Origin of the sequence: Leptolyngbya sp. O-77 (assembly GCF_001548395.1) — a bacterium.
Taxonomy (GTDB): domain Bacteria; phylum Cyanobacteriota; class Cyanobacteriia; order Elainellales; family Elainellaceae; genus Thermoleptolyngbya.
Window position 1 is genome coordinate 1088404 of record NZ_AP017367.1, and the last position, 57279, is coordinate 1145682.

General features: G+C 57.0%; 50 protein-coding genes (2 of these 50 cut by a window edge). 21 read left to right on the forward strand and 29 right to left on the reverse strand.

Translation table 11 applies throughout. The features are described from left to right. Positions 1-151, forward strand: partial view of a hypothetical protein gene (locus O77CONTIG1_RS04650; protein ID WP_068508467.1) — the 3' portion only. 236 nt of this gene lie to the left of the window's left edge; 151 of the gene's 387 nt are visible here — the last part of the coding sequence; its start codon lies beyond the left edge, outside the window; the stop codon is at positions 149-151. 62 nt (positions 152-213) lie between these two features. On the opposite strand, the gene queA is transcribed toward O77CONTIG1_RS04650, so the two are convergent. After that, complete coding sequence (gene queA, locus O77CONTIG1_RS04655; RefSeq protein WP_084782192.1) at positions 214-1386, reverse strand: tRNA preQ1(34) S-adenosylmethionine ribosyltransferase-isomerase QueA; 1173 nt, start codon at positions 1384-1386, stop codon at positions 214-216. A 137-nt stretch (positions 1387-1523) separates the two neighbouring features. On the opposite strand from queA, the gene O77CONTIG1_RS04660 reads away from it, so the two are divergent. The 5 genes from O77CONTIG1_RS04660 to O77CONTIG1_RS04680 all read left to right on the forward strand — a co-directional run bounded on the left by O77CONTIG1_RS04660 (position 1524) and on the right by O77CONTIG1_RS04680 (position 5427). Further along, complete coding sequence (locus tag O77CONTIG1_RS04660) at positions 1524-1913, forward strand: hypothetical protein (RefSeq protein WP_068508468.1); 390 nt, start codon at positions 1524-1526, stop codon at positions 1911-1913. A gap of 246 nt (positions 1914-2159) precedes the next feature. Further along, positions 2160-2849 carry a Uma2 family endonuclease gene (locus tag O77CONTIG1_RS04665; protein WP_068508470.1) on the forward strand — a complete coding sequence of 230 codons (690 nt, stop codon included), beginning with the start codon at positions 2160-2162 and terminating at the stop codon, positions 2847-2849. A 165-nt stretch (positions 2850-3014) separates the two neighbouring features. Then, the gene (gene ychF, locus O77CONTIG1_RS04670; RefSeq protein ID WP_068508472.1) at positions 3015-4109 is read left to right on the forward strand and encodes a redox-regulated ATPase YchF; all 1095 of its coding nucleotides are present in this window, start codon (positions 3015-3017) and stop codon (positions 4107-4109) included. A 95-nt stretch (positions 4110-4204) separates the two neighbouring features. After that, positions 4205-4417 carry a DUF2839 domain-containing protein gene (locus tag O77CONTIG1_RS04675; RefSeq protein ID WP_068508474.1) on the forward strand — a complete coding sequence of 71 codons (213 nt, stop codon included), beginning with the start codon at positions 4205-4207 and terminating at the stop codon, positions 4415-4417. Between the two features lie 344 nt (positions 4418-4761). Further along, positions 4762-5427, forward strand: a complete 666-nt coding sequence (locus tag O77CONTIG1_RS04680; RefSeq protein ID WP_068508477.1) for a DUF4439 domain-containing protein — start codon at positions 4762-4764, stop codon at positions 5425-5427. Between the two features lie 139 nt (positions 5428-5566). On the opposite strand, the gene bcsA is transcribed toward O77CONTIG1_RS04680, so the two are convergent. The 5 genes from bcsA to O77CONTIG1_RS04705 form a co-directional block, all read right to left on the reverse strand. Further along, positions 5567-8155, reverse strand: coding sequence for a UDP-forming cellulose synthase catalytic subunit (bcsA, locus tag O77CONTIG1_RS04685; protein WP_172799635.1), 2589 nt, complete (start codon positions 8153-8155; stop codon positions 5567-5569). 8 nt (positions 8156-8163) lie between these two features. Next, the gene (locus O77CONTIG1_RS04690) at positions 8164-10716 is read right to left on the reverse strand and encodes a cellulose biosynthesis cyclic di-GMP-binding regulatory protein BcsB (protein ID WP_068508480.1); all 2553 of its coding nucleotides are present in this window, start codon (positions 10714-10716) and stop codon (positions 8164-8166) included. A 41-nt stretch (positions 10717-10757) separates the two neighbouring features. Next, positions 10758-12059, reverse strand: a complete 1302-nt coding sequence (locus O77CONTIG1_RS04695) for a glycosyl hydrolase family 8 (RefSeq protein WP_068508483.1) — start codon at positions 12057-12059, stop codon at positions 10758-10760. Positions 12060-12568: 509 nt separating this feature from the next. Continuing rightward, positions 12569-14893 carry a tetratricopeptide repeat protein gene (locus tag O77CONTIG1_RS04700; RefSeq protein ID WP_068508485.1) on the reverse strand — a complete coding sequence of 775 codons (2325 nt, stop codon included), beginning with the start codon at positions 14891-14893 and terminating at the stop codon, positions 12569-12571. A gap of 261 nt (positions 14894-15154) precedes the next feature. After that, positions 15155-17962, reverse strand: a complete 2808-nt coding sequence (locus O77CONTIG1_RS04705; RefSeq protein WP_156434937.1) for a hypothetical protein — start codon at positions 17960-17962, stop codon at positions 15155-15157. A gap of 531 nt (positions 17963-18493) precedes the next feature. Here O77CONTIG1_RS04705 and O77CONTIG1_RS04715 point away from each other — a divergent pair. The 3 genes from O77CONTIG1_RS04715 (at position 18494) to O77CONTIG1_RS04725 (ending at position 21389) form a co-directional block, all read left to right on the forward strand. Then, positions 18494-19198, forward strand: coding sequence for a hypothetical protein (locus O77CONTIG1_RS04715; RefSeq protein WP_156434939.1), 705 nt, complete (start codon positions 18494-18496; stop codon positions 19196-19198). Between the two features lie 595 nt (positions 19199-19793). After that, a complete protein-coding gene (gene fmdA / locus O77CONTIG1_RS04720; protein ID WP_068508493.1) occupies positions 19794-20999 on the forward strand; it encodes a formamidase in 1206 nt (401 codons plus the stop codon). Positions 21000-21128: 129 nt separating this feature from the next. Continuing rightward, the gene (locus tag O77CONTIG1_RS04725) at positions 21129-21389 is read left to right on the forward strand and encodes an FmdB family zinc ribbon protein (protein ID WP_068508494.1); all 261 of its coding nucleotides are present in this window, start codon (positions 21129-21131) and stop codon (positions 21387-21389) included. Here O77CONTIG1_RS04725 and uvrC read toward each other — a convergent pair. From uvrC to O77CONTIG1_RS04740, 3 genes are all read right to left on the reverse strand, one after another. Beyond that, positions 21386-23305: an excinuclease ABC subunit UvrC gene (uvrC, locus tag O77CONTIG1_RS04730; protein ID WP_068508498.1), complete on the reverse strand. Its 1920-nt coding sequence runs from the start codon at positions 23303-23305 to the stop codon at positions 21386-21388. The genes O77CONTIG1_RS04725 and uvrC overlap by 4 nt on opposite strands. Positions 23306-23545: 240 nt before the next feature. Next, a complete protein-coding gene (locus O77CONTIG1_RS04735) occupies positions 23546-24868 on the reverse strand; it encodes an ATP-dependent RecD-like DNA helicase (RefSeq protein WP_068508499.1) in 1323 nt (440 codons plus the stop codon). Further along, positions 24865-27021: a CHASE2 domain-containing protein gene (locus tag O77CONTIG1_RS04740; protein WP_068508501.1), complete on the reverse strand. Its 2157-nt coding sequence runs from the start codon at positions 27019-27021 to the stop codon at positions 24865-24867. The genes O77CONTIG1_RS04735 and O77CONTIG1_RS04740 overlap by 4 nt, the downstream gene beginning before the upstream one ends. 151 nt (positions 27022-27172) lie before the next feature. Between O77CONTIG1_RS04740 and O77CONTIG1_RS04745 the strand changes: the two genes are divergently transcribed. Next, a complete protein-coding gene (locus O77CONTIG1_RS04745; RefSeq protein ID WP_068516024.1) occupies positions 27173-28063 on the forward strand; it encodes a shikimate dehydrogenase in 891 nt (296 codons plus the stop codon). A 49-nt stretch (positions 28064-28112) separates the two neighbouring features. On the opposite strand, the gene accC is transcribed toward O77CONTIG1_RS04745, so the two are convergent. From accC to O77CONTIG1_RS04775, 6 genes are all read right to left on the reverse strand, one after another. Then, the gene (gene accC, locus O77CONTIG1_RS04750; RefSeq protein WP_068508503.1) at positions 28113-29459 is read right to left on the reverse strand and encodes an acetyl-CoA carboxylase biotin carboxylase subunit; all 1347 of its coding nucleotides are present in this window, start codon (positions 29457-29459) and stop codon (positions 28113-28115) included. Between the two features lie 364 nt (positions 29460-29823). Further along, complete coding sequence (locus O77CONTIG1_RS04755) at positions 29824-30540, reverse strand: heme oxygenase (biliverdin-producing) (protein WP_068508505.1); 717 nt, start codon at positions 30538-30540, stop codon at positions 29824-29826. A 380-nt stretch (positions 30541-30920) separates the two neighbouring features. After that, positions 30921-31355: a hypothetical protein gene (locus O77CONTIG1_RS04760; RefSeq protein WP_156434942.1), complete on the reverse strand. Its 435-nt coding sequence runs from the start codon at positions 31353-31355 to the stop codon at positions 30921-30923. Between the two features lie 104 nt (positions 31356-31459). Next, positions 31460-32143 carry a magnesium protoporphyrin IX methyltransferase gene (gene bchM / locus O77CONTIG1_RS04765; protein ID WP_068508508.1) on the reverse strand — a complete coding sequence of 228 codons (684 nt, stop codon included), beginning with the start codon at positions 32141-32143 and terminating at the stop codon, positions 31460-31462. A 50-nt stretch (positions 32144-32193) separates the two neighbouring features. Next, positions 32194-32718: a phycobiliprotein lyase gene (locus O77CONTIG1_RS04770; RefSeq protein ID WP_068508510.1), complete on the reverse strand. Its 525-nt coding sequence runs from the start codon at positions 32716-32718 to the stop codon at positions 32194-32196. Between the two features lie 180 nt (positions 32719-32898). Beyond that, positions 32899-35103 (reverse strand): S8 family serine peptidase, encoded by a 2205-nt coding sequence (locus tag O77CONTIG1_RS04775; RefSeq protein ID WP_286132547.1) that lies wholly within the window; start codon positions 35101-35103, stop codon positions 32899-32901. A 203-nt stretch (positions 35104-35306) separates the two neighbouring features. Here O77CONTIG1_RS04775 and O77CONTIG1_RS04780 point away from each other — a divergent pair, with 203 nt between their 5' ends. From O77CONTIG1_RS04780 to O77CONTIG1_RS04800, 5 genes are all read left to right on the forward strand, one after another. Then, a complete protein-coding gene (locus O77CONTIG1_RS04780; protein WP_156434943.1) occupies positions 35307-35975 on the forward strand; it encodes a hypothetical protein in 669 nt (222 codons plus the stop codon). Between the two features lie 118 nt (positions 35976-36093). Further along, positions 36094-36354, forward strand: coding sequence for a BolA family protein (locus O77CONTIG1_RS04785; RefSeq protein ID WP_068508513.1), 261 nt, complete (start codon positions 36094-36096; stop codon positions 36352-36354). 138 nt (positions 36355-36492) lie between these two features. Beyond that, a complete protein-coding gene (gene grxD, locus O77CONTIG1_RS04790) occupies positions 36493-36816 on the forward strand; it encodes a Grx4 family monothiol glutaredoxin (protein WP_068508515.1) in 324 nt (107 codons plus the stop codon). A gap of 266 nt (positions 36817-37082) precedes the next feature. Beyond that, positions 37083-38063, forward strand: coding sequence for a DUF5357 family protein (locus O77CONTIG1_RS04795; protein ID WP_068508517.1), 981 nt, complete (start codon positions 37083-37085; stop codon positions 38061-38063). A gap of 96 nt (positions 38064-38159) precedes the next feature. Then, positions 38160-38939: an ABC transporter permease subunit gene (locus O77CONTIG1_RS04800; RefSeq protein ID WP_068508519.1), complete on the forward strand. Its 780-nt coding sequence runs from the start codon at positions 38160-38162 to the stop codon at positions 38937-38939. A 19-nt stretch (positions 38940-38958) separates the two neighbouring features. On the opposite strand, the gene purQ is transcribed toward O77CONTIG1_RS04800, so the two are convergent. Genes purQ through O77CONTIG1_RS04815 form a run of 3 tightly spaced genes read right to left on the reverse strand, consistent with a single transcriptional unit; the run spans position 38959 to position 40168 of the window. After that, the gene (gene purQ / locus O77CONTIG1_RS04805; RefSeq protein WP_068508521.1) at positions 38959-39657 is read right to left on the reverse strand and encodes a phosphoribosylformylglycinamidine synthase subunit PurQ; all 699 of its coding nucleotides are present in this window, start codon (positions 39655-39657) and stop codon (positions 38959-38961) included. 6 nt (positions 39658-39663) lie between these two features. Then, positions 39664-39924 (reverse strand): phosphoribosylformylglycinamidine synthase subunit PurS, encoded by a 261-nt coding sequence (gene purS, locus O77CONTIG1_RS04810; RefSeq protein WP_068508523.1) that lies wholly within the window; start codon positions 39922-39924, stop codon positions 39664-39666. Positions 39925-39961: 37 nt separating this feature from the next. Continuing rightward, positions 39962-40168, reverse strand: coding sequence for a hypothetical protein (locus O77CONTIG1_RS04815; protein WP_068508524.1), 207 nt, complete (start codon positions 40166-40168; stop codon positions 39962-39964). On the opposite strand from O77CONTIG1_RS04815, the gene O77CONTIG1_RS04820 reads away from it, so the two are divergent. Then, entirely contained in the window at positions 40167-40589 is a 423-nt protein-coding gene (locus O77CONTIG1_RS04820) for a Fur family transcriptional regulator (RefSeq protein WP_068508525.1), read from the forward strand. The genes O77CONTIG1_RS04815 and O77CONTIG1_RS04820 overlap by 2 nt on opposite strands. A gap of 21 nt (positions 40590-40610) precedes the next feature. Here the strand turns inward: O77CONTIG1_RS04820 and O77CONTIG1_RS04825 are convergent, their stop codons facing one another. Both O77CONTIG1_RS04825 and O77CONTIG1_RS04830 read right to left on the reverse strand, forming a co-directional pair. After that, positions 40611-41528, reverse strand: coding sequence for a branched-chain amino acid transaminase (locus O77CONTIG1_RS04825; RefSeq protein ID WP_068508526.1), 918 nt, complete (start codon positions 41526-41528; stop codon positions 40611-40613). Positions 41529-41688: 160 nt separating this feature from the next. Further along, a complete protein-coding gene (locus O77CONTIG1_RS04830; RefSeq protein WP_068508527.1) occupies positions 41689-42393 on the reverse strand; it encodes a Crp/Fnr family transcriptional regulator in 705 nt (234 codons plus the stop codon). Between the two features lie 413 nt (positions 42394-42806). Between O77CONTIG1_RS04830 and O77CONTIG1_RS04835 the strand changes: the two genes are divergently transcribed. Next, positions 42807-43490: a hypothetical protein gene (locus O77CONTIG1_RS04835; protein WP_068508528.1), complete on the forward strand. Its 684-nt coding sequence runs from the start codon at positions 42807-42809 to the stop codon at positions 43488-43490. Between the two features lie 24 nt (positions 43491-43514). Here O77CONTIG1_RS04835 and O77CONTIG1_RS24185 read toward each other — a convergent pair whose 3' ends face one another. Then, positions 43515-43688, reverse strand: a complete 174-nt coding sequence (locus O77CONTIG1_RS24185) for a hypothetical protein (protein WP_156434945.1) — start codon at positions 43686-43688, stop codon at positions 43515-43517. Between O77CONTIG1_RS24185 and O77CONTIG1_RS24190 the strand changes: the two genes are divergently transcribed. Both O77CONTIG1_RS24190 and O77CONTIG1_RS04840 read left to right on the forward strand, forming a co-directional pair. Beyond that, positions 43681-43839 carry a hypothetical protein gene (locus O77CONTIG1_RS24190; RefSeq protein WP_156434947.1) on the forward strand — a complete coding sequence of 53 codons (159 nt, stop codon included), beginning with the start codon at positions 43681-43683 and terminating at the stop codon, positions 43837-43839. The two genes, O77CONTIG1_RS24185 and O77CONTIG1_RS24190, sit on opposite strands and share 8 nt — an antisense overlap. Positions 43840-44027: 188 nt before the next feature. Further along, positions 44028-46448 carry a heavy metal translocating P-type ATPase gene (locus O77CONTIG1_RS04840; protein WP_068508529.1) on the forward strand — a complete coding sequence of 807 codons (2421 nt, stop codon included), beginning with the start codon at positions 44028-44030 and terminating at the stop codon, positions 46446-46448. 16 nt (positions 46449-46464) lie between these two features. On the opposite strand, the gene O77CONTIG1_RS23300 is transcribed toward O77CONTIG1_RS04840, so the two are convergent. The 5 genes from O77CONTIG1_RS23300 to O77CONTIG1_RS04870 all read right to left on the reverse strand — a co-directional run bounded on the left by O77CONTIG1_RS23300 (position 46465) and on the right by O77CONTIG1_RS04870 (position 51081). After that, positions 46465-47529, reverse strand: coding sequence for a L,D-transpeptidase family protein (locus O77CONTIG1_RS23300; RefSeq protein ID WP_225894686.1), 1065 nt, complete (start codon positions 47527-47529; stop codon positions 46465-46467). Positions 47530-47675: 146 nt separating this feature from the next. Continuing rightward, entirely contained in the window at positions 47676-48098 is a 423-nt protein-coding gene (locus O77CONTIG1_RS04855) for a hypothetical protein (RefSeq protein ID WP_068508533.1), read from the reverse strand. Positions 48099-48120: 22 nt separating this feature from the next. After that, positions 48121-49536, reverse strand: a complete 1416-nt coding sequence (locus tag O77CONTIG1_RS04860; RefSeq protein WP_068508535.1) for an ammonium transporter — start codon at positions 49534-49536, stop codon at positions 48121-48123. Between the two features lie 271 nt (positions 49537-49807). Beyond that, positions 49808-50674 carry a CPBP family intramembrane glutamic endopeptidase gene (locus O77CONTIG1_RS04865; RefSeq protein ID WP_225894687.1) on the reverse strand — a complete coding sequence of 289 codons (867 nt, stop codon included), beginning with the start codon at positions 50672-50674 and terminating at the stop codon, positions 49808-49810. Between the two features lie 8 nt (positions 50675-50682). Further along, positions 50683-51081 carry an AbrB family transcriptional regulator gene (locus O77CONTIG1_RS04870; RefSeq protein ID WP_068508539.1) on the reverse strand — a complete coding sequence of 133 codons (399 nt, stop codon included), beginning with the start codon at positions 51079-51081 and terminating at the stop codon, positions 50683-50685. 1746 nt (positions 51082-52827) lie between these two features. Between O77CONTIG1_RS04870 and O77CONTIG1_RS04875 the strand changes: the two genes are divergently transcribed. Further along, positions 52828-53931 carry a succinate dehydrogenase/fumarate reductase iron-sulfur subunit gene (locus tag O77CONTIG1_RS04875; RefSeq protein ID WP_068508546.1) on the forward strand — a complete coding sequence of 368 codons (1104 nt, stop codon included), beginning with the start codon at positions 52828-52830 and terminating at the stop codon, positions 53929-53931. A gap of 50 nt (positions 53932-53981) precedes the next feature. Beyond that, a complete protein-coding gene (locus O77CONTIG1_RS04880) occupies positions 53982-54170 on the forward strand; it encodes a chlorophyll a/b-binding protein (RefSeq protein ID WP_068508548.1) in 189 nt (62 codons plus the stop codon). A gap of 16 nt (positions 54171-54186) precedes the next feature. Here O77CONTIG1_RS04880 and O77CONTIG1_RS04885 read toward each other — a convergent pair whose 3' ends face one another. The 3 genes from O77CONTIG1_RS04885 to O77CONTIG1_RS04895 form a co-directional block, all read right to left on the reverse strand. Further along, positions 54187-55635 (reverse strand): trypsin-like peptidase domain-containing protein, encoded by a 1449-nt coding sequence (locus tag O77CONTIG1_RS04885; protein ID WP_068508550.1) that lies wholly within the window; start codon positions 55633-55635, stop codon positions 54187-54189. A gap of 373 nt (positions 55636-56008) precedes the next feature. Then, entirely contained in the window at positions 56009-56899 is an 891-nt protein-coding gene (locus O77CONTIG1_RS26655) for a TolB family protein (RefSeq protein ID WP_197673325.1), read from the reverse strand. 131 nt (positions 56900-57030) lie between these two features. Further along, positions 57031-57279, reverse strand: the 3' end of a protein-coding gene (locus O77CONTIG1_RS04895) for a TolB family protein (RefSeq protein ID WP_225894688.1). Its footprint extends 327 nt past the window's final position; only the last 249 of its 576 coding nucleotides appear in the window; the start codon falls outside the window, past its right edge; the stop codon is at positions 57031-57033.

Genomic DNA, 57279 nt, shown 5'->3' on the forward strand with positions numbered 1-57279 from the left:
TCAGCAGCATCAAGACGGCACATTATCAGACGAGGAGTTTGCCCAGATCTTGGGAACCTCGTTTACCAACAGTTCCGACAAAGTGCAGTCTCAGATGAAGCGGCTGGCCCAGTTTCTCAGCAAGACCTATTTAGGCATTGATTTGAAATAAGGTTTAACGACTAGCGGTCAGGTTTCAGGACTTGCGCCTTCTCCGTCCTAGAACCCTGATTGCTAGTCCAGTGCAGATGCTTCGCTCCTTGCCTCCGGCAAGATGAGCATGGCATCGCCGAAGGAATAAAAGCGATATTCTTGGACGATCGCCTCCTGATAAAGCGCCAGCAGTCGCTCTCGTCCCGTGAGGGCGCTGACGAGCATCATCAGGCTAGATTTGGGCAGGTGGAAGTTGGTAATCAGCCCGTCCACCACGCGCCATTGGTAGCCGGGATAAATAAATAGCTCTGTTTTGCCGCAGTAGGGCTGGAGTGACCCGCTCTGGGATGCGCCTTCGAGGGCGCGGGTGGCGGTGGTGCCCACGGCAATTACCCGGCCGCCGCTGGCTTTTGTGGTGGCGATCGCCGCTACGGTTTCTGGCGAAATCTCTAGCCACTCGCCGTGCATCTTGTGGTCGGTGATGGTTTCCGCTTCCACCGGGCGAAAGGTTCCCACGCCCACATGCAGCGTGATAAAGCTGCGCCGGATGCCCTGCTGCTCCAGGCGATCGAGCAGTTCGGGCGTGAAGTGTAGTCCGGCAGTGGGGGCGGCGGCAGAACCGGGGCGATCGCCATAGACCGTCTGATACTGCTCTGGATCGACGTGGGAATTCTCGATATAGGGGGGCAGGGGCACCTGACCCAGCAGGTGTAGCACTGACAAGAAGGGCTTGTTTTCTGCAACCTGAAATTCCAGAATCCTGCCAGAAGTGGCTGTATCCACCGCCAGCACGGTCGCCGTCAGCAGCGGTTCCGCGCCTTCCGGCTGATCCGGCTGAAAAAATTCAATCATTGCGCCCACCTTGAGCCGTCGCCCAGGTCGCACCAGCGCCAGCCAGCGGTTTTCTGCCTGTTCCTCCAGCAGCAGCACCTCTACCTTTGCGCCACCCAACTTGCGCCCAAACAGCCGCGCCGGTAAGACGCGAGTGTTGTTTAGCACTAACAAATCGCCCGGTCGCAGCAGATCTGGCAAATCCCGAAAAATGCAGTGCTGATGGGAGTTTGGCGAATCCACCACCAGCAGCCGCGAGCGATCGCGCGGCACCACCGGATTTTGGGCAATCCGCTCGGCAGGCAAATGATAGTCATAAGATGTCAGCCGCAGGTCGAGGGAAGTTGGCGCTTCTGAGCCTGGCGGAGAGTCTGGAGGGAACGGGGCTGATGCGGGGTGCTGCGGCGACGGGTTCAAAGACATGCTCAACTAAATCCACTAAATCCAGGCAGATTGGGGAGAAACACCCCCCCAGGTAGGGGGTCTTTCCCCTATGAAACGTCAGGGTTTATTACGAAAATAAAACTGTAGTTGAAATTGCATTTGCTGGGGTTGGACGCATGGAATACATCTATTACCTCGCGAATGCCAGTTTAACGCTTCGGGTGGTTGAATATCTTCACAACACGCCCTGGCTCCCCGTTCGCTTCATGACGGTTATTCATCAGATCGACGGTTGGGTAGTTAAGGTTAAACTGGAGCGCTGCCTGGATGCCGATCGGGACGGTGACTTTCGCGCTTTTTTGAATGAGTTGGGCATTGCCTACGAGCCGGATATCCGCGTGCGGATGGCGCTGTGGGGGCTGGAAACTGGCCAGTCGCCTGTGGACGTAATGCGCCGCTACCAGGTGGCGGTCGTGTCTCACGGCAGCCCTGATGGCGAAGAAATCGAAGAGTTTCGTCAGCAGTTTGTGCAAGGGCTGGGCTATTGCCCCGAAACTCTGGCCTAGTGCGCCACCCGCTTTGCAACGCTAGGTGACCTGCTTGGTCAACCCACTTAAGTTTATCGTCACTCCAAGTTTGAACGCAGCTTGAACTCTATTACGCCATCTCACCCGATGCGGCTTGAGGTGGCGTTTTTTGTTGGGCAGCTTTTATGAACGACCCAAACTCCGGTCCTGGATTGCGGAAAATTGGCAAGGGGCGATCGCGCTAAAATGCACCCAACCCTCCGATCTCTCAGCCCTCCACCACCCATGACCTCCCTCCTTCCCGCGGCCACGCCTACCGAAATTTTCTACCCCTCTTCTGATGGTGAACCCGTGGCAGAAACCTATGTGCATCTCTATGCCATGCTCGTCACGCTGGAAGTGTTGCGCCAATATCTGGAGGGGCAGCAGGCGACTGTGCTGGCGAATCAGTTTATGTATTACGCGCAGGGCTATCCCAAGCTGCGGGTTGCGCCGGATGTGATGGTGATTTTTGACGTGGCTCCGGGCGGACGCGACAACTACAAAATCTGGGAAGAGGGACAGGTTCCATCCGTCATCTTTGAGATGACCTCGAAGGGCACTCAGGCCGAAGATCAGGTCTTCAAACGAACGCTGTATGAGCAGCTCGGCGTGCGCGAATACTGGCTCTTTGACCCGCGGGGCGAATGGATCGACGGGCAACTTCAGGGCTATCGCCTGCACAACGACACCTACGAGCCTATTACCGATGGCCGCAGCGACCCGCTGAAACTGCGTCTGGAAATCGACGGACAACTGATCGCGTTTTATCGAGAAGACACGGGCGAAAAGCTACTGATTCCTGGCGAACTGGCGCAGGCGTTGAGAACCGAGGCCCAGGCCCGCCAGGACGCTGAAGCGCGGGCGCAGGCGCTAGAAGCAGAGGTCGAAAGACTGCGATCGCGCCTGAGAGAGTTGGGCGCAGAGGAAGGCTAGCGGCTGGATCAGTCGGCGGCGCGGCTGGTCTGCTACGCTGATATATTGCGGAATGTTGATAGGCTGATAAAGGGTCAGCTTCCCGCAACACGCGGCCGTTGGCGATCGCCGCGCCCCAGCGCCCAGATCTGCCTGCTCATCTCTCCTCCTTTACCCAATCACTCTATGCTTCAAGCTGGAATTGTCGGACTGCCCAACGTGGGCAAATCGACCCTCTTCAATGCGGTGGTGGCCAATGCCAAAGCGCAGGCGGCCAACTTTCCCTTTTGCACCATCGAACCCAATACGGGGGTCGTCGCTGTGCCCCGACGAGCGGCTGGCAGTGCTGGCCAAGATTTCCAACTCTGCCCGAAATCATTCCGGGCGCGGGTAGAGTTTGTAGACATTGCTGGTCTGGTGAAAGGGGCCAGCAAAGGTGAAGGCTTGGGCAACCAGTTTTTGGCGAATATCCGCGAGGTGGATGCGATCGTCCATGTGGTGCGCTGTTTTGAAAACGACGACATTATTCATGTTGCCGGCTCGGTCGATCCGGTGCGAGATATCGAAGTGATTAACCTGGAGCTGGCGCTGGCGGATTTGTCGCAGCTCGAAAAGCGGGCCGATCGCACTCGTAAGCAGGCAAAAACCAGCAAAGATGCTCAGGCAGAGTTGGCCGTGTTAGACAAGCTGCTGGTGGTGCTGAACGAGGGCAAGTCAGCGCGACTGGTGGAATTGACGGACGAGGAGGAGGCGATCATTAAACCGCTGGGGCTATTGACGCGCAAGCCCGTGATCTACGCAGCAAACGTGTCGGAAGATGACCTGGCGACGGGCAATGAGTGGGTAGAACAGGTGCGGGCGATCGCCGCTGCGGAAAACGCCCAAGTCGTTGTCGTGTCAGCCCAGGTTGAATCGGAACTCATCGAGCTATCGGAAGAAGAACGTGCTGATTTTCTAGAATCGCTGGGTGTGCAAGAAGGCGGGCTGAAATCCCTGATTCGCGCAACTTACGACCTGTTAGGATTGCGAACCTATTTCACCACGGGGCCAAAAGAAACTCGCGCCTGGACGATTCGCGCTGGAATGCTGGCTCCCCAGGCGGCGGGGGTGATTCATACTGACTTCGAGCGGGGCTTTATCCGTGCAGAAACGGTGGCCTATGATGACTTGGTAGCCACAGGTTCTATGGCGGCGGCAAAGGAAAAGGGATTGGTTCGCAGCGAGGGCAAGGAATATTTGGTGCAGGAAGGGGATGTCATGCTATTCCGCTTTAACGTGTAGTTCTAATGTGCAGCTTGGGAACGGTGAATCAGCTTTATAGGCCCCGTGACTGAAGTCTTTAATTTTGATATTTGGTTTTGATGAGGGAAAGCGCAATGGGAGACTCGAAGCGACGCAAGGAATCTCTGGGCGAGAAATACGGGCAAGAAGATAATATTCTGCCGGGTATCCCCATCAAGCCCAGTCAGGCAAGACTGTTTTCGCAAATCACAACGCGCGGTGCATGGATTGGGATCGCGCTGTTGGTGGTGTATTGGGTCGTGGTGCGGTTCGTCGGCCCTAGCTTGGGCTGGTGGGAATTGAACTAAGGAACTGGTTGGCAGGGCGATCGCCCTAGGGGCGACCTTGCTAGGTTGGCACGTGACCTTTTTTCTCAAAAACTTTTCGCCTATAAAAATCCAGCGTGGAGGCATGTCCGTATATTCCTCTAGACGGGCGCAGTTCACCTCTTTAGCGACCTAACGAGCGCTTGAAGAAGCGCTCCAGAGGGTTAGCGTGTCGGCTGAACTGGAGCTATCTGGCGATTTGAGCAAGTTTCAGAACTGTCAACTCTGGTGCAGCGTTTAGCACAGAGTTGACAAGGGCTGAGCCAGCACAGGTCGTCTGCTTTGTCTTGCCCTTTTCGCAGAACTTTTGTAGGAGAACGCTGACAATGAACCGACGCAAATCTGAATGGCTGGGTCGCGCTCGACGGGCGCAGGGCTTGTCTCGTCGCCAAATGCTGACAGGCGGAGCTGTGGTGGGTGCGGCGAGTGTGCTGAGCGTGCCGCTCATTGCCGGAACGGCCGATGCTTCGACGGAGAGCGATCGCCTCAATGATATTGAGATCCTCAACAAAGCCCTGTTTTATGAACACGCTGCCATCTGGGCCTACAGCGCGGCCGCTGGCAGGCTGACCAACTCTGAGGTGGGCAATGCGGTGAAGGCGATCGCCCTAGCGAACCAGGCGGATCACATGCAGCACCGCGATGCTTTGGCAAATGTCATCCGCAGTCTGGGCGGCACGCCCGTTCAGGCAGAAGCCAGCTACGATTTGTCCTCCTATCTTCAACGGGGCGAAGGAAACTTGGATTCGGACGTGAATATTGCAAAACTGGCGCTGGCACTGGAAACCGACGCGGCGATCGCCTATAGCCAGGAAATCGCCATGCTCAAGACGCCCGCGCTAATCACTGCTGGAGCCAGCATCGGCTCGACCGAAGCCAGCCACGCGACCCTGATTCGGGCGGCGATTCAATCTCTCGGCGTAGACATCCAGCCCGTCCCCGCTTCCTTTGTCAGTGCCGAAACCCGAAACGCCTGGGTTTTAAAAGTCTAGGTAGGTTGATATCCCCAAAAAAATGCGCTCCGAAAAAATGCGCTCCGAACTGCTCCGGAGCGCATTTCCTGTTTTTCAACTTGTGGACTCTGCTAGTTTCTCAAGACCCAAATTCTAGTCAGACTCCATGCAAGAACGCTTACTCCAAATCGCGCAGCAGTTGGCGAATCTTTGAGCCTTGCCGTGCATCCAGGTGTGCAGGGAACGAGACCTCGACATCCGCCGTCACGCCGCCTGCCGAGCGATTCACCAAAAACACCACGCCGTCAGATGACTGGGCATTGGAAACCCGCACGTCTTCGATCTGCCCCACCAGACGCTTCGGATTGTCATCTGTCGTGTGCTGGCTCAGCAGCAAACCCACAGGTGGCTGAGCTTGCTGCAACATCTCGATGTTGGGCAGCAGGTTGCCGTCCATTTCAATCCGCAAGCTGCGCGAACTAATCTCCTTGGCAATGCCAGGATAAAACTGCCCTTCCCAATAAATCTGGGCGGCAGCATGGATTTGTTTACGGATTTCGGTGGGCATGGCGGGTTTTGGATCGCGGAAGGCCCGCAGCAAGCCCGTCGCCAAAAACGCCAGTGATTGGAACGGGCGATCGATCTCAGTCCGCTTCTGTGCGTACCATTCCTCTACGTCGGAATACAGCACCAACACCAGCGCATCATTTTGGGACTGCGACAGGTTCACAAAGTCCACTGCTACGACAACTTGGTCTTCGCTAATTGGATCGACTCGAATCACTCGCGCCTCCAAAAATGCCCGCTTACCAAAGTCGCCAATGAGTTCAATTTCAACCGCATCGGGCAGGTTCGGCCAGCTATCCAGCACAATCCGCGCCCCGTTCTCGCTGACATCCAGCGTCTTGCCAGACAGGGTTTCGTTGTTGTTGCCATAAATCACCGCACCCAGCTTGCGTTCCAGACGGTGTGCCCGACGCAACTGTGGCTGTTCGTAGGCCACCAGCAGCGCTGCTACCAGCAAGATCAGGTTAAATATGCACCAGGCGGCGTTGATAATGACTGCTTCTTTTGCTTCCGGCTGAAGCACCAGCCAGAATGGCACCGCTAGCAGTGACAACACCAGGAGCGACACCACAATCAGGGATGCTTTTGAGGATTCGTAGTCGAAGCTTCGCTTCGTCACTTTCACGCCCTTGTCGGTCACGTTGAAGCTGCCCAGCTTGGGGTTAATCAGCGCCATAAAGGTCACAATGCCATCCTGAAATGCCATCGCGTATTCAAACACTTCGTTCCAGAACGAAAAGCGAACCTCTTTGGCGGTGATGTAGTTGGCATTGAGCGCCAGAGCGATATGAGGCAGCGCATAAACCAGCGTTTCTACGCCCAGACCGCGAATCAGGTTAATGCCGAACAGCAGGTAAAGCACTGGCGACAGCGCGTACATAATGCGCGGAAACCCAAAGAAGAAGTGGGTGGTAGCAGAGGTGTAGCACAACCGCTGCGGCAGCGTTAGCTTGAGCTTGCGGTTAAACAGTGGATTTTCTAGCCGCAGGATCTGCGCCATGCCTCGTGCCCAGCGCACCTGCTGCCCTACATAGGAGGAGAACTTCTCTGGTGCCAGACCTGCAACCATAATTTTGTCGTAGTAGACCGACTCATAGCCCAGAGAGTGCAGCCGCAGTGAGGTGTGGCAGTCTTCGGTCACGGTTTCCACCGCGATGCCGCCGATCCGCAGCACGTAGTCGCGCCGAATCACTGCCGCAGAGCCGCAGAAGAAGGTGGCGTTCCAAAAGTCGTTGCCCTTTTGCACCACTTTGTAGAACAGCTCGTTGCCGACGGGGACGCGCCCCTGGGTCAACAGGTTGCGTTCAAAGGGGTCTGGGTTGTAGAACCAGTGCGGTGTTTGCACTAGCGCGACTTTGGCGTTGTAGAAGAAGCCGACCGTTTCCTGAAGAAATTGTCGTGATGGGATGTGGTCACAGTCCAAAATCAGCACCAGATCGCCTCGCGTGCGGCGCATGGCAGTGTTGATGTTGCCCGCTTTGGCGTGGTCGTTGTTGTCGCGCGTTAGCATGGTGCAGCCGATTTCTTCGCACATGCGGCGCAGCTTTTCACGGCGATCGGGGAATTTTCGCCCGTCGTCTAGCACATAGACTCGCTTTTTCTCTTCGGGATAGTCTATTGCCAGTGCCGCGAGGGCGGTTTTGCGGACGATCTCGACATCCTCGTTGTACGTAGGAATGTAGATGTCAACGTTGAACCACTGACTCTGGGGAATGCCGGACAGATCGACGGGCTGGCGATCGCGCAATTTCAGCGTTTGAAAATAGGACAGAAACAGCGTGGCGATCGCATATAGCTCCGCCATAAACAGCACGATACTGAAGGTTGCATTCAGCCAGCCATCCAGGTTGAGCGTGTAGCTGGTGCGGTAATAGAGATACCGCATCGTCGTGACAATACTCAGCCACGCTAGGAACAGATGCAGATATTCGCTCGACTGGCGCTGGGTTTGCCACTGCTCCAGCTTCACCACGGACCAGCCCAGCAAAATCAGAATTACTGCCACAATGCCCTGCTGCCAGATCTTCAGCGGTGTGACGATCAGCGGCACAGACAGCACCATCAGACCAATGACCAGCCAAAAGAGATGCGTGCTGCGTGCCTTTGGAAAAAAGCGATCAAACCAATTCGGCAGGCGCAGCAGCCACCGTGCGATCCACGGCTGCTGACGAGAGGCGGGTTCGACAGGAGCTTGAGACATAGAACTCGTCATTTTACCTCTCCTGACTTGGCAAGCCGGTTAACGTAGAGCTGAGAAATGCCATACAGCAGCAGCGAGATTAACAGCATGCCCGTTGGCAGCAGAAACCAGTTGTCCTGAATAAAGATGGAGATTCGGCTCAAGAATCCAGTTTTTTGCACCTGCTGGAGCGGTTCCTCCCGCAAGATATCGAGCTTGTAGGCATAGGGATCGTTGGGCGACGGGTTAGGCTTGTTGCGGCTGATCAGCACCGTGTCGCCATTTAACTGCGAGAACAGCGGATCGCGCTTGAAGACCTCGGCTGCATCGGTCAAGCCCTGTTCGCTTTGGCCAGTGATGGCTAGCACAGCGCGATCGCCATTATTCGGCGACACCATCAGCTTCACCACACCCTGGCCATCCGGCAAAGCCTGTACACGACTGCCGCGCCAGCCCCGCGAGAACAGGTTGCGGAGTTCAAAACCACCAGACTCCATCACTTCCGGTAATGGAAAGCGATCGCGCGTCCCAATTCCCACCAAGTTCATACCCCGCGCCTCAGCAGGCAGATTGCCGCCTGTATAAACTTGCAAGTTCACCGAAGGGGCACGACTCAGCCGACCCAGTCGCTCACTCACCGCCAGCATGGTTCGCACATCTGCATCGCGTGGCGCACTTGGCATCACAAAAGCCGTTTCCGACAAATCCTGCGGCGCAGTAAACGGATAACCAGCTTGCAGCAGCCTCAAATCGGGCATCCGGGTAAAGATGTCTCGCTTCAGGTTAAAGTCTGTATCGCCATGCAGCGTTCCCCAGAGGGACTGATCTTTAGACAGTCCACAGACCTCAGCAGAGCGCGGATTTAAGTTAAACACCACATTCAACTGCGAATCTGGCTGAATCAGCTCTGCGGGCAAATCTACATCCAGCGAATCGCGACCCCCTCTCGCAGAATTCAGCCGCTTAGAGCCAATCGTTACATCATCCAAGCGCACTTCCACCGTCGAAGTGCGTGGATCAACCTGAGCGCTATAGCTATAGTCCACCCTCATGCGGCTGCCCCGCGAAAAGCGGTCATCGGGCAGCGCCCGGAACGGAATTTCAATCGGTGGTGCATTCGTGCCATGCACCGTAATGTCTTCAAAGTTTTGTCCGCCGAGCGTGGTTAAATCACGCAGGGTAAAGCTATTGCGCGTGGGCAGATAGCCCGGCCACTCGCGGGGCGGAGGCGACGGCTCAGCGACCAGATTGGTCACGGTCAACACCTGCCCCGTACCAATCTGCGCTTCTTTGGTTTGCACCAGGAACTGCACCGCCTTTTGCACACCCGCTGCTGAATTTCCCGTTGCGACAAGAACGGGTAAACCGTTGTCTTCCAATGTGGTCAACATTAAAACGCCTGTATCGCCGGGCAGCGGCGTGTTGTTGCCGTCCAACAGCTGACCGTTGCGAATCGGCAGCGGCAGCGATAATTCTGACAGAACAGGCTGCTCTGCTGGCGTGCCCAGAATGACGACGCGATCGTTCCACTGGAGGTTATCCAAACTGCCCACCAGCCGAGTGTTGAGCGGGCGAAAGTCCACGAGTCGCCCCGCCTCAGCCTGAAAGATGGCTGCTGCATTCAGCCAGGTGTCGCTATAAGCGCGGGGCCGGAGATACGTGATCTGATTGGTATCGAGACTGAGGGTGTCAATGAAGGGGAACGGATAGCGGCTAAAATCTAGCGGCACAGACTCTAGCGCGTAGTCCAGAATGACCTTGGAATCAGGCAGAATCTCGGTCCACAGGGTTGGATCGGTGGCAACCGTACAATCTTCATTCGTTTGCTGTTCTGCCAGAATCGAAATTTCGTTGTAGTCCTGAATTAGATTAGACGGGATCTCGAAGACCACCTGACCAATCTGAGAATTGGGACGATTGAGCGGCACGCTGCCCACGCTGGTATCATTCACCCGAACCGTTAGGCTTGAGCGATCGGACAGCAGCGATGGAGAATGCTGGAACCGCAGTACGAGCTTGGCAGTTTTGACATCCCACTGACGGGGACGGTTAAACCCAAGCCGAGCCGTTGGGTACACGCCTTCCATGCGGAGGCGATTGCCCACCACCGGGCTGCGATTGAACTCAATCACATGCTGGTAGGTGGGTTCTGGCTTGGGCGCAGCGGGCGATGCGGTGGCAGCGGGCGGGTTCGCTGGCTGGGGGTTGGCGGCTGGCCGGGCTGGGCTGGCCGGGGCCGCAGGACGAGCGGCCGGGCGAGATGGCTGGCTGGGCGGCTGGGCAGGCGCGGCCCGGCGCACGGCAGGGGCAGGGCGGGGTGCAGGCTGAAAGTTTGGCGGAGAGGCTGGCCGATTGGGCAAGGACAATTCTCGGATCAGCGTATTTTCTCGCTGCTGCACGCTGGTTTGCGCGGAGGCACCGGGCAGCAGGCTCAGGCCCGCTCCTAGACCCAAGAGAATGAGCAGAATTGCCAGGGTTTGGTTTCGTTTGACACGCTTCCGGCGTGTCCGACCAGCGGGAGAGGCGTTGGGTGAGTGGTCTCGATTAAACGTAAGGAACCATTGACGCAGCGAACGAAACATAGACCTGTCTCTCTACTAGTAAAGGGGGTTTACGGGGCGGTCTAAGGCTGAAGCCAATTCACAGCCACATCAGTAGATGCAAGTAGCCCAAACCAAGCCAGATTTTGTGCGTAGTATGCAGAGTTGTTATCCCAAAAGCCGTTTTGATAAACAGGAAGAATTTTTTGCTGATAAATTTGCTCAGCAATTTGAGGGTTGGTTAATTGAAATGCCGCAAACAACATGCCGTATTGGGATGTAGATTCGTAAGGCACAAGGGGCTGACCTTGTAGGTCAATCTGTGCTGGAATCTTTTGCTGGGTTTTCCATTTGGATTCCAGCGACGGCAAGTGCTGCTGCAAGTATTCCCAGGCGGCAGGTTCGTTAAACCACTGGGCATCAATTCCAACGCGCCACCAGACCCGATATGCGTCGAATCCGTAGATGCTACGGATTGGGCTGGGTGGACGTAGGGGGATGTAGCTGCCGGTGGTGGTGTTGAGAGCGACCCAATCGCTGGGTAGCTTGGCGGAAGAAAGCTGGGAGGATTCGCGCAGGATTTTGTAGCTGCTGTCTACCAGGCTCATCCAGTTGCGATCGCCATCGACTTGGGCAAACAGGCGAAAGGCGTAGGGCGCGAGGTAGGAGGGATTGAGGTGGAGCAGGTCTGGCTGAGGCTGAAACGCTTCCTTGGGCCCTGGCAGCAGATAGCGCTGCTCGCGGGCTGGCTGAGAATTGGAGGAACGGGCGGAGTGGAGGGGGACAGCCACAGTGGAGAGAGTCCAAAGATCTCTCAGCTTTATACGCGCTAGCTGGAGATAATCCGGACGGTTCCAGCGGCGGGCTGCGAGAATGAGGGCGGTCACCGCGTCGATATCGGCATCGCTGGCGAAATTCTCGTCCAAAATCGTCCAATTGCCGTCTGCGTCTTTTCCCCACTTCCAGGCCCAGAGGTTGTCTCGGCGTTTGCCGCTGGCATCTAACCGCTGGAGGTTTTCTTCAGCCCAGTTCAGGGTTTGAGCAAAGGTTTCTGGGTCATCTATAAAGACGGCGCGGAGCATGGCGTAGGCCTGCCCCTCGGAGGTGGTGCGCTCGTCAGCTTCCCAGTCGATGACGCGGCCGTCTTGCTGGATGAATCTTTCTCGGTAGGCACTCCAACTTTCGGCGAGGAGGAGTTGCTTGGAGGCGATCGCCGCTGGAGTTGGCTCCGAAGTGTTGCCCGGTTGGGACACGACAGTTGCATCGGGTGGTGTACTTTGGGATAGCCCGGAGTTGTTGCAGCCCGCCAGGGTTGAGCCAAATACTAGCACTAGGGCGATCGCCCACGGTCTCAGGCTGGAGGCAGCGAATTGGAAGAATTGCATAGACCAGCATTCAAAGTGCGCTCTTTTCAGGAAGTCTCAGCAGAAATTTTTAGAGAGAAAATCTCAACAGGATTGAGCAAGGAAAAAATAAGACGGTTCTTTATCCATGACAATCTAAAATCATCCGCACATCCAACGAAAAATGCCGCGCCTTACTGAAGATTCATATTTGACTAAAGATTTGTATTCAGGTTGCAAATTCGCTGGGCGATCGCCATTCCCCTAACCTAGCTGCTGCGATGAAGTGTCCGAAAATGCCTTAAGATCCAGTAAAAATCCTGTGTTTATTGGGCTTGAAGGCTTTTGCCAGATAGGAGTCTTAGCCTTTGCCCAAACATTCCGAATGGGGGCAATCCTAGAGCGGTATAAATTAATGAAAAGCGCTTCGGTAAGAAGACCGAATCATAAAGACAACACCGACTATCGAGCATCGAAAGGGTCTGCTAAACAGTCGGTGTTGAGGAAGTGAGAGTTGAGGATTGGGTTACTTTTTAGACAGGTTTCCAGCCTTAGAAACGCTCCCAGTAAGGCTGAAATCCACGCTGCTGCAAGAAGCTTTCTTCGATTTGCTGGGCCTGGCGGACGAGAACTGGATTCATGCCGCCCATCTGCGCTGCTTGGGACTGCATGGCTGCAATTTGCGCCAGCGCTTCGAGCTTATTGCCCTGAGCGGCGGTTAATCCCAATAGCGCACTTTGGGCTGTCGGGTTATTGGGCTGAATGGCTAGCACCTCGCTGTAAATCATTGAGGCCGAGTTATAGCGACGCTGCTGGAATCGAACGCCGCCTAGGGCGGATAGTGCATCGATATTGCCGGGCGATCGCCGCAAAATTTCCTCATAGGCCTGGGCCGAAAGCCCCAAATTGCCCTGCTCTTGAGCAAGCTGGGCCTGCACAAAGTAAGCGCCGAGGTTGTTTGGGTCGCGGGCGATAATCTGGCGAATCTGCGCCTGAGCAAGCTGCGGATTGCGAACTGACACGACCTGGAGCTGGCGAATTCGCACCGGGATATTTTCCGGGTCTGCCTGGAGCAGCGCGTTATACAGCGGCTCTCGCTGCGGGGCGGCGGGCAGCGCTCCGGCCAGGCTGTATAATTCTGGCGGCGTATCGGTCAGCGGGCGACTGGCCAGCCACGCATTCAGCACGGCTTCGGCCTCGCCTACACCGAGGAAGCCCGCCTGATAGGCCAGGCTCGTGCGCCCCAGCACTTTGGCGTAGTCCGTCGGGTCGAGGGCGACAATCTGATCGTAAATGGTTAGTGCTTCGGCAGCGCGCCCTTGGGACTGGCGGATGCCTGCTAACCCTTGCAGCGCTCCGATGACCACGCCGCGATCGCCTGGATTGCTAACCAGAATGGACTGATAGCGCTGGGCGGCAGCTTCGGGATTGCCCTCGCGACGGTCGATTTCTGCCAGCAGCAGTTGAATGGCGAAGGGGTCTTGCTGACCCGCCGAGGTGGCAGAATAGGCCGCCAGCGCACTGCGGGCAGAGGCTAAATCTCCCCGGCGGATGTGGATTTGGGCAATGCGGAAATGCAGAAACGGCTCGTTGACCCCAGAATTTACCAAAGCCTGGTAGTAGGGCAGTAGCTCAATGCCGGGAGAATCGAGCCGAATCAGGGCTTGGGCGATCGCCTTCAGTTGTGCCGGATCAGCAGGAAGCGGCTGAAAATAGGTCTGGAGCCGCTGTTGGAAGGTTTGATTGGTAATCAGCCCGACTTGTCGTTCCAGAACTGCCACCTGCACCTGCAAGCCTACATCGGTCGGCTGCTGCTGGGCCAGTTGGCGATAAATTTCCAGGGCAAAGGCTTGTTCCGAAGGATAGCCACTCAGCACGTCTGCGATTTCTCGTGCCATGCCCACGGTCAACTGTGGCGACTGAAGCACCTCTCGATACAGGGCGATCGCCTCCTGAGCATAGGCAGGGCTGTTGCTGTAGCGGGCAATATCATTCAGTGCCCGCGCCAGGGCCAGGCGAGAATCCTGACGACCCCGCAGCGGCGTAATTACGGAAGCGGCTTGATTCACCTGGCCGTTGGCCGCATAGGCCGAAGCTAGCGCCGAGCGGATTTGAATCGTGGTGCTGTCGAGGGTGCGCGATTCGCGAGGCGATCCCTGCGGGAATCGCCGCAGTTCTGCCTCTAGCACCTCTACCGCCTGGCCCGCACTACCCGTTTCCCGCAGGGCCAGTGCATAGGCGATCGCCTGTCCACCCCGAATGGGCCGGCCCGTCGCTCGATAGCGATTAAATAAGTCCAGACTGCGCTGATATTCTCCGGCGTAGGCGTGGATTTCTGCCGCACCCAGCACTGCTTCTGGCGTTGGGTTATTTTGCAGCACAATGGCATAGTCTGCCAGCGACTCGGCAAACCGCCCCTGATAGCCCAGCAACAGCGCCCGCTGGGCCCGCGCTTCGTTGTCGTTAGGGTTGATGGTCAGCAGTCGGTTTAGCGCTTCGATGCCCTGCGCCTGCCATTCGGGACGAAATCCGCCCAGCACGCCCACCGTCAGCAGCGCCAGCCGATTGTTGGGATCAAGCTCCAGCACGCGCCGATAGGCATTGAACGCATCGGCATCGCGACCTGCCCGCCGAAGGGCGATCGCCAGACCCAACTGCGCCTCCAGCGATTGCGAATCAGAGCGGAGTACTTGCTGAAAAACGCGAATCGCCTGATCCACCAAGCCCTGGTTGAGCAGCGTATAGCCCCGACGCACTTCCGACGGAACCGCTTGGGCCAGGGCGGGTGGCGCGGTTAGCGGCAGCGTTCCCAGCAGAGAACTGCTCAACAGCGCCAGCCCAGCCAAACAACCGATTTGTGTTTGCAACTGTTTCATCAGTCTGCCAATCTGCCTCAAAATGGGGTTTTCATAATGGGGTTTCCGCCTTGGGCGATCGCCTCTACGGATTGCCTCAACAGGCGGCCTCTCATCAAAATCATGCTCTGGCCAGAATTAATCTGAACCAAAATTAATGGCTCTGGATGACTAATCTGAGGAACCTGGGCGGGCGCAGATCAACTACGCCCGTTGGATACTCCACTTCAACCGTGTAATCGAACAAGGGAGACCGAACCAAGGGGACTCAGCAAGGGTGACTTAGAAACTGCCGCGTGGCAGCACATCAAAATCAGCCCGCAGACGAACGCCAGCAACGGATTCTGAGAATTCATTGAGCTGCTGGAAGGTAAAGCCCATACGGATATTGCGGGCTACAGGCAGATCATAGAAGACCTCTAGCACATCAGGGCGGCGTGCCCCTGCACTTTGACGTAGCCCCGCGTTGGAAAGTGCCTGACCATATCCCAAACCGAGGCGATCGCCATCGCGGAACAGGTCAAACAAGTTAAACCCAAAGCTGTAGGTATCACCCGACTCATCCAGATCCCGGTTGTAATACTGACCATAGCGCCCAAACAGACCCAGATTGAGTTCAGGAATAAAGAGTTCAGCATTCACGCCATACGCACTTTCCTGATCGTCCGAGTCGATCCCAAACGTGCCGTCTCCTCGTGAAGCGCTGCCCGACTCGCGGAAGCCGTCATTTTTACCGCCGTCGATCGACGAGGTGTACGTTCCTCGCAGGATTAGATTGCCGACTCGGAACCCGATTTCGCCCGCAAAGGCATTCAGCGCGAAGTCATCAATACTCCGATCCGAGGAGAAGGTCGCAACCTTCGCTTCTAAGTTATCAGTAATGCTCCAGTTCAGCAGAAATACCGGACGGGAACCAATGGCCGCTGCCGCCAGTGCCGGGTTGGTCTGAAACACGGGATTGAAGAAGTGGGTCAGCGAGTCTTTGGCAAAGCTATTGCGGTCAAAATAGGAGGTCAAGTCCATCTGCCCTGCTACCAAGCGCAGACTGGGAATGTCCGGTAGCGATGCCGCAATGTAAAGCTCGTTCAGGTTCAGACCATCGTCATCGGTGAAGGCCTCGCCCGTCGCCAAATCCAGCGACCCCCCCACCAGAAAGTTAGGAGAAAACGGATAGATGCCGCTCAGCCGTCCCCGTGCCGAAAACTCATCGGCCTGGTAAATTGCCCCTGCTTGAAATTGCAGGACGGGTTGAGTCAGGGCTTCGCGTCGCCCTGGCAGCGACTCCTGGCCAGTCGTCGCAGGAAAGGGCTGACCCAACACAGGCGCAGTGGGAACGGGCGCAAGCTGATTCGCCGTACCCGGTGGTGCGACAGGAATCGCTTGAATCCCTGGCTGCTGAAACCCCGGTTGCTGAAAGCCAAAGCCTGGATTTTGCGTCGGCAGCGGCGCAGCCTGGATAGGCTGGGTGTTTGGCACAAAGGTAGGGGGTAAAATCTGTGCTAGCACAGGGCCCACTGGCGCTGCACCCCCGGCAGGAACGGTCTGGCTTTGGTAAGGCGGCGGCGGCAGCGGCGTAGAGGGGTTGCCGGTTCTAGAAGGCGCAGCGGGGACGCTCAGCGGCGCGAACTCTAGCGGTGGAATTGTGGGGACTGCGGCGGGCCCTTGCCAGGTCGGCATCGGCCACCCCGGAGTTTGGTACTGCATCGCACTCCCAGACATGCCCATCGGTAGGGTTGGAGCGCTGGCGCTCATGCCACTTTGGGTTGCATTGCCATAGCCATATCCGCCATAGCCATAGCTGGGCTGTCCTATGCTGGTCTGCCCCATATAGCCATAGTTGGGCTGCCCTGTAGCAACGCTGCCTGGAGCGCTGTAGGGTGTGGCATAGCCCGGAGCCATGCCGTAGCCAGGAATGCTGGGAACCCCACCGGGTGTGATGCCCATCGGGCTGGCCTGTGGCTGACCGCCGTAGCCATATCCCGGCATTCCACCGGGCATCGATAGAGCCGCGCCCTGGGGCATAGGCGGTTGAAAGACAAAGCTTGCATTTGGATTCAAAGCTTGTCCGGGAAAGGCTTGTCCAGGAAAGGCTTGTCCGGAAACCGAGACAGGTGCGTAGGGATTGGCATAGCCGATGGCCGATCCGCTAGGGTAGCCATAGCCTGCTCCTGCTACGGGCATCTGCACGACGACGGGGACAGGCGTGCCGTTGGGCAGATAGCCGATGACGGTGGCTGGATAAGTGGCTGGGCCGCCTGCAATGTTGCCCAGTCCATTACTAAAGCCGTTACCAGCGCTGGGCACAGGCTGGACTGGATAACCTGGCTGAGCTGGCATGTAGAACACGAAGGGAGCCGAGGAACTGGGGCTTTGGCCCTGGAGCAATGCACCAGCCATTCCAGACTGTGGTGTGCCGTAGGCGGTTGGGAGGGGAGAACTTGGGGTTCCAGGAACCAGTCCGGGCATTTGCCCAGTCATCTGGACAGGCATTGGAGAGATGGCAGCCGTACCGCCGACTGGAGCGCCCGGAGTGACGGGGTAAAACGTGAAGGGAGTAGAGGAACCCGCGATCGCCCCCGGAAGTCCTGAAGATAGGGTTGAAGGTGCAGCCGGAGAGATGGTTGAGGCTGACGCTGGGGGGGCAGGTTCGACAGCCGCCCCGATCCTGCTAAAACCGTTTGGGTTGATTGAGACCCCTGCGGCATGTGCCGCTGCGGATTCGGCCGCTGCGATCGCACGGGTCATTTCAGGATTTGAGCTATCTGTATTGGAATCGGCATTGGAAGCAATTGGCGCGGCAGGTGGATGATGTTGGGCGATCGCCGGACGCAGAGCCTCGGATAAATTTTTGCTAACCGTTACGGATTCAGGGGCGACACCACCGCTGGCTGAGTCAGTCGGAATCTCTGGAGTCGCGCTCTGTGCCAGAAAGTTTGAATCAGAGGGGGGCTGATCCGGCACATCAGAGGCAGATGCGGTGGCAGTGTTGGCAAGCACGAGTCCCAATCCTAGCCAGATCAGGGCAGAACTGGAGGTGGATCGGCTATTCAGCAAGATACTCTTGAGCAAACTGGTTAATATCCAAGCCATGGATCACTTCCGCATCATGATGAAGGTTTTAAGGGTTGGGGGCAACCTTTCAGCATTTTTTGCGTGGTGGGATACGCGCTGCCCTGAACGGGTGGGGGGGGGGTCTGACCGCCCGCGTACCTCACTGGCTTCAAAAACGCTGTATGTAGGTTAGATGAAGTTTGAGGCGGATTTACGTTCAAACTTTGTGGATTTCGTGCGATCGCCCAACTCATGTTTAGACTCGACTTGTACCGATCGTCAATCAAAATCTGGTTCATCGGTTAACCCATCCCGTCCACTGTACAGTGTCCCCATCGACGAATCCGGTTCAGATCCTGAAAATTGTCCATTCCTAAACATTCTCACCCCCCCTTATCGGTTCTCATGTTGTCGTTCCTACGCCAAGCTAGCCAAATCGCTCTCATTCAAGCGCAAAACCAAGCTCGAAAAATAGCCTTCAGCACTATGTCCCGAACCCTGTCCAACACAACTTGTCAAACGACGAATTTGATCTTCAAAAGACTGGTTCTCTTAGGGCTGATTTCGGTTATGACAGTTGGCTCTCTAAGCTGCTCGTCTGCCCCTGCGAACTTGCGTGGTCTGACCAACTCCGGCACCCCACTTAACTTATCTATTCGCGAAATCCAGGACGAAGGCGGTGGTACGTATACGGTTTCGGGCACGACCTCCCTGCCCAGCAAGACCAAAATCACGGTTTCTGCGGTTCGATATTTGGTCGAAGGCGCAAACCCTGAAACCAATAGCGAAACCGATATTCCCTACGCCATTCTGGATCGTCAGATTGCTGAAGTCGGACAAGGAAACTGGCAGGCGGAGCTAAACCTGTGGCAGATTGCGCCAGATGGAAAGTTTCAGGAAGCCTGGCAATTGAGCCAGCAAGATGCGAATGTGATCTTCACTCCGGATGCCAACGTGACATTTTTGGCAACCTTTGATCCGGTCAATCAACCTGAAAACTTTAAGGCAGAAGTAGAAAAGCTGGATACGTCGCTCCAGGCTGCTCTGGCACGCTTTACGCCCGACGGTGAGCTTTATCTGCAAGCGAGTCGGGTGATGGCGATCGCCCTGCCCACAGGACAAACCACCCCACCCCAACCCTCTCGACTCGCAGATGGAGTTCGTCGCAGTAAGCGCACAGCCGCCTCGCGCACCAGTCAGGCTAATGCAACCCAGGAACCCACCTCCTGGCGTAAAACCACTGCGCCGCTCAAGCCAGCCGAAATGCTGCGATAGATTGCCAACCCTGGAGTTGTTCTCATTAGACGAGTTAGGCAAGTTAGAGTTTGAATTCGGCTCTACAGCATTTTCTTGCGGGGTGAGGCACATGCTGCCCTCACGAGGCAAGGGCTTATTGACCATCCGTGCGCCTCACTAGCTTCAAAAACGCTGTAGCAGAGTTTTCTTAAGCCCTTCCTAGAAGGGACTTACCAGAAGGGAATTAAACGACAGAAACCATCTTTCCAGAGGATTGAAGCGAGAGGATTGCAGCGCTTTATAATTCCTGGAGAGATGGTTTTATTTTTTGTTTTTGTGTTGCGTTAAATGAAGTTATAAAAAGATTGCAAATAATGAAACTTTTGGGGTGAGCGATCGCCTCAAATTCACCTTTTGCGAGAGGCATATCGAGTCTTTTAGTAGTCGATTTGACAGTTTACATGAGTAGCTGAGCATACGATACGAAGTTGCTAAACTGCTTTTTAACCTGGTTTCAGATATTGTTTGAAGTACGCAATTAAGCAGTAATGTCTGTTAATTTGAAGCCCTATAAAACAAATAATATCTGACCCAAAATCTGACCCAAACAAAACAAGTAAATAGAGGTTTTCCTATGCCGAAGACGTTATTTAAGATAGATTTGACCAAGCCAATGAACGAGCAAGAATTGCCTGGGCACAATCGCTGGCATCCAGAAATTCCCGCCGTCGTGTCTGTCAATCCGGGGGATATCTTTCGGATTGAATGTAAGGACTGGACCGATGGGCAAATCAAGAACAACGACAGTCCTGATGATATCCGCGATGTGGATTTGACCGTGGTGCATGTCCTCAGCGGGCCAATCTGGGTCAATGGGGCCCAGCCAGGCGATATTCTTGTGGTTGACCTGCTAGACATTGGGGCTTTGCAAGGGGACGAATGGGGCTTTACAGGTATTTTTGATAAGAAAAATGGGGGTGGCTTTTTAACCGATCATTTCCCAAATCCTGCGAAAGCAATTTGGGATTTTCAAGGCATTTACACTACCTCAAGACATATTCCAGGGGTGCGGTTTGCAGGCATTATTCACCCTGGACTGATCGGCTGCGCTCCCTCTCACGAACTGCTTAAAACCTGGAACCAGCGCGAAGCCGAACTGGTACAGACTGCGCCCGATTTGCGAACCTACGGAGCGGGGCTTTCAGGCGATGCACCCGTCCTGGCTGCCTTGCCGAACCCGACGAACGCCATTCTGGGTACGCTTCCTGCGTCTGAGTATGGGCGAGTTGCGGCCGAAGCGGCGCGAACCGTGCCACCGCGAGAACATGGAGGCAACTGCGACATCAAAAATCTCTCAAAGGGAACTCGTATCTACTTCCCGGTTTACGTCGAAGGCGCAAAGCTTTCGATGGGCGATATTCACTTCTCCCAAGGGGATGGAGAAATTTCGTTCTGCGGTGCGATCGAAATGTCGGGCTATATCGATCTGCATGTGGACATTATCAAGGGCGGCATGGAGAAATATGGCATGGTGAATCCTATCTTTAAGCCGGGCCCTGTTGAACCTAGATATTCGGAATACCTGGTTTTTGAGGGAATTTCGGTCGATGAATTCACGGGCAAGCAATATTACATGGATGTCCACATTGCGTATCGGCGGGCCTGTTTGAATGCGATTGAGTATTTGAAGAAGTTTGGCTATACGGGCGAACAGGCTTATCTATTGCTCAGTTGCGCCCCGGTGGAAGGGCGGGTGAGCGGCATTGTAGATATTCCAAATGCCTGCGCGACGCTGGCGATTCCGACAGAAATTTTTGACCAGAATATCTTACCTGTTTAGCGATCGCCCCTTTTGTCCTACTGCCTCGCCCCGCTACCTTTTTTAGGTATCGCATTTTAGGTATCGCAGAGAAGGAGCTAAAGGTAAAAACTGAAAGTATGAACCAAAATTGCAGGATGCAGAACAACTATGCCGTTATACGAATTTCGCTGTCCGGAGTGTGGCATTTTTGATCAGTGGCGATCGCTCGATGAGCGCAACCTCCCTGCTGAATGTCCCACCTGTCAGCAGCCAGCCCAGCGCATTTTCTCGCCGCCGGCCATCCTGTCAGGCTCTCTCCGCCTCAAGCAGGAAGCGAAGGAACCCAAACTGATTCAGCGCACAGAAGAGCGATCGCCCCCAGGGGTCAAAAATCACACCGGGGGTCGCCCGTGGATGATTAGCCATTAGGATGATGCTGATTCCGCTTTCAGTTCATCTTCCCGATCCTGCTGCGGATGGAAATAATCGTAAATCTGCTGCGCCATTTTGGGGCCGATGCCGGGAACTTCGGTGATTTGTTGGGCAGTGGCTTCGCGCAGATAGTCGATCGAGCGGAAGTGGGCCAGAAGCTGCTTTTGACGGTGATGCCCCCAGACCCGGATATCCTCCAGGCGAGAGCGCCTCATGCGATCGCTCCGCTGCTGTCGGTGGAAGCTGACGGCAAAGCGGTGTGCCTCATCGCGCAGTCGCCGCAAAAGCTGCACCCCCGGCTGCTCGGCCTCCGTCGTCAGCGGTAGGGATTCCCCCGGCAGAAAAATCTCTTCGCGCTGCTTGGCCAGGCTAACCACCTTCACGTCTTCTAGCAGATTCATTTCTCGCAGCACGGCAACCACCGCCGAAAGCTGCCCCTTGCCGCCGTCGATCATCACCAGGTCAGGAAAATCGGGATTGCCCACCCGCTGCACATTCGGGTCTTGGGCATAGCGGCGGAAGCGGCGCTGAATCACCTCTGCCATGCTGGCGAAGTCGTCGGAATGCCCCGATTTCACAGTGGGATTTTTGATCTTGTAGCGGCGATAGTGCTGCTTGGCGGGCATTCCGTCCACAAACACCACCTGCGACGCGACCGCATCTGACCCCTGAATGTGGGAAATGTCGTAGCCCTCGATGCGGTGGGGCAGGTCGGGCAGGTCGAGGATTTCCGCCAGGTCGAGCATGGCCTGATTATTGCGATCGGCAAAGCGCTGGGTGCGGGCCAGCTCATAGCCCGCGTTGCGCTCCACCATATCGATCAGGTCGGCTTTGGTCTGGCGCTGCGGCAGGAAAATGTGAACCTTGCGCCCGCGCCGCTGGGTGAGAAACTCCGCCAGAATGTCGCCGTCGGGCAGCTCGTGCTGCACCAAAATTTCCGCCGGAATCTCGATCGCCTCAACGGTTTGATAATGTTCCTCTAGCACCCGCTGCAAGATGGCTCCCGGCGTGCCCGACTGGGCATCCGCCACAAAGCCCAGCCGCCCCACCAGCCGCCCCGCGCGAATTTGAAAAAGCTGAATACAGGCGTGGTGTTCGTCGGCTGCTAGGGCGATCGCATCTCGTGACACCGTATCATCCGGCGACTGCACCTTCTGGTCTGCCCCCAGCGACTGAATCCCGCGAATCTGGTCGCGCAGCCGCGCCGCATACTCAAAGTTCAGATCCTCGGCCGCTTTTTCCATTGCCGTTGTCAGGATCGCTTCCAACTCCTGCGTCCGCCCCTGAAAGATCATCGCCACCTTTTGCAGCGTCTTGCGATAGTCTTCCGGGCTGATCAGCCGCTGGCACACGCCAGGACAGCGCCCAATGTCATAGTTCAGGCAGGGGCGGTCTTTAAATAGCGGCTGGGGACGCTGGCGCAGCGGAAACACGCGCTTCACCAGATTTAGCGTGCGCCGCAGCAGTCCCACGTCCACATAGGGGCCGTAGTAACGATCCTTGCTGTTGAGCTTGCGCTTACGGGTGATAAAGATGCGCGGATACTCCTCGCTCCAGGTGATACAGAGAAACGGATACTTCTTGTCATCCTTCAGCAGCACGTTGAAATGGGGCTGGTGCTGCTTGATCAGATTGGCCTCTAGCGCCAGCGCTTCGGCTTCGGTATCTGTGACGATGAACTCAATTTCCACCACCTGTTTGGTCATGCAGGCGATTCGATATTCTCGGTAGGGGTCTTCCCGAAAATAGGACCGCACGCGGCTCCGCAGGCTTTTGGACTTGCCGATGTAGATAATGTTATCGGCGGCATCGCGCATAAAGTAGACCCCTGGCTCTTGAGGAATTTCCTTGAGCCGCGCCTCTAGGCGATCGGGATCTTTGAGTAGGGGCGTGAGGTGGGGCGATGAGGACACGCGGGAAAGGGGGGTTAGAGATGGGGCGGGTTGATTTTGGATTTTAGATTGACTAGATTGACGATTTTGGATTGCCAATCCGAGGCGCTGTCAGCTTTCCAGCTATTCCATGATATTAGGGACAGAGGTTAGAAGTTGCGCGTCGAGACTCAGAGCGTCGAGACTAGGCGATGTGTACTGCTGTATGTACTACTATTTTAGGTATTTTAGGCGGCTGTACAGTCTGCTGGGCGATCGCAGTTATTGAAACAGGAAGAGGCGCTGGGCGGCGCGGGTGACGGCGACATAGAGGAGCTGGTTGCGTTCGCGGATATTTCGGTTGATCAGGGCGTTGGGCACGTCTACGAATACGTTTTGGAACGTAGATCCCTGGGACTTGTGAATCGTCAGGCAGTAGGCATAGTGGACATCGGCAAAGGCGCTTTTGAGCTGCCAAAACTCGCTCCAGCGCTTGTCTTGGGCGTAGGCGTTAAGCAGGCGAGTGTATTGCCCCTGGCTGAGTTCGTGGAGGACGCTGAGGCTGCGGTTTTTGCCATCGTCCGTTAGGACATGCAGCCGCCAAACGTGCCAGTCGCCCTCGTCGGCCTCGTCTACTGACAGCACTTCGCACTCGCTGGAGGTTTGCAGAATTACGGCATCGCCGACGATGTAAGGGGTGTTGGCGACGAGGCGATCGCCCTTCACAAAGCGCGGCGTTTTGTCTCCGTGGATGGCGCGGCGGATCTTGTGGTTTAGCTCCCGGACGCGCTGGTTGGTGTAGGCGAGGGCGCGGACGTAATCGGGGTCTGCTTGATAGGACTCGCTCTGGAAGGCGCGGATCAGTAGGCGTTCCCAGTCCATGCGGCGGGTGACGATCACGCCTTCGGTGCGATCGCCATTCGCATCCGTTTCAAACGCGGGCAGGTCTCGCCGGGTGAGATTATTGCGGATGGATTCGGCCAGGAGGGCGATCGCCCCGCCATAGCGCACCACTTCGGTCAGATCCGAGCGGTGGTGAATCTGGCTGAAGACCAGGGATTCCGGCTCGCCAATCGGCGGCAGTTGGGCGATATCGCCGACGAATAGAATCTGCGTTTGGCTGAGGAGGCTGTTGACGGCGTTGGTGAGCAGTCCCCACATTTCTGCGTTGATCATCGAGGCTTCGTCCACCACGACGAGGTGATAGCGATCAAAGTGGTTTTCGCTGTCGCGGTCGGGTCTGAAGACTTGCTTTCCTGAAACCGAGTCGATTTCTGGCCGCAGCCCCAGCAGCTTGCAGCAGGTCATACAGTCGATTTCGAGCTGCCACTCGTCGGCCATGCGTTCCAGAACTTTGGTGGCTTTGTTGCTAAAGGCAGTGAACACGATACGGCGGCGATCGCCCTTGTCGCGCAGGCGGCGGATCAGCGCTTGCAGCAGCGTGGTTTTGCCTGTGCCCGCGTAGCCCGTCAGCAGATACAGTTTTTCGCTGCTCTGGGCAAATTTCTCTAGCTCTCGCAGGGCTTTGCGCTGCGGACGGCTGAGCCGGATTCCGGGCAGCGAGTTGGCGATGTCCTTATCCTTGGAAGAGGGAGTAGGGGTCATGGCGAGTGCCCCCGACGACCAAGGTCAGTGATCAGGGTTTTGTCCCAAACGAGGCGGGTGAGGTCGGTGTCCAGCTTGGACTCCCGATAGATACGATGGGCCGCAGATCCTACCGTGGCCAGCGCGAGGGCGATCGCCGGCGTGGCCACCGGAATCCACACCTGCTGCCCAAACAGCCAAACGCTGCTGCCGATGAGAATGCCGATTGCCGCCACGCCGCCAGCCCCCAGCCTGGCCGGATGTCGCAGAAACCAGCCTAGCCCGCTGCCCACTCCAACCCAGCCGATGATCCACAGTCCCTCTGCCCAGTCTGGCCAATAGCCTATGAGCCGTCGCCCGTCTTGCACAAGGCTCAAGAGCTGGCTGGTGATTTGGGCATGAATAACCACGCCCGGCATCTGGTGCTCGGTTTGCTGGCCGGCGCTGAAGGGTGTGTAGTACAGATCCTTACCGCTGGGCGCAGTCGTGCCAATTAGCACGATGCGATCACGCACCCGATCCCTTGACACGCGCCCATTTAGCACATCGGCAAAGGATACGACAGGGGCAGGCGCAGCGGGCGATCGATAGCGCAATAAAAGCTGATAGCCGCCCGCATCTAGCCGCTGATAGCCGCCCGCAGTCGATTCGAGCGGAGGTAGCGGAGTTTCCCCCAGTTCAGTGATGCCAGGATGGGCAGGGCTGGTGCGGAGACCAACATTTTCACTTGCCAGATATTTTTGCGCCAGCCGCATGGCAAAGGAATGAAACTCGCCGCCAAAAATTAGCCCCCGCCGCACGACTCTATCGGCATCCACTAGCAAATCGCTAAAGCCCACCTGCACAGACGGCACGCCAGGCGGCGGCGGAATTTGGGGGGTGGTGACGCTGCCCAACTGCATAAAGGTGATGACATTGGGCGATCGCAGTTCTTCCAAAAGCGCTGCTCGACCCGGTTCCTGGGGCAGGTCGCGCCATAGCCCCAGCCCAATGACCCGTGGCCCTGCCTGTTGCAGAGTTTGCAATACCTTGGCCACGTCAGCATCCGACGGCGTAGCCCGCTCCAGCGCTTGCAAATCTGCCTCAGCAATGCCCACGATGAGCAGACGATCGTCTGGCGGCAGGGCAGGTTGCAACCGGGTCATCTGGTCGTAGGCGAGGCGCTCTAGGGGTTCCGTCCAGCCGAGGTGTTTTAGCCCCAGAGATAGGGCAGCGGCGGTAGCCGTGGCGATCGCCAGTCCCCGCCAGCCCATCCGCAGGCGATCGCGCCAAGACAGCGGCGGCAAGGACTGCGTGCGATGGGCAACCCCAGGCGGCAGCAGCGATGTGGGTGTGTCAATCAAATCGGTGGGCAGGTCTGCCAGTTGCGCTAGGGCGTGCTGAACCTCTGCCGCCGACTGATAGCGTTGGCTAAAGTCATAGCGCACCAGGTGGTCGAGAATCAGCTTCAAACCGGGGCTAATCTCTGTTGCCTGGTGCTGCCAAAGGATATCTAGGGTTTCCGGGTCTTCTGGTAATTGCGATGGCAAGCAGCCCGTCACGGCTTGCACTACGGTCATTCCTAGGGCATAGAGGTCGCTGCAATAGCGGGGCCGCCCCATGAGCTGCTCGCTGGGCGTGTAGCCCTGGGTGCCAATGCCCACGGTCATCTCGGTTTGTCCAGAAATACCCGTCAGCCGCGTCTGAATTTCCTTGACTGCGCCAAAATCAATCAGCACCAGCTTGCCATCAGCTTTGCGGCGGATTAGGTTGGCGGGCTTGATGTCGCGGTGGATGACCTGATTTTGATGGACGAAGCTCAGCACGTTCAGCACGTCTTGCAAGAGAGCGATCGCCTCGGGTTCCGAAAACCGTTGTCTCTCCCCCAACTCTTCGCTTAGTGCGTGTCCTTCGATGAATTCTTGCACCAGATAAAACTCTTCGCCCTCCTGAAACGAGTCGTAGAGTTCGGGAATCTGGTCGTGCTGCCCCAGGCGACGCAGCGTTTCCACCTCCGTATCAAACAGGCGACGCGCCACCACCAGCAGGTGCAAATCTTGGCTGACGGGCTTGAACTGCTTGACCACGCATCGGCGCGGCTGCTGCTCATCTTCGGCCAGGTAGGTTTGGCCAAAGCCACCTGCCCCCAAAATGGTAATAATGCGATAACGCCCGCCAAGCACAGTCCCCAGCATGGACAATTCGTCGCTCAGTGCTCAATAGATGTAATGATTCTGACACACATCCCTGATACAAAGGTTCGATTCGGATCTCCGATCTGTCTCCTCAACCTGCTCCCTCGATTTGCACCTACAAAGCACCTATAAAGCACCTATGATGACCAGTATGAGGATCAGGATTACTGGCACGACAAAACTTTTAGGCGTAATTGGGCATCCCGTGTCTCACTCGCTGTCGCCCGTGATGCACAACGCCGCGATCGCCCATCTCGGTGTGGATTATGTATACCTGCCGTTGCCCGTTGCGCCAGAAGACCTGCCCCAGGCGATCGCCGGGTTTGCCGCCATCGGGCTGCGCGGCTTCAACGTCACCCTTCCCCACAAGCAGGCTGTTATGCCGTTTCTGAATCATATTTCAGAGATTGCCCAAGCCGTGGGCGCGGTGAACACAATCTGGCGCACAGACACGGGCTGGGCCGGCACGAACACCGACGTGGAGGGGTTCCTGTCGCCGCTGCTAACCCTGCCCCCAGAGCGATCGCCCGACTGGAGCCAGAGCGCAGCGGTGATTTTGGGAAACGGCGGCTCGGCGCGGGCCGTCGTCGCGGGCTGTGCCCAACTGGGCCTGGCGCAAATCCACGTCGTCGGGCGCGACCTAGACAAGCTCAAAGCCTTTCAGCAAAGCTGGCGAAACTCGCCGATTGCCGCGCTCTCGGTGCATCTCTGGGAGGATTTGCCGAAGCTCCTCCCTAGGGCAACTCTGCTGGTCAACACCACGCCCATTGGGATGCACCCCCATACTCAGGCTTCGCCGCTGGGCGCAGAGCCAGGGCTGACGATGAAATCGGGGATGAAATCGGGGGCGATCGCCTACGACCTGATCTATACCCCAAACCCCACTCGCTTTTTGCAGCAGGCCACCGCCCTTGGCGCAATGCCCATCAGCGGTCTGGAAATGCTGGTGCAGCAGGGAGCCGCCGCCCTGCGTCTGTGGCTAGGGCAGGAGGTTCCGGTCGAGGTCATGCGGCAGGCGTTGATTGAGCAGTTGAGGGGCTAAGGGAAAAGGTGGCTGGGTTGGCAGGGTTCATGCTCAGGTCAGCCCGCGCCTATCGTTGCATGATCTGCTCCACAAAATTGGTGTAAACGCGCCCGTCTGCAAAATCCTGCGTTTCCAGAATCCGCTGGTGGAAGCCGATGGTGGTGGGCAGTCCGGTAATGGCAAACTCGCGCAGGGCCCGCTTCATGCGGCGGATGGCGGTGGGGCGATCGCTCCCCCACACGATCAGCTTGCCAATGAGCGAGTCGTAGTAGGGCGGAATTTCGTAGTCGGTGTAGACGTGAGAATCGATACGGACACCGTTGCCGCCGGGGGGCAGGTAGCCGCTGATGCGTCCAGGGGCGGGGCGAAAGTTTTGGTCTGGGTCTTCGGCGTTGATGCGGCACTCGATGGCGTGGCCGCGCAGTTGCACTTGCTCCTGGGTGAGTTGGAGGCGATCGCCCTGGGCCACGCGAATTTGTTCGGCAATCAAGTCCGTCCCGGTGATCATCTCCGTGACGGGATGCTCAACCTGGATGCGCGTATTCATTTCCATGAAATAAAACTGACCGGACGAGTCCAGCAGAAACTCAATCGTGCCTGCGCCGAGGTAGTTGATTGCCTGGGCCACGCGCACTGCCGCCGAACCCATTTTTTCCCGCAGTTCCGGCGTGAGGGCCGGGCTGGGGGCTTCTTCCAGCAGCTTTTGGTGGCGACGCTGAATCGAGCAGTCGCGTTCGCCCAGGTGGATCACGTTGCCATAGCCGTCAGCGAGAATCTGAAACTCGATGTGTCGCGGCCGCTCAATAAATTTCTCTAGATATACGCCAGGGTTGCCGAAGGCAGCCTCTGCTTCGCCCTGGGCCGCCAGGAAAGACTTGATCAGATCTTCCTCGCTGCGAACCAGGCGCATTCCCCGTCCACCGCCGCCCGCTGTTGCTTTGATGATGACGGGATAGCCAATTTTGCGGGCGATCGCCATCGCTTCTTTTTCATCCGTCAGCAGCCCATCGCTCCCTGGCACGGTGGGCACACCGATCCGCTGCATCGTTTCCTTGGCCGTAGACTTGTCGCCCATTGCCCGCATTGCCGAGGGAGACGGCCCAATAAAGGCGATCTGGTGATCGGCGCAAATCTCCGCAAAGCGAGCATTCTCCGCCAAAAAGCCATAGCCCGGATGAATCGCGCTGACGTTGCGGGTCAGCGCCGCCGCAATGATATTGGGAATGTTCAGGTAGCTCTTGCTGCTGGGCGGTTCGCCAATGCACACCGCCTCGTCTGCAAGCTGTACGTGCAGCGCGTTGCGGTCGATCGTGGAATGCACCGCCACGGTGGCAATGCCCATTTCTTCACAAGTCCGCAAAATGCGGAGGGCAATTTCGCCACGGTTGGCAATCAGAATCTTTTCAAAACGCATCTCGTAAGGCCCGGCGCAAGGAATCAACGGCCAGGGATTGACTAGCCAGTGTTTTGAATTTTACGCCGAATCGGGGCCCAGGGTTTAGGGATGGGGTTCAGGGTCGGTTTCAGGAGTTAGAACGAGGTCGGGCGATCGCCCCAAATTGGCAAAAAACAGCGTTACTTCTAGCTGTACAAGTCCTGGCTGTGCAAAAACCATGTTGTAAAAAACAATCGGGTCAATCCTTTTGGCCAGAACGCTCGGCTTCAGTGCGAACGCTCCAACCCAAAAGACTCACCCGATTTGTCGGGATGCCGCATGAGAACCCCAAATGAGTCCCCAAGTTGCAATCCCTAAATTTGAATCTCTGATCCTCTGATCCCTACTCTGCCGTTGCCAGTTCGGTGCTGCCGCGACGGGTGCGACGGGTGAGCAGGTTAAAGAGCTGAATGCCGATCGCCTTGATCAGGTTGCCTTCTAGCTCCTTGAACATGGCCATGTTCATGCCAAAGGCGGCATTGGCTTCGTCTACGATGCGGTCGGCAGTGGCTTCGTCCACGGGCAGGCTGTCGAGGCGATCGCGATACATCACCTTAAACGCCTTCTCGTCGGGAATCTGCTCAAACTCGTAGAAGCTGGTGCCCTGTCCATCTGACAGGTTCATGGCGTTTTGGGCAATCTTCTTGAGGATTTGCCCACCAGAGAGGTCACCCAGATAGCGAGTGTAGAGATGGGAAACCAGCAGTTCGGGGTTCTCGTTCGAGACTTCCCGAATGCGGGTCACATAGTCTTGGGCGGCGGCCGACGGCGCAACCTGCTCTTTCCAGTTTTGACCAAAGTAGTAGGTCAAGTCTTGCTCCAGGCTGGCTTTGCGGTTTAGCTCTGGAAAATAGAGCTGAGAGAGCAGCGGATGTTCGCGGTGACGCTGCATTTCTTCTTCCATTGCCGAGTAGACAAAGTAGAGATTTGCCACCAGCTTGCGATAAGAAGTGGGTTCCACCGTGCCTTTCAGAAAACAGGCGACAAAGCCCGTATTCTCCGCCATTGAGTGAGATTTTTTGGTTCCCTCGCGGAGTTTGGATGCTAAATTGCTGCTCATGCTAAATGTCCTGCTAAATATCCCAACTAAATGCGTCTACTAGCGAAAATCCACTAGCGGTTTCGGTGCCTTTTCCAGCGTGTTCTCACAGCTCTCTTAACCAGCTTATTCGACACAACCCGACAACCTGAAGCAGGAACCCCAGACTTGCGCTCTGGCTTTCCAGCCTGTTTGCCAAGCTTGCGCCCCCCATCGACCCACCACGCCTAGCGCTGAATGACTGAATCGGGTGATGGCGTGTTTCCTCTTGAATCGGCACTAAACCGTTGCAAAGAGCACCTAAATTGTTACAGTAGTCTGATTTGATGAGAGTTTTTGTTAAAAATTCTTACGCTCTGTCGGCTGAACCTATAGTCAAGATAGGTAGTTAAGACAGGTAGTTAAGACAGGTCTTGGGGCGGCTCGAACTGACGCAGCGGAAAGCGATAAAACACTCCGCCTTGCTCATCTACTTCAAAGTTGGCCTCAAACTCTTTTGCCCGCTCGTCCAGGTATTGCTTGGCCATGTTGCCCGATATGTTGGCGGCCATTGCAAACTGCATCACGCTGAAGCAGCCGTTATGGGCCCGCGCCGTTTCAAAGAAAAGACTGCGGAGGCGATCGCCCTCCTCCTCTCGCCAATCTCGGCGCAACCCCCACAGCAGCCAGCCACCCCCAAGCATCATCGGCACCCCCAGCATCAGCCCGCCCAGCACCATGTCTCGCCGTTCTTCAGGGGGTTCGCTTTCATCAAATGGCGCAAGGGCCGCCACCATCAGAAACAGCATACTCAGGCTGAGCAGCACACCGGAGGCTATTTGACGAAGAAGTTTCATAGGTCGGGTGAATAGCGCAAACGAATAGATGAGCAATGCACCCGTAGAATGCCCTGAATCAGCCGCTTAGAAAACCCTGTGGAAGGCAAAAGTATGGCAAGCGCTTAGCGAACGGCCTCCAGCAGGCGCGAAAAGTAAAACTGCGTCTTGGTCATGGCATTGCGCTTCACCGTCCATCCTTGGCTTTCCAGCACCACCACCACATCAACTTCGCGGTGCAGATAGGCGCGAGTGGCTTTGCTGGGGCCGGGGAAAAAGTCGCCGATTTTCTTCAGCAGGCTGTAGGCCAGCGTCTTAGGCGCAAAGCTGAGAATCAGCCGCGACTCTGCCAGGGAACCCAGATGGGCAATCATCCGCGCTGCATCTGCTTGCGGGTAGTGGATCAGCACATCCAAACAGATGACCGTGTGATACTTGCCACTGAGCGATTCCAGGTCTTGCACTGCAAAGGTGGGATTGCCGGACAAACCCAGCGCTTCGGCCCGCTCTTTGGCTTCGCCCACCATTTTTTCGGAAATGTCGCTAGAGAAAACCGTTGCGCCCATCTGCGCCAGGGGAATGCTGAGGCTGCCCACGCCACAGCCCGCATCGCAAACGGTGAGGTCGCTGGTGTTGCCGTCGTCCCGCAGCCAGCCCAGCACGGTGTCCACGGTTTGCTGATGGCCTTTGCGGATGTCGAGTTGGACTTTGTTTACTTCGCCGTCGCCGTAGATGCGTCGCCAGCGGTCAAATCCGGTCGCATTGAAATAGTCCCGGACGATGGTTTTGTCGTCGAGTGCGTTGGTCATTTAGGGGTTAGGGGTTGGGGTTTAGGGGTTAGGGCGCAAATTTACGTCAATTACTTTGCGCCGCCCATGCGGATTTCGGAGCAGAAGGTGGCCATGCTGAAGCCGCCGAAGCGCTTGAGAATGCTGGTACGCAGGCGCAAGTTGGGGCTGGCAAACCAGAGTCGCTCTTCGGAATACATAGTCTCGTATTCGGTAATCAGCGTTAGGGAGTCGTCATCGCCCATGACGTAGCGTCCGGCCACGGGGGCCTTTTCGGCGTATCCCTGTTCGCGCAGCATTTTGCCTTCGTTGGGCTGGTCGGCATCAGCAACGGGCACAATCACGGTGGAGCCTTCGTGCTTTTCTTTGTCCCACTCCATCGTGCCATCCCAAGTGACGCGGGCCCCGCACAGCGCCAGGGCCGGGTCGATTTCATACTGCTGGCACAGCGCAACGACGGCCGGGTCATCCTTGCTCAGCAGGTCGATGACGATGTCGGACTTGCCGCTCTCCGTTTGCTTGAACGCGAGGTGATGGCTGGTGCGCTGGGAGAACCATTTGCCGCTGCTCTGTTCAAAAAATTCGACGATATCCATTGTTGTTTTGTGAGGATTAAAACCTAAATTCTGGTCAAAGCGAAACCTGGGCGGGCAGCGGCTTCACAGAGCGCGATGTCCTGCAACATTCCTTATCTTATAGCGATCGCCCCCCGCAATTTGCACCGTCTCTAGAAATCGCCGAAAGCGGCGGCTGTTTAGCAATGTGCCTAAATGTGCCTAAAAGCCCAAATTTAACTGCCAGCCCAGCAGCCGCCCGACGTGCTGCGGCGCACAGTCTACCAGTCGCAGTTGCCACACGCCCCGGGCCGAGCGATTTAACACCGTCCGCAACAGCGGCGTGGTTTGCAGCGTGTAGGTCGTTTGCAGGCGGGTACGGCGGCCGAGGATGCGGCTTTGCAACAGGATGGGTTCGCCCTGGGGCGGCAGCAGGGTGATTTCCAGGTCGCCCAGGTAGCTATGTTCTACGTCTACGGTAATTCGCAGGTCGCGCAGGGGGCGATCCGCGCGATCCCCACGAGAATCGCCCTGCACTTGCAGGATGCTGGTCGCGCCACGGGGGGTGTCGTCGGGGATGGCGACGGGGGTAGTGTTGGAAAGCTGCTGCCATTCTGTAGGGGCGATCGCTGCCGGAATCCTGCGCCGTGCTGCCTCCACTGCCCGTGCCGCGTTCACCCTGCCATAGCCAAACCATTTGGAATGGCCGCTGGCATCATAAGTGCCAAACCGCAATCCCAGTTGGGGATCAGGGTCGGTGTCCACAATTTTGTCGGCGGTTTCCTGCAAAATTTGCTTGACTTCCCGCGCCGTCAGGTCTGGATTGACCGACAGCACCAGCGCCGCCACGCCCGCCACCACCGGACAGGCGCTCGATGTGCCGCCGAAGGTGTTGGTAAAGCTGCCGGGGTCATAACCTGCCGCCCCCAGGCGATCGGTCGTGAACACGCCCACCCCCGGCAGCGCCGCCCGAATTTGTGGGCCCGTGTAGGTGTAGCCCGTCTGCGGCAGCCACATCCCCGGCGGCGCGTTGTTGCTGGGGGCGGCGACCGAAATCGCGTCGCCCCAGTTGCTATAGGCGGCTTTTTTGTCGAGGCTGGTGCTGGCGGACACGGCGATCACGTCGGGATGCACCGCAAACCCGTTTAGCCACTGGGTATTGCCGCGCAGGACGTTGTTCACCCAGCCCTGCTCGTTGATCGTGCCGCTGGTGGGGCGGTTGGCGTTGCCTGCGGCAAAGACGACGACGCAGCCCTTGCCGCCGCGTCCCTGCGTCGCCGCCCGATTAATCGCCGCCCGCTGCCGCAGCGACAGCGGAAAGTAGGCCGCGCTGGCTCCCCAGCTACAGGAAATCACCGCCGCGCCCTTTTGCAGCGCCCAGTCAAATAGCGACTCGATCGCTTGGTCGTCCAGAAATCCAGTGGTGCGGAGCGGCATCAGGCTGCATCCCGGCGCAACGCCAACGATGCCAAACTGGTTTTCTTCGGCGATCGCCACACCCGCACAAGCCGTACCGTGGTTTTCGTGCGACGCTTCCGGCAGCGGCAGACTGGTTTGCAGCTTAAAGTCTCGCGGCTGCACGATTTTTCCTGGCCCCTGAAAGTCGGGATGGTTCAGGTCAAAGCCGTCGTCGGTGACGGCCACAACGACCGCCCGACTGCCCCGCGTGATGTCCCAGGCGGGTTCGACAGAAATGTGGGCCGTCGGCGCAATCTGGGAGCCGCCCTGGGTTTGCAGATACCACTGGCGGGGATATTCTGGCTCCTGGGGGCGATAAAGCTGCTGGGCGCGGATGACGATGTTGGGTTCCGCCAGCAGCACATCCGGGCGGTGCATGAGTTGGTTGGCCAGCTTGATCGGGTTTGCCCTGGCTTGCGGGGTTACCTCAAACACGTAGGTCTGGGGAATGCCGACGACGGGCTGGGCGGGCCTGAGGCCGAGGTCAAGGGCGATCGCCCCCATCGCTTCCGTCGTCACGCTGTTGGCAAACTGCACCGTCAGCTCATCGGTCAGGTAAACCCGCGTTTGCGGATTTTGCGCCAGTTGATAGACATGGCTCGCAAAGGCAACGTGCGGATGCGCTCTGGCTCGGTCGATCCCCGCATCCGCCTGACCCGCTGCCGTTTTCACCTCGATCAAGTCCACGCCAGGAACCGGGCGCATAGATTCTACGTCTAACTGCTGAACCCAATCCTCCAGGGTCATTTCGTCGGGCGCTTCTGCCGTCGGGCGAAACGTAAAGCGATCGCCCAGCTTTTGCAGCTGCAATTCCTCGCCGCCCCGCTGCAAAATCATGCCCTCCTGCTCCGCCAATACACCAGAGGCAGGCAGCATCGCGTCTACCGGATTTCCTTCTGCCTGAAAATCGTCCCCACCCCTCGGTGATGCACTGGAAGAGGGGCGATCGGGCGGCACAGATCCAGTCATAGGGGTCTACTCAACTTCAAACGACAATAAACCCTCAGTACATAGCACAATTGGTTGCGCTCAGTGCTTTTTGGTCACGAAGTTTAAGCAAGAATAAATAGACAAAGCATCCAAGTGGTAGTATTTACTCTGTGCATTCGCAGGTGCATTTGGTCAGGTTCACGTCTATTCTCTTCAACCTTCTCAAGTCTACGCAGAGGCCCATGGTATCTTTCAACGCCCTTCGTCCACGCTCCTTGACCTGGCTTTTGGCGATGCCCGCCGCAGTCGCGACTGCGCTCGTTTCCAGCGTCGTTGTCGCCCAAACGCCCAGCCCTGCCGACCCCGATGCGGGCTTGCAGCAGCTTGAGCCAGTCACCCCTGCAAACCCCAGCCTTCCGGCTCCCAACGTCGCCCCCAGCAATCCTGATGACCTCCGTCCGCTGGCTCAGGACGGCAGCCTATTGAGCGTGCGATCGGGTCAGCGAATGCTAGAAGAAGCCCGCGCCGCAGCAGCCGTGCAAAACTATGATCTGGCCGTGCGGCGGCTGCAAGAAGCCCGCCAAGTCTTCAACCAACTGTCTAATTTCTACCAAGAGCTATTTAATAGCTTCACGGCAATCGACAACCGCATCGCCGACAGCCAGCGCCGTAGCGCCCTAGAAACGGCTCAACTGCGGGACGAAGCCACCTATCAACTTGCCCTGGTGCATCGGGCCCAAAACAAGCCTGACTTGGCTGTCCCGCTGCTGGTGCAAATCGTTCGCAGCCAGAACCCCACTCGTGATTTGGGGCAGCGGGCCTATCGCCAGCTTTATGAACTGGGCTTTGTTGATTCGCCCTTCCCCCGCAACCAAGATCCCGCTTCGACCTCCACTGCACCGCGTCAGTAGGGAAGCAGGCTCAGCAGTCTCTTGAAGTGACTCTTGAGGCAGCGTTTGAGACTGCTCATGGGGTAGCCTGGCTTTAGGCAGCACAATGCTTTAGGCAGCACAATCTAGGAGCGCGGAGATGATTAGTCCCAGCCAGGTAGAGGCGATGATTAAAGAAGCGATGCCCGACGCGCAGGTACAGATTCAAGACCTGACGGGCGGCGGTGACCATTATCAGGCGATTGTGGTTTCTTCAGCGTTTGAGGGCAAAAGCCTGATTCAGCAGCATCAGTTGGTGTATCGCGCGGTTGGCCCAGCGATGGCATCGGAAGCCATTCACGCCCTTTCACTGAAGACCTACACCCCCGAATCCTGGGCCGCAGGGCAGACGGCTTCCTGATTCAACTGAGATGAGCGTGGGGAGGTTCGCAGGATTGAGCCTCCCCGCTACACTATTAGCAGGATGCGGAACTTTAGAAAGCTACGCATTTGAAGTCTGCACTTTCCCAACTCTTCAGAACTTTTTCTACACAAGACCATGACTCCAGAACTCAAAGCAAGAATTGACGATCTGATCGCCCAAAACAAAATTCTGGTTTTCATGAAGGGCAATAAGCTGATGCCCCAGTGCGGCTTTTCTAACAACGTTGTGCAAATTTTGAATTCTCTCGGTGTGCCCTACGAAACGGTAGATGTGCTGGAAGACTACGAGATTCGGCAGGGCATCAAGGAATATTCAAGCTGGCCGACGATTCCCCAGGTGTATATCAATGGGGAATTTATTGGCGGGTCGGACGTGATGATCGAGCTGTATCAGCAGGGCGAACTTCAGCAAAAAGTCGAGGTGGCGCTCGCGTCTTAGGATGGATGCTGGGTCGAGCGATCGCCCCTAAGCTTGAGAGTATAAATCTCAAGAGAAAAATCTCCAGGGAAAAGTATGACCGAGCCAGGGAACTCCCGGTTTTGTGTTCAGAATGTGGTTCACAATGCGGGCGAGGCGATCGCCAGACCATGACCAAACAACTGCAAAAGTGTCTTCTATGGATGGAAACTCAGTAGCATAGAAATGGCTTAGCAGCTTGCTAGGGCGACCGATTTTACCTATTGGCAGCAACAGCCCGTTTCTCTGTGAAAGAACTGCTCGACGAACTTTGGAACCAGTTGCGACCGCCCCGGACGTTTTCCTGGCAGACACTGGTGCTACTGAGCTTGTTTTCGTGGGCGCTGTCGATCTTAGTTGAGACGCTGATTCTCAAGGATTTGCTGTCGCGGTTTGGCTGGCTGTTTCTGACGGTCGGAGTTGGCTGGGCGCTGTCGGGCAACAAGCTGAATATCCTGGGACTGGAAATCCAAACCGGCCCGTGGATCACGGGGGCGCTGGCCTGTGTGGTGCTGTTTGCAGGATGGGTGGGCGATTTGGGGCGCGTGGCGTGGGTCAGTTGGCCAATCTTTTCGGCAATTTCGGCGGCAGTGCCCTACTTTTTTCCCCGGTTTACCTTCAGCATCCCCGACCCCAAGGTGCGGCAAGACCTGATCCTGCGGGCGGTGCTGGCAGGCACCATGAGCTGCTGGATTCAGTTTCATTTTGTGGTGCAAGATTGGCTGCGCGACTATCCGACGCTGTTGTCGGACGATTTTCGGCGGAGTGCGTTTGTCGTGCGCCTGGATGAAGAGCAGCGCGACTCCAGCCGCAGCGTACCCCGTGCGGAACTGCTGATGAATCTGGCGGAGGGCTATATTCGGGGATCGCTCGAAGGAATTCCCTGGAGCGACACCGAGCGCTGGCTGATTGCGCTGGATCAGCAAGTTCCAGCCCTGCAAGACTATGTCTTTGAGGTGGCAAACCGATCGACAGCCCAAGAACTGGCTGAGGATAGGCTCTGGCGATTTAGCGCGGTGGTGCCTCCGGGCGAGCCGGAATATACCCTGCGGCTGCGGATGCTCTGGACGGGCCCAACCAGCACCAATTTTCCCTATGTCTATGAAAAGGCTTGCCTGATTTCTCAGGTTACGCCGCCGCTGGGTGCAGGCGAAGTGGTAGCGGGTGCGCCGCTGACGCGGGTGGAATGCAATCCCTTTCGGCGCATTTCGCTGGCGCAACCGCCGTAAAATCGAAATGCGGCGCGAACTGCCAGCGGGGTTGATGAGTGATACGCTTGCAGACGGCAGGCGAGTGGGCTTGGGACGTAAGGGAGTAAGGAGACGGTGAATCTCGGTCGCGTGTGGGTGATTGCCGTGAATGTGTTTCGTGAAGTGATTCGCGATCGCATTCTGTATTTGCTGGGCGTGTTTGCGATCGCGCTGGTGGCGATCGCCGCGCTGCTGCCCGAAGTGGCAGCAGGCACGGAACTGAAGATTTTGCTAGACGTGGGGCTGGCGGCTATCGGGTCTGACGGGGCTGGTGATTGCCATTTCGTCGGCACGGGCCTGGTGAACAAAGAAATCGAGAAGCGTACGGTCTATGTACTGATTGCCAAACCCGTCAGCAAGGCAGAATTCATTCTGGGCAAACATTTGGGGCTGTCGGCAGTGCTGGCGGTGCTAGTGGCCGCCATGACGCTGATTTTCGTAACGGTGGTCAGCTTTTATCGAGCGCCCTTTCCGCTGGCGAGCCTCTTGATTGCGGCGCTGTTCCAGTTTTTGGAACTCTCGCTGATGGTGGCGGTGGCGATTCTATTTGGGGTGTTTACCAGTTCTCTGCTGGCGATCGCCCTGACGGTGGGCATTTACCTCATGGGGCACTTTAGCCGCGATCTGGTCAGCCTGGGCAACCTCAGCCAAAACCCAGTGATGGAGCGGATAACGCAGGGACTCTACCTGCTGCTACCTGACCTCGCTCGGCTCAACCTGAAAAATCAGGCCGTGTATGGCTTGGCGGCTCTGCCTCCTGCATCGGAACTGTGGGCCAACGCGGCCTACGGGGTGCTGTATACGGCGCTGCTGCTGGCGATCGCCACGGTCATCTTTTCTCGCCGCCAGTTTTAGCCGCGTCCCGCGATCTCTCCTACACCCCCACGCTCAGCGCCGCCAGCACCCCTTCAAAGAGCTTCAGCCCGTCGGTATTGCCCAAGGCGGGGTCGGCGGCGCGTTCCGGGTGGGGCATCATGCCCAGCACATTGCCCCGGCGGTTGCAGATGCCCGCAATGTGGCCCAGAGATCCGTTGGGGTTGCTGGCTTCCGTCAGGGAACCGTCTGCCGCGCAATAGCGGAACAGAATTTGCTGATGATCTTCCAGAGCCGCCAGCGTGTCTGCATCGGCATAGTAGCAGCCTTCGCCGTGGGCGATCGGCAGCGTAATCACCTGCTGGGGTGCATAGCGCTGGGTCCAGGGCAAATCGACCCGCTCGACGCGCAGCGAAACGCGATCGCAGATAAAGTGCAAATCCCGATTTCGCACTAGCGCCCCCGGCAGCAGCCCCGCCTCCGTCAAGACCTGAAAGCCATTGCAGATGCCCAGCACCAAACCGCCCCGCTCGGCGTGCTGCACCACGGACTGCATCGCGGGCGAAAACCGGGCGATCGCCCCACAGCGCAAATAGTCGCCATAGCTGAACCCACCGGGCACAATCACCAGATCCAGTCCCGACAGGTCGCTCTCTTCGTGCCACACCATCCGCGTCGGCAGCCCCAGCAAATCGCGGGTCACCATTGCCGCGTCGCGATCGCAGTTGGAGCCAGGGAAGACGATGACACCAGTTTTCATGGGGGTTTAGGGGTTAGGGGTTAGCTCAAACCGATAATTCTCAATCACCGGATTGGCCAAAAGCTGGTCACACATCCGGTCAAGCTGGGTGCGGGCATCGCTTTCGTTGGCAGCGGTGAGGGTCAGTTCTACATACTTGCCAATGCGAACCGGGCCAACGTTGTCATACCCAAGGTGCTGGAGTCCGGACTGTACAGCGGTTCCAGCCGGATCGAGAACGGAGGGACGCAGGGTGACGTATACCTTGGCCTGGTAGGTCTGATTCATGGGAAGGGGTGGGTGCAATGCAGCAGATTAGCGAGGATTAGCCCAGGAGCAGGACAAACTCGCATCCCATTTTATAGCGCTTTGGAGCGTCTGGTGGCGATCGGAGCGCGATCGCCCCGCAGGTTTCCCCACAAGTGGATGGGCGATCGCGATTATGATGAGACAGAACAGGACTCACGATCCCACTGCGTCGAAACTCAATCATTCGCGCTGCCGCATTGCCCAATCCCCCTGAAACCGCCATGAGAACGCGCCGCACCCGCAACCAAGAGCGAATTCTCACCTTGCTCAAGACTTTGAATCGGGCTGTTTCAGCGCAGGAAATCTTTCTGGAACTGCGAAAGGAGGGGCATAATATCGGGCTGGCGACGGTCTATCGGTCGCTGGAGGCCCTGAAGTTGGAGGGCGTGGTGCAAAGCCGTCAGCTCAGCACAGGCGAAGCGCTCTACAGTTCCACGCAGGAAGATCGCCACCACCTGACCTGCCTACGCTGCGGCAGTTCTCTGCCCATCGACGAGTGCCCAGTGCATGAACTGGAGGAGCAGCTCAATCAGTCCTACCGGTTCAAGATTTACTACCACATGCTGGAGTTTTATGGGTTGTGTACCCAGTGCCAGGAGGCGATCGCCAGCTCGACGCAGCAAGACCAAGGCGCAGAGGGTTAAATCCGTCCTATACGCAGCCAACTAGCCCTCTAGCGGAATTGCAAACACCCAGTCACGAAACTCCGGGTCGCGGTTTTCGGTGATGGCGGTCAGTTTGTCCCGCAGTTGGTCGGTCACAGGGCGCTGAGGAGAATACTCGTAGTTTTCGACACGACGAACGGGCGTGACGCGGGCCGCCGTGCCGCTGAGAAAAACTTCATCGGCGATGAACAGTTCCGACTTGTCCACTGGCCGCTCGATCACCTCAATCCCCAGCGACCGGGCAACGGTAATCACGCTGTCGCGGGTAATGCCTTCCAAAATGTCTTGGTCAAACCCCGGCGTGATCAGCTTGCCATTCCGCACGATGAAAATATTCATGCCCGATGCTTCGCTGACTTTGCCCTGAGAATTGAGCAAAATCGCCTCGTCGAAGCCCGACTCCACGGCTTCTGTCTTGGCCAGCGACGAGGTAATGTAAGCTCCACTAATCTTGCCACGCAGAGGCAGGCTGCGGTCTTCCTGACGATGCCAGGAGCTAATGCGACAGCTCACGCCTTCCGGCGAAAGGTAGTCGCCCAGTTCTAGCCCGTAGACAAAGAAATCCTTTTCAACACTGTGGAGCCGGGGCGAGATGCCTAGATCGGACGTGTAGACAAAAGGGCGAATGTAGAAAGAGGTCGTGGGGCTGTTCTTTTTTACAAAGTCGATGATCACCTGCTGGATCTTGTCAGGTGGCAGGTCATAATGCATAAAGCGGGCGCTCTGGCTAAGGCGCTGGCTGTGGCGATCCAGCCGAAACAGCAGGATTTGCCCAGGATTCTGCGGATCAGGAAGGCCGCGCATTCCCCCAAAAGCGCCCGTTCCGTAGTGGAGTGCGTGGGTCGCGATTGAAACGTTGGCCTCGGCAAACGGAACGAACTGGTGTCGGAAATATGCGATCGGCAGAAAATTGTGCATGGTTAATGAAGATAGAGCGGCAAGCTGAAGGGGCCGCAGGATTTCATCGTAATGGATAGCCTACGCGCAAGGCGATTGTTCGATCAAGTCTTGTAATGATCAGCAAGGCTTGCAGCCAAGGTTTGTAACAAACGCTGCAACAGAGTGTTCATGCAACGGGCTAGGTCATGAGCATTCGCTCTAGTGCGTCGATGTCGGGAATTCGCAGCGTGTCGCGATCGCGAGCAATCAGGCCCTTGCGCTCCAGTTTGCTTAACACGCGCGTCACGGTTTCTCTCGCCAGTCCGCTGAGGCTGCTTAGCTCTCGGTGCGGCAAGTTGGGAATTTCGATACCGCCCTCGGCCTTTTTGCCCTGACCATCTGCCAAAAACAGGATGATATCCGCGACCCGCGATTGGCTATCTGACTCGCGCAGCCGCAGCCGTCGGTTTACCTGCCGTAGCCGTCGGGCCATCAATTGTGCCAGCCGAATGCCTGCTTCTGGCTCTGTCTTCAGCAGCTTCACAAAATCCTGCGCGGGCATGTTGCCGATGACCGTCGGCACGAGCGTCAGCACGTCGGTTGAGCGGGGAACTTCATCTAGCGGAGCCATTTCACCAAACAGTTCACCCTTGCCCAAAATATTCAGCGTCACCTCTTTGCCGTCCAGGTTGTAGGTGCGGATCTTGACCCAGCCTTCCAGGATGAAATAAACCGAACTGCCCCAGTCGTTTTCTAGCAGCAAGACCTGTCCGGGGGGGTGGCTGCGCGTGACAACATGTACCGTGGCGTTTTCCACGGCATCTTCGGGTAATCCTTCAAAAAACGGGGCAGTGCGAATCAGCGCGGCATCACGAGATTCGCGGGGGCCAAGTCGATCGGGCATGGAGGCCTTGCTAAACGCTTGAAATCAAAAGCTTCGTCGCTTTTATGGGCACACGTAACGATCTATTAAATCATAGTCTGCCCATAGTCTGCCGAAGGCGGATTGAGCGTTTGTTTTCAACCGTTGCCAGAACCTTGGGGCCGTGGGCGCGGCGGTCGAGAGTGAGATGGGAATTATTTTCCCTTAGTTTGCAACACAGGCTACAAAAAAGGCTGCAACATTGAGCAATAAAGGCTGGTTGGCATCTGACCTTGGGCTATGATGAGCGCAGTTTCTAGCAGTGGTTTTGCGTCATCGTTTTCGGTAATTTTTTAGCAGCTATTTTTTATTGAGGGGGCGATCGCCCTATCCAGGTTCACCTGCCTATCCAGGTTCACCTGATAGATTCACCTGAAACCAGTAGGAGCAAGGTCATGTTTACAAATGGCGCACGCAGCGTTCCAGAGGTCGTTCAAACCGGCTATTCGGTGGACATCGGCAAGTACCTGGGCGAAGGCTGGGAGGTGTTTAAGAAAAACGCAGGCGGCTTTGCCGGGTTTACGCTGATTATGCTGTTGGTGTCGATAATTCCGCAGATCTTGCCGGAGCGCATCAAGCCTTTGGGCAGCATTGCCAGCAGCGTGTTGTCTGGGCCACTGGGCGCGGGTTTCTACATCGTGGCTTTCAAGCTGATGAAGCAAAGAGCCACAACCTTTAGCGATTTCTTCCGGGGATTCAACCATTTTCTGCCGCTATTTCTGGCTAGCCTAGTGACGGGTATTTTGACAGTAATTGGCTTTGCCTTGCTCGTTATTCCAGGCGTCTACTTGGCGGTCGCCTGGATGTTTACGACCCCGTTCATTGTCGATCGTAAGTTTGATTTTTGGGATGCGATGGAGTCGAGCCGCAAAGTGATTTCCAGAAACTGGTTTTCCTGGTTCAGTTTCCTGATTGTGCTGGCTTTGCTGAACTTTGTTGGAGTTCTGTTATTTGGGGTGGGTGCTTTGGTAACGATTCCCCTGTCGGCCTGTGCGGTGGCGATCGCCTATCAGGAGGTCATGGGGCTTTCCAACTCGGGTATCGCTGACGAAGGAGCGGGCATCACCGATAGTTTCTAGGATTCGGCTTCTAGAATTCGGCTTTCAGGATTCGGCTTCTGGGATTCCGCTGGCGATTTCTGACATCCAGTTGGCGATCGCAGGTTTTAGGATATAGAAAGTGGTTTCACGCTGCTTCTCTTCGTCCACCGCTATTTCTCCGTTGCCTACTGCACTGAACCCTGCTGTGAAATCTTCTAAACTCGCATTGATGGTCACCTTGGTTCCTGTGGCTGCCGTCTATTTTGGCGCTCTCTCCACGCTAGACAGCGCTTTTGTGGCCAAGAGCCTGCTGGTCGTCCTGCCAGTGCAGGTGGCGGCTTGTGTGTATTTGGTCTATCGCTATTGGAGCGGACGGCTTCTGAGGTAGGCGGTGGGCAGTGAGATTTAGAGGGAAGAAGGAAGAGAGAAGAAGGAAGAAGGAAAAGGGAAGCGAATAGTGAGTCTTTGAATTCCTTCTTTAGATAAAGTGATTTGCTTTGGGTTTCCCGGCGGTTTCCCAGTTCGCTCCTGTAAGCGTTGTAGAGTAACTATCCTTAGCCCCCGTAAAATTTGCCGATGCAACTGATTCCCAAGTCGCAAGCCCTCGCCGCGCAATCTTCTGAGCGCAAAGCCCTGACGCTGGACGTAGGCGGAATGAAGTGTGCGGGCTGCGTGAAGGCTGTGGAGACAGAACTGTTGCAGCAGCCGGGTGTGGTGGCGGCGACGGTGAACTTGGTGACGGAGATGGCGCTGGTGGAGGCAGAACCGGGCGTGGAGGGCGAAGCGCTGGCGATCGCCCTTACGGCGGCTGGCTTTCCTGCTCAACTGCGCGGCGATTCGGCGGCGAATGGGGCAACAGAAACACCCGCCGAACGCCAGCAGCGCGAAACGCGGGAACGGATGGGGCAATTGGCGATCGCCTGCACGCTGCTGGTTCTCTCGTTTTTGGGCCACCTCAGCGCCTTTGGACTAACATTGCCTGGGCTGAGCAATATCTGGTTTCATGCAGGGCTGGCGACGCTGGCGCTGCTGTTTCCTGGCCGCAGCATGGTGATCGACGGCTGGCGCGGGCTGCGGCGCGGCGCACCGAATATGAATACGCTGGTCAGCCTGGGCACGCTGACGGCCTACAGCGTTAGCGTGGTAGCGCTGCTGGTTCCGACCCTGGGCTGGGAGTGCTTTTTTGATGAACCCGTAATGCTGGTGGGCTTTATCTTGCTGGGGCGTACGCTAGAGCAGCAGGCCCGCAGTAAGGCGACCGCATCCCTACAATCCCTGGCGGCAATGCAGCCCAGCACGTCCCGCCGGATTCCTGCTGCGATGGCCACGCTGACGGGCGAGGAGTCGGTGACGCTGGCAACAGAGCAGGTGCGGGTGGGAGACTGGCTGCTGGTGCTGCCAGGTGAAAAAATTCCGGTGGATGGCGAGGTGACGGTCGGCCAAACAACGGTCGATGAGTCGATGCTGACGGGCGAATCGAGTCCGGTGCTAAAGCAGGCGGGCGATCGGGTGGCAGCGGGCACGGTAAACCAAACGGGGGCGATCGCTCTCCGCACCACGCGCACCGGAAAAGACACAACCCTGGCGCAAATCATCGCCCTGGTCGAAACCGCCCAAACCCGCAAAGCGCCGATCCAGCGGCTGGCGGATAGCGTGGCAGGCTACTTTACCTATGGCGTGCTGACGCTGGCGCTACTGACGTTTCTATTCTGGTATTTCGTAGGGCTACCCCTCTGGCACGACTCCATTGCCGCGCTGGGTATTCATGAGATCGGGCTGGGCACGGCCCACACCGCCCACCTCGCCCACACGGGGATGACTGGCGACTCGGCTATGATGCACGCCGCTATGCCGTCGCCGCTGTTGCTGAGCCTGAAGCTGGCGATCGCCGTCTTGGTGATTGCTTGTCCCTGTGCGCTGGGCCTGGCCACGCCGACCGCCATTCTGGTTGGCTCTAGCCTGGGGGCAGAGCGGGGCCTGCTGATTCGCGGCGGCGACGTGCTGGAAAAGGCGCAGGCTTTGGACACCCTCGTTTTCGACAAGACGGGCACGCTGACCCAGGGCCGCCCGCTGGTGACGGACTGCGTACCGCTAGCGGCGGGCTGGACGACAGCGCGGCTGCTGCAACTGGCGGCGACGGTTGAAGCCGGGACTACTCACCCGCTTTCTGCGGCGATTCGCCAAGCCGCGCAGCAGCAGGCGTTGTCCCTGTTGCCCGCCGCCGAATTCCAGACGCAGCCCGGGCTGGGTGTATCTGCACGGGTAGAGGGCGCACGGGTCTACCTGGGTACAGCAAACTGGCTGCGGCAGAATGGCGTTTCGCTAGAAGAGGCGGTTTGCAAACAGGCGGAGGCGATTGCCGAAACGGGCAAAACCGTTGTCTACATTGGCGTGGAACAACAGTGTGTGGGCTTCATGGCGATGCAAGATCCACTGCGGCCCGATGCCCTCCACGCCGTGCAGCGGCTTCGCGAAGCCGGACTGGAATTGCGCCTGTTGACGGGTGATCAGCCTGCGGCGGCAAGGGCGATCGCCCAGATGTTGGGCTTTGCGCCTGAAGACGTGCAAGCTGGCCTGTTGCCCCAAGAAAAAGTAGCGGCGATCGCCCAGCTTCAGGCCCAGGGACGGCGGGTGGGCATGGTGGGCGACGGCATCAACGACGCGCCCGCGCTGGCCCAGGCGGATGTCAGCATTTCTCTGCACTCTGGCACGGATGCAGCGATCGAGGCCTCGGAGATTGTGCTAATGGGCGATCGCCTGACGGACATCAGCGCCGCCCTGTGCCTCAGCCGCGCCACCTTCAACAAGATCCGCCAAAACCTGTTCTGGGCCTTTGCCTATAACCTGCTGGGTATTCCCGTTGCGGCGGGCGTGCTGCTGCCCACGCTGGGTCTGATTCTCAGTCCGTCGGCGGCGGGCGGGCTGATGGCGCTCAGTTCCGTCAGCGTCATCACTAATTCGCTGCTGTTGCGCCTGACAGACAAGGGCGATCGCTAATTCACGTTTGGCAAAATTATTCCCGCACGGTCACGGGCGTTCCCAGCGCCACTTCGTCATACAGCGCCTCGATGTCGGCATTTCGCATTCGCAAGCAGCCGTGAGACACCGCCTGCCCCACCGAGTCGTCGCGGTTGGTGCCGTGAAAACCGATCGAGTGAACTCCGTCTGTCCAGAAGCTAATCCACCTTGTCCCCAGGGGGTTGCGCGGGTCGTTGCCGATTAGCTCTTTCGTAATCGGATGCTCCCACAGGGGATAGGTCTGTCGATCGATGACGCGAAACGTGCCCTGCGGCGTTTCCCAGCCGTCTTGTCCAATAGCAACGGGGTAGCTGGCCTTGATCTGATCGCCGTGATAAAAGTACACCTGGCGATCGCTCAGATCCACCACCAGTCGGGGCGTATGCAGTGGGAGCGTTGTCAGCGTCTTGCGGGCAGATTGCACCGGGACAAAGCCGGAGGCTTGCGGACGGGGGGAACCCGCTGTGCGAGGCTGGACACGAGGATCAGCCTGCGAGGGAGTAGGCGGCAGGATGCCCGTGGCTAGGGCGGCGAGCGCCCGCTCAGGAGCAGACCTGTCCGAATTCCTGGATGAAACTGAAACCGCCTGCACCTGTGCTGAAGATAAGGAACGAGATGCAGAACCCGTCTGCACCAAAGCTGGCGGGGATGTAGCAGACAAGGCAGAGGGCACAGGGCTAGACGAGGGAGATGGCGGCGCTGGCGAAGGAACTGCTGCGGGAGCAGGCTGGGGTGAAGGGGTTGAGCCTGTCTGGGGAGCGGGTGGTGTAGCGGACTGGGGAGCAACGGGCACAATCGGCGCGATCGCCCTTGGCTGCCACCCACCAGGACGGCTGGGCAGGTCGCCCGAAGGCGAGACAGGCGGCACGGGAGAAACCGTTGCAGATGGCTGTGGGGCAGATAAGCGATGGGCAGCGTGGGGAGAGCGGCTGCGCGACGGCTGATAGGTCAACACCAGCAGCCCAGCCGCCGCAAAACATAGCATCATGAAACCGCGGGCGATCGCCCACTGTCCGTCCGTGCCCACTGTTCCCAGCGATTCGCGTCTCGCCCTCACCACCGCTATTCGTTCAAATCGTTATTCATTCAAATCGCTCAAACTTGCCCCAGCGCCCCTCTATCTTAGTCCGCCTTGCCAGCCAAAAGCTTGCCAAGTTCATCACAACCTGGCAGGATTTCAATCCAGAGACTGCCTATCGATTAACCCTAGCGGCGACGCACCGACCGAGCCGTCTGCCGTCTGGGGCGCTGCCTGGTCCGACCGGTCGCTAGACCCGTCATGCTGGCCAGACCCATCAGCACACCGGGCAGCATGGCTCCTGGGCTGGCGTGAACCTTGGCAGCCGTCGGGCGCAAGTCATTTGCCTCAAGGCGCGGGCTGGAGCTATATCCTGGCACAAGGCTCAGCAGGGCCGAGACACCCGTGGCAATCAGCAGGGCGATCGCCCCCGTCTCGTCCGTCGGCTTAGCAAACTCATTCTTCATGCCAAAGGAGGCGTAGAGAAAATAGAGCGAAATCAACGCGCTCAGCAAAATGAGAAACGTGATCACGCCAGGACTATTGGCAAAGGTGTAGATCGGGCCCTTTGCGGCGGAAAACTCTTCAAATGTAGAAAACGGGCTACTCATGGGGTGTATCTCCTGTCTAAACCTAATCCATCGCCAACTCAGAAGAGGTCGGAGCCTGGGGCGTGCCATTGCCCCCAACCCCTTTAGTAATGCTGGAAATCAGCGTCATGGTGGGATATTCGGGATAGCCTTCAATGCCCAGATCGGCAATGTCTAGACCCATCACCTCTTCTTCCCGCGACACCCGCAACAGGTTAAACCGCTTCAGCAGCCAGCTTACGCCGTAGCCTGGGATAAAGCCCAGCAGCACCACAGACACCAGCGCTCCGATCAGTTGTCCAACAAAATTGATGGGCGGAATGTCGGCTCCTTGGGGATAGCCCGCCGCAAAGATGCCCGTCAGCACCGCTCCCAGCAGTCTGCAAACACCGTGAACCCCGACTGCGCCCACGGCATCGTCAATGCCTGCTTTCTCAATTGCCACAATCACCTTGGGCATGAGAAATGCGCCCGCGAACGCCAGCACAATCACCAGCGCCGGATGGTACAGATCCAGCCCTGCACCCACGGTAATAATGCCTGCCAGTCCACCGGAGATTGTGAAGAAAGGCTCACTCCTAGAGGAAATGTAGGCTCCCACCAGTCCTGCGGCCAGCGCCAAGGTAGTGTTCACGCCAATCGAGGCCAGCGTCATCGGCGTGCCGTAGATCGTCGTCTCACCTGTGTATCCGGGCAAAAAGATGACGCAAGCCGCTAAAAAGGCATAGAATCCCACAAAAATCAGCATCAGCCCCACCATCGTCAGCGGTAGGTTGTGGGGCAAGATGGGGCGCGGGTTGCCCGCTTCGTCATACTTGCCGACCCGCGGCCCCAGGTTAATCAGCACGCCTAGAGCAAAGAAGCCCGAAATACCGTGGACGATGGCCGAGCAGCCGAAATCGTGATAGCCCAGGTTGGTCACAAACCAGCCGAAGGGGTTCCAGCCCCAGGCCGCCCCGACCACCCAGGTAAACGCGCCCAACACGACGGACAGAACCAAGTACGCGCCCACCTTGACCCGCTCGATCAGCGCTCCTGACAAGATGGAGGCCGTGGTCATGGCGAATAGCGCAAAGGCAAAGAAGAAGACCCCTGTCAGATGGTCTCCAGTGTTGGGCGCTAGGGCTGGCGACCAGGGGTAAGACGCTTCGACCAGTTCCATTGCGGACTGGATGGTTTCGCTTTGCTCAGGGTTTGTCCAGGGGCCAAGAATGCCGCCCGTCACGGGGAACAATGGGAAGGCGTTATACACCCACCAGCCAAAGAAGAAAAAGGCAAGCCCAACGCTGGCAAGCGTCAGCAGGTTTTTGACCATCGTGGCCAGGACGTTTTTGGTGCGCGATGCGCCGCCCTCGTAGGCGAGGAATCCGGCGTGGATCAGCAGCATAAACACAGATGCCCAGTAGTAAAACGTCTCTGAGGCAAATGTTCCGAGGAATTCTTGTGCTTCGGGTGACATGGGTTAGGAGGTGGAGTTACGAGTCAACGGCAGGCTATTGAAAATGAAAATAGCCAGCAATGAAAATAGCTAGAAACAGCGATTGGTGAAGATTGGCCAGAGGAACCAGAGGCTTGTGAGGAGGCAGGAAAAGACTCAGCAAGATTCAGGGGTGCTTCTGTTAAACCCCTGCGCGGGCTGATGACGATGGCACGCAGCCGACGATGCAGGGGTCAGCATTCTGATATGAAGCGAATATTAAAGTCAGCCCGTCTTGACAAATGTATTCCAGTTAACCATCCGTAACCGGGTTCTGGAAGATGACCGCAAGGGCGATCGCCGTTCCCAGCATCAGCAGCAGTCCCAGCGCCCCGGCCAGCGGTTTGCCATCCAACCCCGTGATCCAGGCAGGAACTCGTCCGGTCGGTTCTAGAGCGCCTAGAGTCTCTAGGCTGGCGATCGCCATGATCCAGCCTGCATGTAGCCCCCACGCCAGTCCCAGGTTTCCTCTGGCGATCCAGCAGGCTCTGCTGAGAACCAGCCCCATGACCAGCAGCCCAGGCAGTTGCGGCACGGTTGCCCGCCCGTCCCAAACCAGATGCAGCAGAGCAAACAGCAGGTTGGCGATCGCCACAGCAGTCAGCGTTTCCAGGTCAAAGCCCAGTACCCGCGGCAAAAATCCCCGAAAGACCAGTTCCTCAATTAACCCCACCACCAGCCCCAGCCCTGCCACGGCAACCAGAGATATCACTGCGCTGTGGCTCGGCGGCTGCATCTGCCAGTGGCTCCAGCCCAGCCCCACCTGCACCCCCAGCCACAGCCCAACGCCAGCAATCGCCATAAGCAGCCCTAGCCCTAGCCCTTGCCACAGGGACTCACCCATCGTTAGCCCATAGACCTCGAAGCCGCTGCGGGCCGAAAGTCGAGGACTCAACCGCCCGGCGATCCACAGCGCTGCCGGAGCCAGCAGGTATAGTCCCAGCAGCAGCGGGATTTTTTGGGAGGGTGAAATGGGTTTGCCCGGTCGCCACCGGAGGGCGATCGCCATCGGCAGCAAAATCGGCAGCCCCAAACCTATCCACACTGCAAAAAAGAGCGCCGCCTCACCAAAGTTCAGCAGCGCCAACAGTTCGACATCAAATTTGAGGTCAAAAAACATGAGCAGCACTATTCTTCATCCGAGTCTTCGCCGTCCTTGTCGCGGTCAATTTGAATGAGATGAATGTGCTTATAACCCAGCTTGATTTCAAACTCATCGCCAGGTTTTAGGCCCATTTTGTCAGTGTAGGTGGCACCGATTACGATCTGTCCATTTTTGTGGACACTGACGCGATAGGTCGGCTCTCGCCCGCGCCCGTCTCGATCTGATCCGGTTTCTAGAGAAATTCCTCGGGCTGCCAGCAAAGCCTCATAAAAAGCCGCCATGTTGACGCGAGGCTGCTGATTTTTGCCGACGGTCTGATAGCCGCACTGAATAGCTTTATCTCGCGCCTTGAGATGCGAAACTTCCTTTAGCTTCTGAAGCAGTGCCTTTCCGGTCAATGGAGATGTCGCGATTTCTGTCATTGCGTTTAGAGCATCCTCTATTCCAAGACGACTATGTTCAAAAACGACTCGAACACGAGATGGACTTAAACCTGCCGTGGGCGATCGCCCTTGAGAAATTTTGTGGAGATGTTTGGTGCGGAGCAGCGCTGTTCTGAAATTTTGAACCCAGACTACCGTACCCCAATGAACCAAAACGCTCTAAAAAAGACCTAGCGGTAGAGAGGTTTTCAAGCAGAGATTGAGAGGAACTCTATATCAGGTCTGAAAGCTCTCAATACTGCTGTAGCTAAAGCTAAACGCACCTTGCTTGACGACTATTTTCCACAAGCTTGACCACCAAAGCGTTGAAAATACGAGCTTTTGCCTGTGTCATCCAGAATTCGAAAGATTTAGCTTGATAGAAATAGAGCAGTCCCGTTGAATGCTGGCCTGGACTTAATCTATCCCGATCTCTATCCTGAGCTGCCCCCTCTAGGCTGACCTATTGGCTAACCTCATTGGGCTATCTAGAGCAAAAATCTTCTTAGGATTACCTGCTCAGAGTCACCGATTCAGGATTACGACACTCAACTTAGCCTCCCAACGCTTGCAAGCGCAGCCAAACCTGGAAAATGCCAAAACAAAAGTGAGAGTAGCTTGAACTACATACCCTAAATTATAGCCTTAAGCTTTACCCAGTTTAAAGCGTTAATCAAAGGTCAAGGTTTTATAAAAAACTGAGACCGCTTTGCAAGCTTGAAACCAGATTGACATAGTAGAACTCTCAATTTTTCAATTTACTAGAATTTTGGATTGCGGTAAAGTGCAACTTGCCTTATGAACTAAATCTTGGGATCTCCCATTGCTCAATCAATGCAAAACAATGCGGTATTTACCTGTGAATGCCGTTGAATCCCTAGAAATTAAGAAAGACTACGAAGGTTTCACGACTATCAAAGACTGCTGGCATTGACGAGATAACCTATTTGAAGGATTGACAAACGATGGAGGGCTGAGAAAATACCAAGTAAACATGAACTAGATCCAGAAAAGTATCCGGGCGATCGCCCAGGGTAAGTCGCAATTTTTCTACGGCATTTTCTTGCGAGGCGAGGTATGCGCTACTCCAAAAAGACGTGAGTTTCGCAACCACCTGCACACTTCACTAGCTTCAAAAACGCCTCAAAAACGCTGTCCAAGAATTAGCCGTCTTGCATAGCAGCAAAGTTGTGCTTCAACGTAGGGACTGGACCTGCCTTCAGACTGAATCAACCTAGCAGCGGATCGCTTTCAGAATTGGTATCCTTGAGTGCTGAAAGAAGGGGAAATTGGGCGATCGCCCGCAGTTTCTGCCTGAATTCTTGACCTGCATTCTCGATTAACTCGATTGGGAATATATCGTTGACCCCGCCCGCCGTAGGAGGCTGAACTGGATGCGTTCCCAGAGCAGGGGTTGGGGTCAGCGCTGGATGAACTTAAGATAAGCATGGGATGAGCATGGAGTTCAGCATTCAGCGCAGCCAAGATTTCCCGTTTCAGACTAGGATAGTGGCAGAACAATCTAGAACAATCCCCCGCTTGTTTTAAGCGAAGCAACCGGTAGACGAAATCAAACCGACAAAGTCAAATAGACGAAATCAAGCAGACGAAATCCATCTGTTTGTTTCTTCTAGACCCCCTTGTCAAAATTGGGCAGCCAGTCGCTCGCAGCTTCCGTTTCACAATGCCCGTTTAGTCTGGCAACGGGCTGGCGACCATTCCCCGCTTACTCGCAACCCACAGCCCATGCGCGTTCAATTCAAGATTCTTCGGCAACATGAAAAATTGGCTCCCTACACGGCCACCTACGAGCTAGAGGTAGACCCCGGCAATACGATCCTGGACTGCCTGAACCGCATTAAGTGGGAGCAGGACGGGGGGCTTGCCTTCCGCAAAAACTGTCGAAATACGATCTGTGGCAGTTGCTCAATGCGGATTAATGGACGCTCGGCGCTGGCCTGTAAAGAAAGCGTCGGCAGCGAGATGGCGCGGCTGCAAGCGATTGCCGCAATGGGCGATCGCCCCGCTGAGCAAAATGGTCATAGCGGCAAGGCGATTTCTGTGGCGGCATCCGCAGAGGCAGGGGCAGATGCCGCATTACACGAAGTCCCCACTTTCTTCATCGCGCCGATGGGCAATATGCCGGTGATTAAGGATCTCGTCGTGGACATGCAGAGCTTTTGGGACGGGCTGGAGGCAGTCGATCCCTATGTCAGCACGGCGGGACGACAGGTGCCCGAACGCGAGTTTTTGCAAACCCCAGAGGAGCGCGATCGCCTGAATCAAACAGGAAACTGTATTCTCTGCGGCGCGTGCTATTCCGAATGCAATGCCCGTGAGGTCAACCCAGACTTTGTAGGGCCCCACGCCCTAGCCAAGGCCTATCGCATGGTGGCCGACTCTCGCGATGCCCAAACCGAAGCCCGGCTAGAGGACTACAACCAGCCCGAATCTGGCGTGTGGGCCTGCACCCGCTGCTATTACTGCAATTCCGTCTGCCCGATGGAGGTTGCGCCGCTGGATCAGATCAGCAAGATTAAGCAGGAAATTCTCGACCGCAAGGATGCTAGCACCAGCCGATCGGTGCGCCATCGCAAGGTGCTTGTGGAGTTGGTGAAACAGGGCGGCTGGATCGATGAACGGCGCTTTGGACTGGCGGTAGTCGGCAATTCGTTCCGCGATTTGCAAGGGCTGGTCAGCCTTGGCCCGCTGGGTCTGCGGATGCTGGTGCGGGGCAAATTGCCGCTGCGGTTCGAGCCGTCGGAGGGTACGGGCGAAGTGCGATCGCTCATCGAAGCAGTTCAGGCCGTCGAGTCTGCCTCTACACCCAGTCGCCCGCCTCAACTCTGAGCCTGCCACTCGTTCTATTCTTGAACCATTTCTCTTGTTTTGAATTCGCTATGACAACTGAAACCCCCAAGCCCAATCCACCCGCACTCGACCCAGTACCACAGCCAGAGCCAGCGTTTGGCTGGACGCGCTATGCCGAGCAAATCAACGGCCGCTTTGCCATGATTGGCTTTGTGGCGCTGCTGCTGCTGGAGCTATTTACCCGGCAAGACTTTTTTACGTGGATTGGGCTGCGCTGATCCCTAGGGCGAATCCTTAGCGAACCGTCAGCACGTAGCGTCCGCGCCCGTTGCGATCGTAAGCATTGGCAATGATGCGATAGGTGCCCGTGCGCGGCAGCGTTACCGTCAGCCGAGAGTTTGTGCTGGTTGGAGATTCGTCATCGTTTTGCCCGACGACTCGGCCGTTGGCATCTAGCAGGATCAGGTACGTGTCAAACTCAATGCTCTCCATCGTGATGGTCACGGTTTGTCCGGCTCGTCCATCCAGTGCATATTCCTGATACAGGCTATTGTCTTCTGCCCAAACCAGCGAGTTGGGGCCCAGGGAACCCTCAACCTGAAGCAGGACACGGGTATTGGGACTGGGGGGCGTGGTGGCGGTGCCTGAGCCAGCGCCGGTGATCGCACTGAGGCGATAGCGACCCGTTTCCCCGGCTTCAAAGGTGTTCGCCAGGATGGTGTATAGCCCCGTTTCCGGCAGGACAGCGGTTAACCGAGCGTTGCGATCGCCCGCGCTGTCATTATCTTGAGCTAGGTCGCTGCCATCAGGGCGCAGCAAAATCAAATACGGATTCACCTCGCGGCTCGTCATTTCAATCGTCACTTCCTGCCCCGCCTGTCCTTGAAACGTGTAGGCGTTGAAGAAGCTGCCGTCGGAAGACAACACACCGCTGCTCGATGACAAGACCCCCTGAACCGGAGCGCCATTCAGCGTAATCCGTCGGGCGTTTGGTCCGCCGCCCAGTTGGGGAGCCTGCTGCGCGGTGCGGGGGGCCCGACCTTCCCGCACGGCCACCAAAAACGGCTGCACCCGATCCATCGAGATTGCGAATCCGATGCCCGTATTGCCCGATGTGCCTCGTGGCGAAAAAATTGCCGAGTTGACTCCAATCATTTGCCCTTGGCTGTTGAGCAAGGGCCCACCAGAGTTGCCAGGATTAATCGCGGCATCCGTCTGAATTAGTCCCCGATTTGTATCCAAACGGCTGACGATGCCCGTTGTAAAGGTGCCCTGAAACTGCCCAAAAGGGGTGCCAATCGCAAAGGCCCGCTGCCCGACTTCTACAGAACCGGGGTTGGCTAGGGGAACCGTCGGCAGATTTTGCGCCCGCACGCGCACTGCCGCCAAATCCAGCCCGCCCTCTGCAAAGGCAATCACTTCTCCATCGAGCCGCCGCCCGTCTGCCAAAATCACGCGCACCTGCCGAGCATTGCTGACCACATGGGCATTCGTGAGAATCAACCCGTCTGGGCTAATGATGCTGCCGCTGCCCGTGCTAGTCTGCGTCTGGATGGAGACGACCGCAGGGCTAGCCTGTCGATAGACCCGGACGTTGACTTCTTCGATGTCTTGCGCCTGGGCTACCCCGCGAGCGCCCAATCTAGTGGGAGCGGGAACGATTACATCAGCCAGCAAGACGCTACCCAAGGTGCCGAAGGCGAGCAGACCGGAGGTGACTTGGCGCAACAAGAAATAGCTCATGGTGAGGAGAGGAAATGCAGTGCAAAAGCAGACAGTGTTTTAAGCCGTTTCAAGCAGTGGTGAAGACCATTCGGCGTGAAGACCGATGGCAGGAACCATCCCGGCTATCAGCGCGGTGCGTCAATGACGCTGCGTGAGGGGACAAATCTGAACAGGGGTCTGGCGACTCAAGATCTGGTGACTTAGAATTTGGCAACTCAGAATTTGGCGATCGCCCTTGCCAGGGTTCTACTGGCTATGGTTCCCATTTTGACAACAACCCGCGAACTCGTCATCTGGAAACGGCAAAAGCATACGAAGATGTCTGGGATTAGGGAAGCAGATTTGTCCCCGCGGACTGGGGGCGATCGCCCTTGCGAGGTGCTTCATTGTCTCATTCTTCATTGGCTCCAGACAGTTGTCCGGTTAACTCAACGGCTTCAGGAAACGTTACAGGCGCGTCGATTTGAGAGCGTGGAGATTGAGAGTTTGGAGGGGGCGGGGGCAGCGGGGCGATCGCCGGACTGGGCGCAGCCTCGTCAGACGCTTGCGGCGGGGCATTAGACGCTTGCGGCTCTGCGGCTGATGGGGCGAAATTTGGCAGGGCCGAGTCAACCGCTGGGGCATCTGTGGGTGGCGGCTCGAGGGGCAGCGGAAAAGCGGGCGATGCCTCACGCTCCGGGTTTGCTTTAGTAAGCTTCTCACCTGGCGATTTTTCACCTAGCGATTTTCCACTCGGCGATTTCTCATCCGGTGAGGCTGTATCCAGAGGAGTTGCAGATAAATCGAGGGGCTTGCCAGCGCGATCGCACAGCACAATGTCCCAATGGCCGCTGGCGTTGGATTCGTAGGCGATGCGCTGCCCATCGGCGCTGATGCTGGGGTTGCGGACGCTAGCATTGAGTCCATCTGTCAGATTGCGGCGATATTGAATCTGGCGATCGTAGAGATAAATATCTTGTCGCCCCTGGCGACTGGCCGCAAACACGATGAACCGTCCATTGGCCGAAACGCTGGGATGTTCTGCGGCCATGTCGATGGCGTTGAGGCCGGGCAAATCCACCAAGCGACGATGCGGCAGGTCGTAGAGATAGACATCCTGGCTGCCGTTTCGGTCGGAAACGAAGACGAGATAATCTCCCGATAGCTGCGGCTCTTGCTGGGCAAAGGGACTGTTGAGGGTCTGCCCGCTGGCATCGGACGGTAGGTTCAGCAGGTGGGGGTAGGTGCAGCCGCCCAGCAGCAACAGGAGGGCGATCGCCAGCACCCATCGGAGATATCTCACAACATCAACCCGGGCGTATCGAACATTGATCGCTGCAATGGGCCTTGCCCTGCTGCGTCTAGTTCCATTGTTCCAGTTCTAGCGCACATCGGAGCGAATTCAGCCAGGGGCAAGGAGTCAGCATAGCACGGTCAGCCGTCCAGCAAGTCTGGCTCGATGCCGGGGCCCCGATCTAACACCTGGATCATCCATTTGCCGTCGCGGCCTAGCTCAAAAGCGACGTAGCGCCCGTCGGGGCTGATGCTGGGGTTTCGCACCCAGCCGCGATAGCCAGAGGTTAGCACCTGAGCTTGCTTGGTGATGCGATCGTAGAGTTCGACCTCTGGGCGACCACTGCCGCTGGCAACGTAGACAATATAGCGGGCGGTGTTGCTGAGGCT

Bases quoted from the DNA above. Each gene is read 5' to 3' on its own strand.
- queA (WP_084782192.1), bottom strand. From the start codon at position 1,386: ATGTCTTTGAACCCGTCGCCGCAGCACCCCGCATCAGCCCCGTTCCCT.
- O77CONTIG1_RS04660 (WP_068508468.1), top strand. From the start codon at position 1,524: ATGGAATACATCTATTACCTCGCGAATGCCAGTTTAACGCTTCGGGTG.
- O77CONTIG1_RS04665 (WP_068508470.1), top strand. From the start codon at position 2,160: ATGACCTCCCTCCTTCCCGCGGCCACGCCTACCGAAATTTTCTACCCC.
- ychF (WP_068508472.1), top strand. From the start codon at position 3,015: ATGCTTCAAGCTGGAATTGTCGGACTGCCCAACGTGGGCAAATCGACC.
- O77CONTIG1_RS04675 (WP_068508474.1), top strand. From the start codon at position 4,205: ATGGGAGACTCGAAGCGACGCAAGGAATCTCTGGGCGAGAAATACGGG.
- O77CONTIG1_RS04680 (WP_068508477.1), top strand. From the start codon at position 4,762: ATGAACCGACGCAAATCTGAATGGCTGGGTCGCGCTCGACGGGCGCAG.
- bcsA (WP_172799635.1), bottom strand. From the start codon at position 8,155: ATGTCTCAAGCTCCTGTCGAACCCGCCTCTCGTCAGCAGCCGTGGATC.
- O77CONTIG1_RS04690 (WP_068508480.1), bottom strand. From the start codon at position 10,716: ATGTTTCGTTCGCTGCGTCAATGGTTCCTTACGTTTAATCGAGACCAC.
- O77CONTIG1_RS04695 (WP_068508483.1), bottom strand. From the start codon at position 12,059: ATGCAATTCTTCCAATTCGCTGCCTCCAGCCTGAGACCGTGGGCGATC.
- O77CONTIG1_RS04700 (WP_068508485.1), bottom strand. From the start codon at position 14,893: ATGAAACAGTTGCAAACACAAATCGGTTGTTTGGCTGGGCTGGCGCTG.
- O77CONTIG1_RS04705 (WP_156434937.1), bottom strand. From the start codon at position 17,962: ATGGCTTGGATATTAACCAGTTTGCTCAAGAGTATCTTGCTGAATAGC.
- O77CONTIG1_RS04715 (WP_156434939.1), top strand. From the start codon at position 18,494: ATGACAGTTGGCTCTCTAAGCTGCTCGTCTGCCCCTGCGAACTTGCGT.
- fmdA (WP_068508493.1), top strand. From the start codon at position 19,794: ATGCCGAAGACGTTATTTAAGATAGATTTGACCAAGCCAATGAACGAG.
- O77CONTIG1_RS04725 (WP_068508494.1), top strand. From the start codon at position 21,129: ATGCCGTTATACGAATTTCGCTGTCCGGAGTGTGGCATTTTTGATCAG.
- O77CONTIG1_RS04735 (WP_068508499.1), bottom strand. From the start codon at position 24,868: ATGACCCCTACTCCCTCTTCCAAGGATAAGGACATCGCCAACTCGCTG.
- O77CONTIG1_RS04740 (WP_068508501.1), bottom strand. From the start codon at position 27,021: ATGCTGGGGACTGTGCTTGGCGGGCGTTATCGCATTATTACCATTTTG.
- O77CONTIG1_RS04745 (WP_068516024.1), top strand. From the start codon at position 27,173: ATGAGGATCAGGATTACTGGCACGACAAAACTTTTAGGCGTAATTGGG.
- accC (WP_068508503.1), bottom strand. From the start codon at position 29,459: ATGCGTTTTGAAAAGATTCTGATTGCCAACCGTGGCGAAATTGCCCTC.
- O77CONTIG1_RS04755 (WP_068508505.1), bottom strand. From the start codon at position 30,540: ATGAGCAGCAATTTAGCATCCAAACTCCGCGAGGGAACCAAAAAATCT.
- O77CONTIG1_RS04760 (WP_156434942.1), bottom strand. From the start codon at position 31,355: ATGAAACTTCTTCGTCAAATAGCCTCCGGTGTGCTGCTCAGCCTGAGT.
- bchM (WP_068508508.1), bottom strand. From the start codon at position 32,143: ATGACCAACGCACTCGACGACAAAACCATCGTCCGGGACTATTTCAAT.
- O77CONTIG1_RS04770 (WP_068508510.1), bottom strand. From the start codon at position 32,718: ATGGATATCGTCGAATTTTTTGAACAGAGCAGCGGCAAATGGTTCTCC.
- O77CONTIG1_RS04775 (WP_286132547.1), bottom strand. From the start codon at position 35,103: ATGACTGGATCTGTGCCGCCCGATCGCCCCTCTTCCAGTGCATCACCG.
- O77CONTIG1_RS04780 (WP_156434943.1), top strand. From the start codon at position 35,307: ATGGTATCTTTCAACGCCCTTCGTCCACGCTCCTTGACCTGGCTTTTG.
- O77CONTIG1_RS04785 (WP_068508513.1), top strand. From the start codon at position 36,094: ATGATTAGTCCCAGCCAGGTAGAGGCGATGATTAAAGAAGCGATGCCC.
- grxD (WP_068508515.1), top strand. From the start codon at position 36,493: ATGACTCCAGAACTCAAAGCAAGAATTGACGATCTGATCGCCCAAAAC.
- purQ (WP_068508521.1), bottom strand. From the start codon at position 39,657: ATGAAAACTGGTGTCATCGTCTTCCCTGGCTCCAACTGCGATCGCGAC.
- purS (WP_068508523.1), bottom strand. From the start codon at position 39,924: ATGAATCAGACCTACCAGGCCAAGGTATACGTCACCCTGCGTCCCTCC.
- O77CONTIG1_RS04820 (WP_068508525.1), top strand. From the start codon at position 40,167: ATGAGAACGCGCCGCACCCGCAACCAAGAGCGAATTCTCACCTTGCTC.
- O77CONTIG1_RS04815 (WP_068508524.1), bottom strand. From the start codon at position 40,168: ATGGCGGTTTCAGGGGGATTGGGCAATGCGGCAGCGCGAATGATTGAG.
- O77CONTIG1_RS04825 (WP_068508526.1), bottom strand. From the start codon at position 41,528: ATGCACAATTTTCTGCCGATCGCATATTTCCGACACCAGTTCGTTCCG.
- O77CONTIG1_RS04830 (WP_068508527.1), bottom strand. From the start codon at position 42,393: ATGCCCGATCGACTTGGCCCCCGCGAATCTCGTGATGCCGCGCTGATT.
- O77CONTIG1_RS04835 (WP_068508528.1), top strand. From the start codon at position 42,807: ATGTTTACAAATGGCGCACGCAGCGTTCCAGAGGTCGTTCAAACCGGC.
- O77CONTIG1_RS24190 (WP_156434947.1), top strand. From the start codon at position 43,681: ATGGTCACCTTGGTTCCTGTGGCTGCCGTCTATTTTGGCGCTCTCTCC.
- O77CONTIG1_RS04840 (WP_068508529.1), top strand. From the start codon at position 44,028: ATGCAACTGATTCCCAAGTCGCAAGCCCTCGCCGCGCAATCTTCTGAG.
- O77CONTIG1_RS04855 (WP_068508533.1), bottom strand. From the start codon at position 48,098: ATGAGTAGCCCGTTTTCTACATTTGAAGAGTTTTCCGCCGCAAAGGGC.
- O77CONTIG1_RS04860 (WP_068508535.1), bottom strand. From the start codon at position 49,536: ATGTCACCCGAAGCACAAGAATTCCTCGGAACATTTGCCTCAGAGACG.
- O77CONTIG1_RS04865 (WP_225894687.1), bottom strand. From the start codon at position 50,674: ATGTTTTTTGACCTCAAATTTGATGTCGAACTGTTGGCGCTGCTGAAC.
- O77CONTIG1_RS04870 (WP_068508539.1), bottom strand. From the start codon at position 51,081: ATGACAGAAATCGCGACATCTCCATTGACCGGAAAGGCACTGCTTCAG.
- O77CONTIG1_RS04875 (WP_068508546.1), top strand. From the start codon at position 52,828: ATGCGCGTTCAATTCAAGATTCTTCGGCAACATGAAAAATTGGCTCCC.
- O77CONTIG1_RS04880 (WP_068508548.1), top strand. From the start codon at position 53,982: ATGACAACTGAAACCCCCAAGCCCAATCCACCCGCACTCGACCCAGTA.
- O77CONTIG1_RS04885 (WP_068508550.1), bottom strand. From the start codon at position 55,635: ATGAGCTATTTCTTGTTGCGCCAAGTCACCTCCGGTCTGCTCGCCTTC.